The organism is Streptomyces glomeratus, assembly GCF_021462825.1.
In the GTDB taxonomy this organism is placed as follows: domain Bacteria; phylum Actinomycetota; class Actinomycetes; order Streptomycetales; family Streptomycetaceae; genus Streptomyces; species Streptomyces glomeratus.
This window is the reverse complement of sequence record NZ_JAKEEB010000034.1, coordinates 1-56441: the sequence shown is the minus strand read 5'-3', so window position 1 is coordinate 56441 and position 56441 is coordinate 1. Positions and strand designations below refer to the sequence as shown.

The following is a 56441-nucleotide window of genomic DNA, read 5'->3' as shown; positions in this document are numbered from 1 at the left end:
GCTGGAGGGCCTGGCCGGCTCCATGCACCGCCGTATGCCGGGCCCGGACGTCACACCCGAGCAGCTGCGCAACCGCAGCTGGTACAGCAGCCCGGACGCGTTCGTCATCATCGACGACTACGACCTGGTAGCGACGGGCATGAACCCGCTGTCCCCGCTGCTCGAGTACCTTCCCTTCGCGCGTGACATCGGCCTGCGCGTCATCATCGCGCGTTCCTCGGGCGGCGCCAGCCGGTCGCTGTACGAGCCGGTGATGCAGCGCCTGCGGGAGCTGGGCGCCCAGGGCATCGTGCTCTCCGGCGACCGGTCGGAGGGCGCGCTGCTCGGCAACATCACACCGTCGCAGCTGCCGCCCGGACGCGGGTACTTCCACACGCGACGGCGTGGGGGGCAGCTGATCCAGACCGGGTGGCTTCCGGCTCGGTTCTGAACTTCCGTCAAGTACGGAGGACCCGGTCGGAGGGGCGGCACCTGCGAGTGCCGCCCCTCCGGCGTATGTGGGGTTGGAGGGGATAGGGCGCCGGGGGGTGGGTCCGGCCCTGGTGCGCCCGCTAGGGTTGCTTGTCGAACAAGTGTCGATCAACGGGGGCAGTTGTGAGTAGCGACGGGTTGCGCGCCGATCCCGCGGTCCTCAAGGCCGAGGGCTTCAACATGTTCACGGTGGGCCAGAACTTCGGCAAGGCGGTGGAGCGCCTGCAGAAGGGCCTTGGCGCGCTCGAGGGTGGCAGTGGGGCCACCCCGCCGTGGGGCGACGACGACATCGGCGAGAAGTTCGGGGTGGTCTACGAGGGCCTGCGCGACGGCATGTACCAGTCGATGGGAAGCCTGGCGGAACGGCTCGCGGGGATGGGGCTGGCCTTCACCGAGATGGGCGTGCGACACGAGCGGAACGAGGGCGACGAGGACGCCGCCTGGCAGAAGATCACCGCTCAGTACGACGGCCAGGTGGAGATGCCCACAGGGCCGCACCACATACGTCGTCGTCAGGAGGCCTGAATCCCTGATCGGTCGCCGTCACCGTCACCGTCAAGGGACCTGATCCCTGACGGTCGCCGTCACCGTCAAGAGACCTGATCCCTGACGGTCGCCGTCACCGGTCAGGAGACCTGTCCGTCGTCGCCAAGCGGCTTGGGCCTTTCTCCGTCCTCGTCAAGCAGCTCGCACCATCCTCTTCAAGCCGCTTGGCCTGCAACAGATTTGTGACAGCAACCCCCTGAAGTTGCCTGCGGGTGAGTACGTAAGCTGTGCGTACGGCTGTTCCATGCGCGATCTCCCTTGAAAAGTGAGGGAGTTGGACGCCGGTTGCCGACGGGGGTGGGTGTGCTGTGTCGATGATGCTGCCGGACGAGCTCGAATGGGTTCTCGAGATGCTCGGCTATCGCTGGCCGACTGCAGACGAGGACAAGCTCAGGGACTCCGCAGCGCTCTGGCGGAAGTTCGGCGACGACGTCACGGAGCTGCATGCCTCGGCGAACGCCAGCGCCAGGACGGTGGTGGCCCACAACGCCGGTGAGTCGATCGACAAGTTCACCAAGGCCTACGCCAAGTTCGACGGCGGCAACGGCTCTGACGGCTACCTCGCGAATGCGGCACAGGCCGCCTACACCATCGCAAACGTGATGGAGGCCTGCGCCTACCTCGTCGTATTCGCCAAATGGGCGGTGATCGCCCAGCTGATCGCCCTGGCCTTCGAGATCGCCGCCGCCCAGGCCGCCGCGCCCTTCACCTTCGGCCTGTCGGAGGTCGGCGCGCTCGGTGCCACCCAGGCCACTCGACTGATCGTGCGCCGCCTCCTCGACGAGCTCAAAGAGGCGCTGATGGAAGCGATCGTCGAGGCGATGAAGGAACCCGCCATCTCGGCCATCGAGGCGATCATCACCGACCTCATCCGGCAGACGATGAACGTCGGCTTCGGCGCCCAGCAGGGCTACGACCTCGGCCAGACCGTCAAGGCCGGTAAGGACGCCGGCTGGGATGCCATCAAGCAGACCCCGCAGACCCTGGCCGAGGGCGTGCGCGACAGCCTGGGCCAAAAGGCCGGCCACCGCTTCCACCACGCCATCGACAGCCGCATCGACGGCTACCACGGGTCGGGTACGGAGGACGGCGAGGGCGGGGATGGCGGAGACGAGGGATCCGACTCCTCGTCGAGGTCGTCGTCGGAATCGGATTCGGACTCGGGGTCCTCGTCCGACTCCTCGTCCCACTCCTCGTCCCACTCCTCGTCCGACTCCTCGTCCGACTCCTCGTCCTCGACGTCGTCCGACGACGCCGGCTCGTCGGGATCGGACTCGTCGACGTCGAGGCACTCGGACACGAGTACGGACTCGGACTCGGGCTCGGGCACGGATTCCGGCACGGGAAGGAACATAGGCAGCGGGATATCCGCCGACACCGGGGGAGCCGGGGTTCACACGCCGGACGTGGGCATAGGCCCTGACTCTCACCCCGGTTCCGACTCTGGCTCCGGCTCGGGATCCGACTCCGGGCCGGGGCAGAATCCTTCCTCCTCGGATCTCCCGACCTCGAGGCATACGACGTCGCTGGCGGACTTCGACGACCCCTCACCCGGCGGGGCCTCGCACAACGGCTCGAACACCGACACCACCTCCGGTGCTCCGAGCACGTCCGGCCCCACCGGCACCGGCCACTCCTCCGTGTCCGGAATCTCCTCACCGACCCCGCACGCCGCACCCACCCACGCGTCGTCCGGCGGCACGGCGTCCCCGACGGGTGGCGGCAGAGGAGGCGGGATCGGCACGTCGATCGACAGCCTGGCCGCCAGTGCCCCCACCCAGTCCCACGCCGCCCCCACCCCCACCACGACGGACCACTCCCCCAGCGGAACCGGTGGCCGTACGGACGGCAACTCGGCCATGCCGACCTCGCCCACGCCTCCCTCGACCACAAGCGGCGGGCCGGCCCCGCGCGCCGGCGCGAGCACGCCCGGCAGCACCTCCTCCACGCCGGGCCCCACCAGCCCGACCTCCAGCCCGGGTCCGACGAGGAATCCTTCCTCTACCACCCCCAACACCCCCTCGCCGACGGGAACCGGCCCCGCGTCCACTCCCAGCCCCACATCCCCGGCGACACCCCGGACACCCCAGGCCGCTACGCCGGACGGACGCACATCCGGTGCGGGCGACGGCCGTACATCCGGCACGGGCGACCGCCGGGCCCCCGGCACGTCGGACGGCCGCATCCCGACGCAGCGCACCCCCGGCACCGCCCAGGACGGCCGGACGGCGCCCCGCGGCACGCCTGGCACCACACCGGGCGACCGGACTCCGCCCCGCACCACCCCCGACGACCGCACGGCACCGCGGAACACCCCGGATGACCGCACGGCGCCCCGCGACCGGGCCACGCCTCGCACGGACGACCGGACGACACCCCGGGCGGACGACCGGACGACCCCCCGCAACGTCACGGACGACCGCACAGCCCCCCGCAACACCCCCAGCACCACACCCGGCGACCGCACCGCCCCCCGTAACACTCCTGACGCAACCGACACCCGGACAACACCCACCCGAGGCCAGAACCCGAACGCGAACTCCGACCCGAGTTCCAACTCGAACTCGAACGCGAACTCGTCCACGAGCCGCACCCCGAACCCCAGCTCGAACCCGACCCAGAACCGAACCACGAACCAGAGCCCGAGTCAGAGCACCCCGTCCCCCACCTCGTCCAGCACCGGGCCCGAGCGGACCTCGAACCCGGGCAACCAGACCTCCAACGCATCCGGCACTCCCGGCACGCAGAACCCGCCGGGCCCCCGCCCCAACCCCAACAGGTCACCGAACCAGCCGGCGGGCACGGCACCCGGCACCCCTCCGCACGCGAACGCCCCGCAGCAGCCGGCCTCACAGCACAACACGTCACAGGCGCCGGATGCCGGGACGGACAAGGCTCACGACCCCCAGCACCACCAGGTGACGCCGGTCCCGATCCACACCGTCGTCCCTGGCGCGACACCTCCGCCACACGCGACCAGTGCCACGCCGCAGCCACCGGGCGCGCCCCACGCCGACCCCGGCACGTCCACTCAGCAGCACCCGCACCAGGACAGCCTCGACGACATCCGCAACGACCTGGACCACTACCCCGGCGGTCTGACCGAACCACACCCCGACGACCAGCACGCGCTGGTCAACGCGGTGCCGCACAATCCCGACGGCACCCCGCAGCGCTTCCCGGACCCCTTCGGCCAGTGGTCCCAACTCCAGAACGACGGCGGCAACCAGGTCCCCGGCCGAAGCAACAACTGCGCCGACTGCTCCCGCTCCTTCCTGGAGACCTGGTACGGAAACCCCCAGGTCTCAGCCCCGCGCACCCTCGACTTCAACGAACACGGCAACCCCGACCTCTGGTCCCCCGAGAACAACGCCAACGCGAACCAGATCCGGTGGGCGGGCGCCGAACACACCTACGCCGGCACCGGCAGCGACCCCGACACCCCCGCCCGCATCGCCTGGGACCTCCACCAGGCAGGCCACGGCGCCGCGGCCATCGTCCAGGTCGACTGGCCCGGCGGAGGCGGCCACGCCTTCAACGCCGTCAACTACCACGGCAACATCGTCTGGATCGACACCCAGAGCGGAGAGGTCAGCCACCAGCCCCTCCACATCCCCAACGCGGACCGCGTCTGGCACATCCCCCTCGACGCCAACCGCAACCCGATCCACCCCACCCCCACGGACACCACCACCTCCCACAACGAGTCGGACAACCCCCAAGAGGGAACCGGCACTCATCACCAGGAGTCCGACAACTCTCCCGAGTCGAGCGAGGACCACAAGGCCCCCGAACCGGACTCTTCAAACGAGACTCCGAAGAAGGCTCCCGACGAAAACACCCACACCCCGGACGCAGAAACCGCCCCGCACAATCCACCTCTCACCGAGCCCAACGGTCACGACGGGGAGAGCTCGTCCCACACCGAGCCGCAACCGACTCACGCGGACATACCGAAGACCGATGGCCCTTCAGCTCGCCATCCTTCGGACCCCGCACAGGAGACGGACTCCGAATCCACGCACACCACCGGCGAGAGCAGGAACGGGAACCAAACCGACCGAGTCACACCCCAGACCGGGCAACCGCCTGCGCCGGACTCGCACACGACCGGGACATCGACTCACCAGGCGCCCAGCGGAGACACAAGCCGGCCGAGTACCGGCGGCACGCATCCGGCCGGTCACCACACCACGACCACCCATGCACCAGCTGCACCAGCCGGCACTCATCATCAAGGACCTGAAGAACCAGGGGCCGGTTCACCGGACTCGGCGCACAGCAGCCACACCGAAACCCACGAACCGGTCACCGAGTCACACCACCCCCTCGACGACCCCAGTCGCACCGACCATCCACGTCTTCCCGAGCGGGAGACCGCCGACTCGACTCATTACGGCATGGCGCCGATGGAGCATCAGGCGGCGCTGCGTGAGACGAACAACGTCCGGCAGGTTGACCTCGATCCGGTTCATCAGCAACTCAACGACTGGCTCACCCCCGTCCCCGACGAAACCGGCAACGGTACGCGGATCCCACTTGTCGACGCGCTGCAGTCGTGCAGTCCGCCACGGTCCGATGATCCGGACCACAAGCCGACCATTCTGCGCCACGACGATCTGGCCAGAATTCTCCCGGGCTTCGCCGACATGCATCCGGGTGAACGAGGCGCGGTGATCGCGTCGCTCGGCCGCTTGAGCCACAACTTCCATGCGTCCCATGCCGTCGGCGCAAGCCCGGAACCAAGGGACGACTATGACTCTCGCGGCGAAAGAGCGCATGCAAGCGCGAATTGGAAGGCCAGCCACCGCGACGACGAGGAACTCAGGGAGGCCATCAAGGAAGAATTCTCCGGAATTACGAAGGCATTGGAAGCCTCAGGCGAGCATCGCCCTGACTTCACTGGACGAAACTATGCGGCGGTTGAGGTATACGATCCAGTCAGCAGACAGATCAGCTATATGGTAGACAGCTCCTATCCGAACCCCAACGGGAAGCACTCGGAGAAGAACCTGCTTGACTATCTGAACGAAGTCAACCAAGGGCGCGACGAGGGGGATAGATACACACCATTGAGCATGTATTCAGACAGAGAACCTTGCGGCTTTGGGCAAGGGTACGCAAATTGCGCCGATCTCCTGTCGAAAGAGATGCATGGTGTCGACGTCTTCTATGGAACTGGATACCGGAAGAACGCGGAAATCACAGAGCCCGAGCTAACCCCGGACGGCGGCTATAAGAAGCAGTTTGACAAGGATCTTGCAGAGAATCTTGCAGCACTCGGTAAGATTTGGGTCCGCGCCATGGGGGAAGGCGGCTTGCAGAACACCACGACAGAGTGAACCCGGCAGAGGGGAAAGCACCCACCATGCATCCACAGGACAACCACCACGAAGCGGCCGACCAGCTCCGCTCGTGGATGGAGAACCCGTCCCCCGCATACGGGTTCCAGTTCCTGGACGGCCCCTCCCCCGCAGGTAAGACCGAGCTTCTGCGGGCTTTGGACGACGCGACGTCTGGGACATGTCTCGTCGACGCCAAGGGTCTGTCCACCGAGGAATTGGTGGACGCTGTCATGCAGGAACTCGGCATTCCGTACGGGGACCGCAGAAGCCTGTCCTCCCTTGCCAGCGTCATGAAGATTCATAAAAAGGAGCACAATCTGAGTCGTGTCGTTCTCGTGGCCAACACCCAATGGGCCGGCAGTACGAGAGACACCACTGAGCCTCGACGCGCCGCAAACGCCCTCGCAGGGGGATTCGGGATCCACTTCAAGAAGACCGGGGTGAGGTTTGTCATCGAAGTCGACAGCGACGTGCAGGACCTCAGCCCGCGCAACCGCTCCCCCATCACTCTGACTTCCCGCTTCGAAGATCGTGAGGCGCCTTTCTCTTCGCTCTCACTCCGGCAGCGCACCGCAGTGCAGGCATTGGCGCTGGCCGAGTCGCGCAGCTTGCGTTTCGAAGAATGGATCGCTCTCTGCTCCGTCCTCGGTACCAAGTTCGACGGATCAGAACTGCAGGCTGTTGCCGGGGAGTCGGCGCTTGTATCTGTGGACAGCAATAGTGATCTGCCTGTATCGCTGACCCGCGAGTCCGATGCCCACAGACTGCGGGGTGAGTTCCCTGCAGGGAAACTGCACGCTTTCCACCATGACGTCGTGGATCACCTGCTCGCCTGCGGTGACGACGATCCGCTCGCCGACTATCTGGCCCGCGCCCTGCCGGCCCATGCCGCCGCCGGTGGCCGCTTCGAGGAACTCCTGTCCGTGCCCCGCGCGCTCGTCAAGTGTGATCACACCGCCTTGATCGAGGCACTGCCTGTTGCCTTCCCGGACGGAGTCCCCGCAGGCAGCCACGCCGCCGACCTGCACTACCTCGATGCCCTCGGCCTGGCACCCTCCTCGCACGCCGAATGGCTGTCGCTCCTGCACCTGTTGTCGCTCAGCCAAGGCGACCCGGAGCGCGCACGCGCCCTGACAGAATCTGCTGGCCCCCTGCCTTGGCGGACCGTCTGGACCAACTGGCGGGCGCCTGGCCACCTTCACGCCCGCGGTTCCCAGACCGACGCCATCGACGCCCTACGGGCCGACGTCGCCGCCTTCACCGTCACCAGCACCACCGCAAACGGTGTTGAGCAGACTTGGCACGCCAATACCGGACAGCTCACCGAGCCTGGCAGCCGCGGCGACCACGCGGACTCGGAGACTCCGACAGAGCCCACACCACAGCCCCTCTGGCGAGCGGAACCCTCCTGGAACCTGGCCCGTCTCCAACTCGCGAACGACCCGGACGTGTCCCGCGTAGTCCAGGCGCCTAAGATCCGCGACGCCGCCTGTGTCGGCAACCTCGTGGTGATGGCCGGAGACCGCGGCCTTTACGCCATCGAACCCAACCTGCACTACACCGAGAGCACATCACTCCGCGCCCTGCCCTCTGCCGGACCGCGCGGGAGGATCACACCGCGCCCGTACGACGAAACGGCCTGTCGTCCCACCAGGGCCCGAGTGCTCGACATTTTCAGCGCGAATGCCGTGCCCACGCTAATGGAAGAGCGACTGCCCACAGGCCTGACACACGAACCGACCCGCCGCTTCCTCACAGACGTCGGCTTCCCTGCCGTCTCCGACTTCTACAGCCTCCACACGCACAACATTGGGGACATCGGTCTCGTGGAACACGCCTGGGAAGGCACCAAGGCGTTCCAGACGCCTGTTGGTGACGGCCCGTTCTACGAATTGGGTACCTGGATCGGCGGCGTCCTCCTCCTCGACGGACCCACCGGACGCGTACTGCGTCAGACACGACCGTCAGCCGTCGATGGCGACCACCCCGGAGAGCCCTTGGCCGGCTCCTCCCTCGCCCAGTTCGTCGCCATGGTCTGCCTGCAATGGGAGTACATGCTTGCCTACACCACATCCGGCGGCCTCGACAGCGCCGAGCTGCTCGCAGAGCTCACCGCATGGCTCTCGGCCCAGGATCCAGCAGCCGCGGCGACCCAGAACTGGGGCCATGTACTGGACTCGGACAACTTCTACTATCTGTAAGCCGGTACGACGCTAGACGCGCGGCCCCTGCGCAGGAACGTGCAACCAGGGATGACTTGGGGCCTCCGCGCTCAGGCATCGCCGAGGCGGGAACCGCTGCCGGCATCTGGACCGTCGACCTCCAGGAAACAGACTGACAGAACCCCAGCCGAGGGACCATGCCAGACATCATCGACTCTCTCGTACACGCCCTCAGCAATGAGGACCGCAGCAGTCGGGTCGCCGCTGAGGACGGCTTGGTGGCACTTGGAGCCCGAGTCGTCGACCGGCTGCTGCCCGTTCTGTGCCTCGGTAGACACGCCGGTGGATACCTGGGCGTCGAGGCCGTTCTCCGTCGGTTGGGTGACGAGGCGGTGCCGCGTCTGCGAGAGATCCGACGTCATGGCCCCGGAAACCTGCGGAGCGTGGCTCTCCGTGTCATCACCGACTTGAGCGGCGAGCAGGGGCTGGACAGCGCCGACCGCCGAGCCATCGAACGCCTTGTGCGGATCAAGTTGCTGTCCGAGCTCCCAGTGAAGGTCCCTGCGGAGGCCGGTCGCTGGCTGGCCTTCCCAGCAGACCGGCTCGACGACGCCGTAGCCGCCCTCGGTCTGCACGATCTGCGGCCGGTCACCACCGTCATGGGCGTGGCCGCCGCCACGGAGGCAAACGACTCCCTGGAGTTCCAGGACTCCCAGGGTGAGACACAGACCGCCTACCGGGTCTTCATCACCCCTGAGTTCGAGAACTGGCGCTCGTCCCTGCAGTTCAAGAACTGGCGCATGCTGTGGGGGAATTCGTTCTTGGACGAACTCGACGGTTTCGACCTGGCCAATAGACTTAGCGAGCGATGCGGTGAGGCTCACTTCTACATCATCGACCCCTACAACGACGCCGAGAACTGGTACGTCGCCCGCGGCGGTCACCTGGTACGAAGCTTCGGCACCCATAACTATCCACAGTTCGAGGGAGAACCCCTGCCCTTCGAGGTGGAGTTCAGAGAGGATGCCGTAGACGAGGACGAAGCCGAGGAATATTCCGAGGGCGTTCCCTACGCACGCACAGCAGCCGACAATCTCTCGGTGGAACCGGGCCCCATGCTCGCGGCCGATACACACGGCCACGGGTGGCTCGCCACCACCCACCCCGAGGTATCCCCCTTCCGCTTCAAAGGCGCTTTGCCCATCTGACGCCTGTGCTGCAGAGGAGTTGGCGCAGCGTCGCCAAATGCAGTCTCATATGCCGGTGGCGTCGGTGATCAGGTGGTGTTTGCTGCCGGTTCTGCCCGGGCATCCCGCTAGCCGCCCCCTGACCGGCGGCCACCGCAACGATGTCACCCGGCTCATCCCGCTGCTCGAAGCGGTGCCGCCGGCGCGGAGCAAGCGAGGCCGGCCCTGGCGCCGCCCGGACGTGGTGCTGGGCGACCGCGGCTACGACCACGGCAAGTACCGCCGCGTGGTCTTTCGTCCCGGTGTGAAGCCGCTGATCGCCCGTCGCGGCACCGAGCACGGCCCCGGTCTGGGCACCCAGCGCTGAGTCGAGGTGCGCGCGTTCGCCCACCTGCACTGGTTCCGCCGCCTGGGGATCCGCTGGTCGATCCCGACGACATCACGAAGCCTTCCTCACCTGGGTTGTGCACCTATCTGCCGCCACCGTCTGCGCTCACGCTGTTGACCGGGTCAGCGGGTAGGAGGAGGGGCACTGGGGGTCGCGAATGCATGCTGCTTCCTGGGCGGCCATGACCTCGTCACCGTGCTCGAAGGCCCATGCGCCGACGGCGTCGATGGGCGCCAACAAGGTCCGGCCCAGAGCGGAGAGTTGGTACACGACCCGTGATGGTGCGTCGGGGTGTGCCTGGCGGTCGACCAGTCCGTTGAACTGCAGTCGCCGCAGAGTCTCGGTGAGGACCTTGGAGCTGATGCCTCCGATGCGCTCCCGTAGATCGACCGCGCGCCTGGGGCCGTCGCGCAGAGCCCAGAGCACCACGGCGTTCCAGGTGTTGGAGAGCAGGTCGAAGGCGAGGCGGGCACGGCAGTCGGCGAGGAAGGCGTCGGTCGTCACGTACCAAATGGTGCCCGAACCGCCTTCTAGCGTCGGTGTGAACGGTCGAAGCAGGCACGGAGAGGGAACGCGTGATGAGAATCGGCGTACTGGGAACGGGCAACATGGCCGACGCGCTCGCCACCCACTGGGTGCGGGCCGGGCACGAGGTGATCATCGGGGGACGGGACGCACACAAGGCGGCGCGGCTCGCCAAGCGCATCGGAGGCAGCGCGAAGCCTGCCGGTCTGCGCGCGGCGGCCGAGTCCGGTCGGGAGGTGGTGCTGGCCGCGCTGCCCTTCGGGGCGGGAGTGGACGTGGCACGGGACCTGCACGCGGCCCTGGAGGGGAAGGTGCTGCTCGACTGCTCCAACCCGCTCGGGCCGGACTTCCGGCTGCTGACGGAAGGAGGCCCCTCAGCCGCGCAGCGACTCGCCGCGGCGGCACCGGGAGCCCACGTGGTCAAGGCTTTCAACCTGTGCCACGAGGACGTGTGGCGCATGCGGCCGCCCGTCTTCGGCGGGCGACCACTGGCCGTGCCCATCTGCGGGGACGAGGAGACGGCCCTCGTGCGTGCACGCGAGTTGGTCCGGGACGTGGGCTGCGAACCCGTGGCCGGCGGCGGTCTCGAGCGTGCGGGACTCCTGGAAGCGACCGCCGCGCTGTTCGTCGCCCTGTGGGTCGGCGAGGGAGCGGATGCGCAGGCGATCGCACCTCCGCTTGCATACGCGGCCGGTCCGAGCCGCCAGGAAACGGAAGGCGGCACGGCGGCATTCCGTTAGGGGCTCTTGGACCGTACGAGGAACCGGCACCCGGCCCCCCGACGTCGTATCGATCACGATTGCGGATGCGGCCGGTCCCGTTCCATGACGGGGACATGATCGGGGGCTCGATGCGCCGCGTCCGCTGCGGGCGAGTGAGGTGCGAGCCGGTCGGCCCCGTGACGGTCTCGGCTCCCGAGGGCCGGCGATGGCCGATGTCGGCCGCCCCTCACGGTGCCGACCCCGCCCACGGCCTCGGCGTGCCGCTCGGCGTCGAATCGGGATACCGTCCCAGGGACATGCCGCAGGACAGCCGCGCCCAACTACCCTGACGAGGAGAGCAACTCCATGACTCCGGACCACCCGGCTCCCCCGACCACCCCCGAGGAAGCCCTGGCCATCGTCCGCAGCCGCTATGCGCAGCCGAAGCTGGCCGACGGGACCCCGGCTCCCCTGCATGTCCACGAGTTCGACATCGGTTACCTGGTGTACGCGACGTTCCCGCCCACCACTGACGCCGAAGGCCGGCCGCGGCCCGCGCCGCCGGGCGGCAGCAAGATCGTGGTGGCCAAGGACACCGGTGAGACCGTCACCGTCCCCAACTACCCGACCGAGGCCGCGATCGCCCTGTACCGCCGGCAGCGCGAGGCGCGTCGACCCAACGCATAGCCGATCAAGGGTCGGACCAGCCGACAGGTGATCCTGTGACAGGTGATCCCGGTGCCCGGGACCCCGGTGCCCAGGACCCTCGTGTCCGGGACCCTGGTGCCCGTGATCCTGGTGCCCGGCGGACGTTTCTCACAGCGCGGGGTCGAGCGACAGGGAGGTATCCCCTGATGCCCGGCCGCACGCCTCCGCCCCCTGCGATCGGCACCTAAGATCGATGTCGTACGCACATGCGACCGCAATGGCGAAGGACGGGGAACGGGGACCCATGACCGGCTCGACCGAGGACTACGCACCGCACCCCCACATCGGCGGCCGTACCGCAGCGTTGCGTGCGCTCGCCGCATGGCGTGGGGCGGTGCCCGGGGCTCCGCGCGTGGTCGTGCTCACCGGCGACTCCGGCAGCGGGCGTTCGCGACTACTCACCGGCTTTCTGATGCTGTGCGAGCCGGAGTTCCGCAAGCGGCTGCCGCTGGACGCGATGGATCCGTCGACCGTGCCACCGGAACTGCCCGCCCCGGCCGTGCCGACCCCCGATGGACTGACCGCCGCGCAGGTGCTGTGGCTGCTCGCCGACCACTACGAACTGGACGCGACCAGCACGAAGGACGTGTTCGCCGAGATGGCAGCGCTCGGCGAGCCGGTGACCGTCGTCGTGCCGGATGTCGACCGGGCCGGCCCGGTACGGGCCGCGGATGAGCCCGCCCGGCTCGTACGGGAGGTGCTCGCTCCTCTCGCCGCCACCGCGACGGTCCGGCTCCTGGCCGAGGTGCCACGTCCGCTGGCCGCCGGTCTGGCCGCCGGTCTGCCGCCCGGCACCGTGCAGGTCATCGACCTCGACGCACCGGAATGGGCCGACCCCGAGGGCCTGGTGCTGCACGCCCAGGCCGCGCTCAACCCGGAGTTCGGTGCGCCTGAGCTGCCGTTCACGGTCGACCCCGCCACCCGACTGGCCCTCGCCGCGGCCATCGGCCGGCGAGCGGGGACGAGTCCGCTGGTCGTTCAACTCGCCGTGCAGGGCATCCTGACGGCGCCCGAGGGCTTCGACCCTTCCGACGAGCACCGGCTGCCGACCTCCGTCGGCGAGGCTCTCGATCTGCATGCCGGACGGCTCGGCGCCGACCCGGCAACGCTACGGCTGATGCTGGCGCCGCTCGCCCTGGCCGAGGCCGAGGGCATACCCGTCCACCTGTGGGCGCGGCTTGCGAGCGCGGTCGCCGGGCGGGACATGAGCGAGGCGATTGCGGGCGGGATGCTGCTCGCGGGGCCGTTCGTGCAACCTGTGGAGCAGCGGGAAGAGCGGGACGCGGAGCGTGGTGCGGGCACGGACGGGCGGGAGAACGGTCGGCGTACGCTGCTCCGGCTGCTCCACCCGGCTCTCGGTGACGAGATCCGCGCCGGTCTGCCGAACATCCGCGCCGCTCAGACGCAGATCGCGATGTCGCTGCTGGAGGCGGTGCCGGAGCAGGACTGGAGCAAGGCCGATCCCTATGTGCGCGACCACATCGCGGGTCACACCCTGGAGGCCGGTCTGCTGCCGCAACTCCTCACCGACCCGGGCCTGTTCGTGCACGCCGACCCGGTACCACTGCGCGCCGCCGTCGAAGTCGTACCGGTGGAGGCGCTCGGCGCACCAGCCCGTACGTACCTGCGTACGGCCCCCCTGCTGACCCGTACTCAGGCGCCCGCCCCGCTGCGTGCCGCCCTGCTGGAGACCGCGTTCGTCGAGGACGGTCTGCCCGAGTACGCCGATGCCCTACACCGGCTCGGCTTCGAGCTGCCCTGGCGGACGCTGTGGAGTCTGCCCGTCGCCGGCGTGAGCGCCGTGACCGTCGGCAGTCTTCCCAGCCCGGAAGGGCAGGCCACTCCTGTCGCCGTCCTCGCCGTACCCGCGGACACGCCCGGCGCTCGCCCGCTCGGAGAGGCGGGGGCAACCGGCAAAACCGGGGAAACGGAGGTAACAGGGGAAGCCGGGAAAACGGGGGAAACGAGGGACTTGGGGGACTTGGATGCGGCTGGGGAGACTCAGGAAGCGACCGCGGAGAGGGAAGAGACCGGCACGAAGGAAGAAATCGGCGAGCCCGGGGACAGGCACGGTTCCGCAGTGCTGATCCATGGTCTTCTCACACCCACTCCCGATTCCCTCGGCGACACCGATCCCGCCCAGGTCCTGCGCCCGTCCGAGGACGAGCGGGCGGCCGCCCCGCTGGGGCTCAGCCGGGGCGCCGACTATCTGCGCGTCTGGGACCGGGCGAGCGGGGATCTCGTGGCCGCGCTGATCTCCGACACGCCCTTCACCGCCGCCGACCTCTCCCCCGACGGCGTCCTCCTCGTCGCCACCGAGCAGGGGGCGAAGGCCCTCCTCATCCGTCCGGCGGGCTCGGCGATAGCCTCGTAAGCCTCACAGACACACCGCAGACGTCCCCTCCCCCCCTCCTCCACTCCCCCTCCTCCACTCCCCCTCCTCCACTCCTGTCCTCCCCCTCGACCGACCTCGAAGGAGCCACCCCGTGACCAGCCAGGAGCAGGCGCTCGCCATCGCCGACCGTTGGCTCAACCCGGAAGGCTCGGCGGCGCCGCGCCGTGAGGTCAGGATGCAGGAGTTCGACCTGGGCTGGGTTGTGTGGGCCGCGCCCTCGGCCCCCGAGCAGGACCCGGGGACCGGGGAGCGCCGGCCGCCCGCCGACGTCGGCGACGCATGCGGGGTCGTCGACCGTGGTACCGGCGAGCTGACGGTCTGGCCGTCGGTGCCGGTGGAGGAGGTCGTACGGATGTACCAGCAGAAGCACGGCGGCGGCGCGCAGGGCGGCCCCCAGAGCGCCGCCCCGGCGCAGGGTGCCCGTCCGGTCACGGGCCCCGGCAACACCGCCGTCTTCACCTACACCGACCCGGCCAACGGGGAGGAGACCACCCTCTTCCGCACCTCGGGGCCGGGCCTGCCTCCCGCCGAGTACCAGGCGTGGGCCGAGCTGCGGCGTATGAACGTCCCCGAGAGCAGTGTCCTCGCGATCCACACCGACCTGCGGCCCAGCCTGCTCCCCGGCGGCTACACCGCCGAACTTCTCAACCAGTTCCGCAACGCACAGATGTCCTGCACGCAGAACTACGGAACTCTTGCCGAGGAACGCGCGGAGGGCATCGCCGCCCTGGTCGAGCAGGTCGAGGCCATGCACCGGATGGCCGGCCAGCAGCCGCCGCCCCGCCCGCACCGTCTTCCCGTTCCCGCGCAGGTGAGGCTCGCGGAGCCGTTGCGTGACGTGGCCCTCGGGCGCCATCTCGTGGAGGTCTTCGGGGAGGAGGGCGTACGTCGCCACGACGCCGACGACGTCGCCGACAGTGCGCTGCCCGAGACCGCCAAGTCGACGCTCACCTGGGCAGGGCTCCCCGCCGACCTTCCGCTCTTCTTCACCGCCGACCGGCCCGACGCCCCTCCGGCCGGCGGCCTGTTCACCGACGTGGCCACGAACCTGCGCGAGCGCCGCAGCCCGGCCGCCGAGGAGAGGATCGGCGCCCTGGCCCACCTGGTGCGGATCGGGTTCGACGGGGTCGCGGTGGTCGCGGTGCAGTGCCTGCCCGGTTCGACGGAACCGGACGGACTCGGCGCGGTGTGGGCCGTGGACCCGGTCACCGCCGCCGCCCGCTACATCAACGTATCGGCGGCCGCCTTCGCCCGCTGCCTGGCGCTGCTCGCCACCACGCGGCAGCGGATGCGTGGCCTGGACCCGGTCGCGGCGGGAGCGGCGGTGGCGGCGTTGCAGGAGCAGCTCGCCGCCATCGATCCCTCCGCGCTGGGAAATCCCGACACATGGTGGTCGCTGATCGTCGAGCAGATGTGGCACGGGCTGTTCTGACCGTGGAGGCGCCGGGTGGGCCACCGCCCGCGCCACCGGTCGCCCCTGCTTGCTCAGTACAGCGAGAACCCGCCGCTGTGCCGCCCCTGGCTCTTCTTCCTGGACTGCGCGGCCTCGTCTTCCGAGCGCCTCGGCTCGGAGGCCCCGGACGGGGAGTCGCCGCTCGTCGGCGCCTCCCCGTGTCTGATCTGCTCGCGCTCCTCCTCGGAGAGCGTCTCCCACTGCCCACGCAGGGAGGCCATGCCCTCGCCCAGAGCGCGTGCCACCGCGGGGTCGTCCAGGGCCTCGCGCAGGGCGAGGCGGCCGGAGAGCAGCCTCTTCGCCGCATCCTGCATGTCCCTGCCGGCACCCTCGGTCTCGGACAGCTTGCGCAGGGCGGAGTTCAGGGAACGTATCTGCTCCGGTTCGAGCGCCTCGTCCAGCACACCGCGGTCCTGCGAAGAGCCGTGCGGGCTGGGTGAGTTCTCGGGTCGCCTGGTCATGTCGCTTCTCCTCGCTGCCCTCGTCTCTCGGACACCCGAAGTATCTCCCGTCGTGTACGGATGCCATGCTGACCCCCCACCGGCCGAAGAGGAGAAGGACCTCATCGTCATGGCTCAGACGCAGGGCATAGGAAAAGGCAAAGGAATCGACCGTTCCCTCGCCGGTCTCGTCGGCAGAGCCTTCGGCCGCCTCGGCCGCGCGGGCGGCCTGGTCTTCCTCCTCGCAGGCCTCGCCCTGAGCGGATGGGGCGCGTACGAGGGGGCGTACCTGGCGGGTTGGGCGGGCACGCACGGCACCCTGACGGTGAAGCAGTGCGAGGTGAGCTACCCGAACAACGCCTCCCGCAGCAGCCGCAAGAACCGGCGCCCCATCCGCTGTGAGGGCAGCTTCGTGTCCGACGACGGCAAGGGCAAGGACGCGGGCGCCGCGGTGCAGGTCAGGCAGCGGTACACGCCGGGCACCGAACTGTCGGTGCAGCAGACCGACGCGCCCACGGCGGACGACTCCGCGGACGGCGCCTACGTCCAGAGCGGTATGGACCGAGCCTGGCGCTTCTTCGCCGCCTTCTTCGGCGGCTGGGTCCTCACGGGCCTCGGAGTCTTCTGCCTCGCCACCGGATACGCGCCGTTCGGCCAGAGCCGCGTCTCGTTCGACGCGGCATGGGAGGCGGCGGGACGGGGTGTGACGCGCCCGATCGTGATCGGGACGATCGGTGTGGGGCTTGTCGGAGCCGCGGTGTCGTTCCTGGTCGGCTACTTCGTCTGACCCGGCCCGGTGGCGACCCGGCTGACGTCGGAAGGTCGGCCGTCAGCACCCGGCCTGCTGGGCCCCTGAGGGGCTCCCTACACTTCGCACCATGTCGTTTTCCGGCGAGCTCACCCCCTCCCCCAGCGCCACCGTCGTGCCCACCGGCCGGCGAGCCTCGCGGCGGATGATTCCCCTCGGCATCGTGCTCACCACGATCAGTGCCCTCGTGCTGTTCGGCGGCATAGCGGTGGCCGCCGGCCTCGGGGACGGTGAGCCGAACCCCAAGGGGATCGGGGGAATCGTCCTCGGGCTGTTCATGGGCTTCATCGGCGTCACCAGCCTGATCACCACCTGGGCGGCTCGGCACTCGAGCGTGAGCGTCGACCACACGGGGCTGTGGGTCGGCAACGGCAAGGCGCAGAACGTCATCCCCTGGCAGAGCCTGGCCGGAGTCGGGTTGCACTGGAGCGAGGTCGGCAAGCGCGGAGTGAAGATCTACTCCATCGAGCTGTGCCCCAACGCTCCCATCGACCGCGACGACCCGGTCCTCTGGCCTCTGGTCCGCGACGAGGAACCACTGCACCCCGCCCTCCCGCGGCTGCGCTACCGCCTGCCCGTCCCCGCGAGTTCACGGATGGCACTGGTCACGGCGATCCGGCAGCAGGTCCCCCGGCTGTGGTTCGGGGAGACCGAGCGTGCGGCCGGCTACATGGGCGTTCCGGATCGCAAGGGGCACCGGGAGCGTACGCGCGCATCCTCGCGCTGAAGGGCCGTGGGCCACCGTGGGCCGCCCTGGTCAGCGTCCTGGGCGGCCCTGCTGCTCTTGCCGGGCCTGCGTCGCGGGGCACCGACGAGGGCAGCGGCCCTGCGCTCTACGGCAAGGCCCCACGGCCATGGCGGCCGCCTGCCTCATCCCCGTACCGCCGTGAGGATGCAGTCACCCCGAGACTCGGCGCTGAGCCGGCCGCCCTCTCCTGCCGGAGGCGCCCACCGGCGCGTCGCGCTCGGCACGTTCGCGGTCCAGCTCCGCCTGCTGTCGCGCGTCCCAGTCCGCGAAACGGTCCTGGGACTGCCGGCGTTCCACGTACGTCCGGTCGTCGGCCGCCCGGCGAATCTCGTGGATCCGCTGGTGAACGGCCTCGGTGTAACGCGCGTCCTGGAAGGCGTCCTCGACGCCGACACGTCCGCTCAGCACCGCACGCGCCATGTCACGCAGAGCCGGGTCGAGTGATGTGGCGTCGGCGATGGTGCGCAGGGAGCGGTGCAGCCGCAGCGCCTGCTCGGAGTCGTGAGCGATCCCCATGAGTTCCTCGTCCTGGATCTCCCGGTCCGCGGTCATGGATCCGGCGCATCCTTCCTGTCGACCCTGTCGACGGTGAGGGCGGTGAAGGTGGTCAAGGCGGTGAAGGTGGCCGAGGCGGTGACGGTGGCCGAGGCGGTGAAGGTGTTCAGGCGGTAAAGGTGGTCAGGCGGTGAAGTGGCCAAGGCGGTGACAAACGGCGGCGGCGTCATCCGAACTCGTTTCGAGCCCACTCGTCCGTGCTCCCCGTGGCGTGCGAGGAGCCGGAGCGTGCCGCGGAGGCGGTGGCCGCGGTCCTGTTGGACGCAGGCGGGGTGCCCGAGGAGCCGGATCCCTCCGCGGACGCTGCCGCCTCGGCCCCGTCGGACGCCGGCGTCGTACGGGCACCGTGTCCGGCCAGCGCGTCGGCACCGTGCTGTACACGGGCCCCGACCGTCCCGGTGACTTTCTCCGTCGCGGTGTCCACGGCGTTGTCCACATGCGAGTTCAGGTCCGTGTAGTCGGCGAAGGCCGATCCCTCGCCCCCGGTGACCTCGTTCTTGAGGCCGTCCGCATACTCGCCGGCCGCCGTCTTGGCGACGTCTGCCGTCTCTCCGAGATCGATGCCGGACCGTGCGTCGAAGTAGGTCTCGATGCTCTGCCGGCCGACGTTCTGGGCCATACCGATGGCGGCCTCTTTGGCCTTGTCCTTGGCGGCGCCGACCACCTTTTCCTGGACGAACTGCTTGGCCTGCTCCTTGATCTGCTCCTTGGCGTACTGCTTGACCTTCTCCTTGGTGATCTTCTCGAGCTGCTGCTTGGCGATCTTCTTGAGGGCGTCCATGGAAGCGTGTTCCATGGCCTTGGTGATCGCCTCCACGATCTCCTTCTTGAGCTTGTCCAGCAACTCCCGGACGATCAACCGTGCGGACTGTGTCGCGCCCAGGGCGCCGATCTCGGACAGTCCGAAGGTGAAGGGAGCCGACGCCTGCGCCGCTATGATCTCCACGGCCAGGGCGACGAGTTGCGCGATCACGGCCAGCTTCGCCGTGAGTACCGCCAGCGCGGCCGCGTCGAAGGCCACGGCGAGCACCTCGCACGCTGTCCTCGCGTCCGGGATGTAGCTGTCCTCGCCGTTCGCGCCGGTGTAGGCGCCCCAGACCTTGCTGAAGCCGTCGACGGCCATGCCGACGTTGCTGGAGACGACGGTGCGGGCGAAGCGTTCGCCCTGCGTCTGGATCTCTTCGAGTTGCGCGCCGAAATTCCGCCAGGCCTCGGCGACCTCATGCAGTGCTTCTTCGTCGGCCTCAGGCCAGCTGTAACCGAGGAGGTCGAGCACCCAGACAAGCTCGCTGGGCAGAGTGAGCGACATGCCAATAGCCCCGTATTTGGTTTGATTAGAGTCGGCCTGAAATCCCGTTCAGCAGGCCGCTGTTCGACGTGTCCGATCCGTCGTAGTCACGCGCCATGTCCTGGAGGTTGTGCCCGATCTGCTGGACCCGTTTCGCAAGGCTGTCCATCGATGTGAGGATTCCGTCGCGAATCGGCGTGTAGACCTCGCCGAAGAGCTCCCCGAAATCCGCGTCCGCCCATGGCTCTCCAAGCCCTTCAAGAGTGTCTTGAAGCCGCTTGGAGGCGTTCGCGAAATCGCCCCCGAGGTCGATGAAGTTCAGCCCCTGCTCACGGAGCACAGCCGTCTCTACGCTAAAGGTGTCGAACGCCATCGATCCCCCGAACTTCCCTTGCTGCAGGTCAAATTGGACGACAGACCGATACCTTAGACTCCTCGCGCACGACCCAGCCAACCCGCTAGTCAAGAGATCGTCAAGTTACCCAGGGGGACGACCAACAGTGGTGACAGTACAGCCGCGTTATGGCAGCACAGGGAGCCTGTGGGTGGGAAGACTCCTCGGCTTGGGGCTGCTTCTCGTGGCCGCGGTGGTCGCCGCCGTGACCATTCCGGAACTGCGCAGCGAACTCGCCGGCGAGGGCACGGATGGAATCCTCACCGTTTCTTCATGCGAAACACACACGAAGACCCATTACGGCACACACCGGCGTACCACGGAACTCAAGTTCAGCTGCACCGGAACCTGGACCGCACAGCACGGTGGGGCCGCCTACCAAGACGTAGTGGTGCAGACTTCATCGCGTTTCGAAACCGGGGCGAAAATTCCCGTTGTACAGGTGGACGACACCTTCCAGCAGCCTCAGGACCGGGCCCCCGGAAAAGACGCCGCTCTCCTTGCGATCTGCCTCTCCTTGCTGGCATTCGGCATCTACTGCCTTCTCACCGGTTTCGGCGCCCGCAACGGCCCCGGCCTCGCGGACTCCTGGCAGCGCCTGCCGGCCCCGACCGTCACCGGCCCCGTCCTGGGCGGCGTCGCCGCCGTGGGCGTCCTGGCGGCGCTCGTATGCTCACTCGCCCTGTGATGCCCGTATCCGCACTCTGAGGAGTCATCCCCCAATGGCACAAGTACACGGGAACGCCGCGACGAACGCCGCCGCACCCGGAGAGCGAACGGGCCTCGGCCGGCTCATCGGCGCCGGCCTGCTCCTCGTAGGCCTCGTCCTTCTGGCCCTCGGCGCCTATCTCGGCCCCTATACCTACGCCACGTCCACACCGGGCAAGCTCACCGTCCAGACCTGCACCGTCGACTACAAGTACCGGAGCACGGCGAGCAGTTCGCGGAAGCGGACCAAGACCAGATGGTGCTACGGCACCTTCACCGCCGACGACGGCATCGTCAAGGACCTCAACGCCGAGCTCAAGAGCGATGCCCTCTACCAGCGCGGCCATGTCCTGGAGGCCCGCAAGACCGGCGACACCTCCTACGAGCTGGACAGCGGCTGGGTCGGCGCCGTCGCCGTCGGCTGCGCGTGGTGGTTCGGCGCCCTGGTCCCCCTCGCCCTCGGCCTCTTCTTCACCGCCACAGGCTTCGCCTTCGGCGGCGCCTCCGACGTCCACCGCTCCGGGCAGGCGGCCGGCCAGGGCCTGCTCCGCACCGTCTACGTACTGATCGTGGCAGGCGTCATCGGCTTCGCCGTCAGCATGCTGGTGGTGTTCTTCACGTGACGGAAGCCCCGGCGCGTCTTCACGTAAACGAGGGAGCGCCGGGGCCGACGTGCTCGCCACGGCACTGTCGCCGCACGACAAGCCGATCCTTCTACGACATCTCGAGGGACGCCGGCACGAACGTCAGCGGCAGTGTGGCAAGGGCGAGTGCGGCCGCCGCAGCCGCCGTCCCCGTACGGATCTCCCGTTTGCCCCTGAACCCCAGATAGGCGGCGACCGGTGGAAGGAAGCCACAGAGGAGGAAGCTGAAGTGCCAGCCCTCTTCCTTGATGAAGAAGACCATGGCGCACCAGCAGACCGGCACCGATCCGAGGCTCGGATAGAGGCAACGCGTGAGGAAGCGCTCGAGCCCGTAGCCGCCGCCGAAGAATTCCATGATCCGGGACCGTCTTCTCCGCTATACCGCCCGGTGGTCGTAGCCACCGCCCACCTGAGGAAGCCGTCCGCGGCCGAGAACCCGTTGACGGCCGTGGAGATGGCCACGCCCAGCGCGGTCATGGCCATCGCCACCTTGTCGAAGGCCTCGGCCGCCTCCGCCCACATCTCCATCAGCCGGATGGCCTGCGCCGCAGCCAGAGCGAACATGGCCGCCGAGGCGAGCTGCCCGCCGACGGGGATGGCGTTGACGGCGTCAGCCGCTAGCAGGTTGACCAGCCAGATGACGAGCAAGTCGCTGAACATCACTTGGAACGGCTTGAGGAACTCCGCAAACTGGCACGCCATCTGTGCCGCCTGCGCGTAACAGCTCTGCCATCCAGGTGAGGCTTCGAATCTGCGGACCGCGCCTTGAAGGGAGCGTCCGTGGCACTGAGGGCAGCTCCGGGATCGAGCCGTGCGTGCGCTCCTCCGGCGGCCTGTGAGGCCTTTACGACACTCGAGGGCTCCGAGAGTCCAAGCACTTGTGCATACAGAGCCAGTACCTGCCAAACGGACTGGATGAAGCGACGACCGGCCCCCTGTCAGCTACCCGCGCAGCAGAATCGGCTTCCGCCAATTGCGCCTGTTGATGCCTGCCTGCTGCGCTCGCGCGATACGTTCCGCTCCGGCCTCCTCCCGCCTGGGGGCCAGCTTGTCCCAATCCGCAGGATTCAAGAACAGCATCGCATTGCTACCCGGCACGACCATCACCCCACCGAAAGCAAGGTCCCCTGCGACCCACACCCCGTTCTCCGTGCCCTCCGGCCAACGGCGACGACCGGCGGCATTGATCGCTTTCATCAATGGAGCCCCGTGCTCGCCCCGCGTGGAGATCTTGACCTCAAAAACAGTGCCGTACTCGGTCCAGAGCGAACTCTTCTTAACCACGCGTGTATGGAATTCAAGAGGGTAGTGGAGCAACACCTTCCGACATTGGGCCAGTCGGACGCCGGCCCAAAGACGGTAGGCCGTAAGGATCAACAAGAACATTGCAGGGATGACGGGCAGCACCAGGAACAAGCTGTTCGGGGCGCCCGCCCCGTAAAGAGCCATCGGCACCGCAATCAGGACTGCAATAACGACTATTCGCACAGCAAGAAGCTTGACCAAGGCGATGTAATTCTGCTTCATCACCCGCTCGACATGCACGGCCTCGGGCGTGGCAGTTCCCGGAGGACTCTCCGACATCTCATCTCCTTCCGGTTCTGGTGTTCAACTAACCGAAGTCATTCCAGATAGCATCGGCAGGCCCAGATCCCGGAATGACGCTGCCGCTGTCTGCGGAATTCATAAGCGCAGGATCGGTGAACGACAGAGTGTGCGCGACGCCGAGCAGCACGTCCCGATAGGAATCAGCGAGATCCACTGCGGATGTCACCAACTGCACCACAGCGATGTCGCGTGTGCCTGGGCCGGTCACCGCAACTGTCCCCTGCCAGACCGTACCCTCCAGGGGCGTGTCACTACCCTCGGGCGGCACGCCCGGTGCGGGCGCGCGTCGCCTTTTCTCCGCGAGGAACCCCGTTCCACACGGCAGCTCCAGCGGCCGCATGCCTTCGTCCGGCCGGTCGGCAGCGGTTCCCGCCAGACTGGCGAGTACGAGCTTGGCGTTGTCAGCGGTTACCGGGAAGGTTGACACGGTAAGCACGGAGGATGTGAATCCGTCACCCTCGTCCGGGTGCAGGCCCATTGCGCACCCCAGCACGTTCTGCGCGTTCAGCAGACCCACGACGCCTGTGTAGAACCGCACGACGCGTTCCGCACGGTCGCGCAAGTCGTCCGGCAGACTGAGTACCTGCTTGATCAGTTCCACGACCCGCTCGACGGGCGGGTCGAGGTCCAGCTGTAGATAGCCGTACGGGAGCCCATACCAGAGGACGGGCTTCGGCTGGGTCCCTGCCTCGGTGAAGACATCAGTCACTGTGCGATCAGCCCTTCAGGCGCTGCGATTTTCTCTACGCCCATCCCAACAGCCCCGCAATGTCGTGCAGCGTGGCAGCAGCCTTCGTGCTTTCTGCGGTGTTGTGTTCGGCGCCGTCATCGGAAACCAGTCCGAAGCTCTCCGCAGAGGACACCAGATTCGCCGCGACGTTCAGACCGCTGGCGCTGATCGCACCCATCAGCTTGCCCGAGCCACCGGCGCTTTCCCCTGCAAGACGCCACGCCTCGGCGGTTTCGTCTGCGGCACTCTTCGAGAAGGCGGGGACAATCTCCCTGGCGAAGGCGCCAACCTTCTCGGTGTTTGACACTGCTACGCCCATTCTGCCCGCCATGCTCACACCCTCGGCCACTTCCTTCGCCGCCATTCCCAGGGCCGTTACTCCCGGAATCATGCCGACTGTGTCACCGGCAACGGAGGCCCATGCGGAGAACATGTCCATACCGCTCCCACCGCCGAACAAGTCGCTTCTGAACTTCGGATCGGCCAAGTTCTTGGACATGGACGCCGCACTCGCCACCACCGCGATGCCTGCGAACAGCGGCGACAGCGGAGTGGGAAAGAGGGCGAGCAGACCGGCGATGGCACCGATCGTTCCCGCATGTTCCAGCAGGAAATCACCAGTCGCCTTGATGCCGTCCCAAATGGCGTCGACGGCCTTGCTCAGCCAACCCGGCTCCTTCGGTGCCAGTTTGTCCGTGGCATCGTCGAGTGACTTGGCGACCGTCTCGGCGTTGTCGGCGTGTGTGGTCTCCAGCGTCTGTGCCTTGGCAATGATGTCGTCGTACTCGCTATTGGCCTTGTTCAGCGCGATGGTCGCTTCGTTGAGGCTGCGCTCAGCCGCACGCAGCCGCACCGTCGCCGCGTCCGCCTCTTCCTGAGTGGGGAACTTCTGGCCGGCGAGCTTGAGGTCCGGGTGCTGCTCGGCTTGGGCGTGACGTTCCTTGGCCGATGCGATCGCGGTCTTTTTCTCGGCCGCCGCATCGTCGTACTTTCTTGCCAAGTCGCGATTGGACGTAAGATAGCCGTCCCAGCTACCGAGTTGCGCGGACGCCTTTTCCAGGGAGCGGGCAGCATTCTTGATGTAGGTCGGCAGCTCACCATCGATCGCCTCGCGGAAGGCCTTCGCCGCATCGCCTTCCCAGTAGCTGCTCTCGCCGATCAGCTTCTCGAGCTGTGTGTGGCAGCTACGCAGCGCGGTGGCGGCGGAAGCGACCTTCTGCCTCAGCGCGTTGACTTCACTGGGTATGCCGGGTACAGGGTTCCAGCCGAGGTTGGGGTAGGGATTCGCCGCCATTACTTCGCGCTTCCTCCACCTGAAGTGCCCTGCTCTGCAATGTGCTTGAAGGCCTTCTCCAAGGCTTCCTCGACCTCTTCGTAGCTCTTCTTGTTGGACTTCACGCCTTCACTGACGGCGTCGATCATCTGCTTGGTCTGCTCGGATCCGTACTTCCAGCGTGCCTGGAATCCGTCGCACGCCTCATCCAGACGCTTGGTGCCGATCTGGTCCGCACGAACATGAGCCAACGCCGAACGTGCCTCATTCAGATCCCTGACGCAGCCCTCCAGAGTTTTGAGGAACTGCCCCAACTGATCCGTATCCGTTTTGAAATGGTCCCCCATGAAGCGGCTCCTATCCTGGTTTCGGGTATGCCGAACAGACCATGCATGGAGGCATACAAGCCTTGGAGAATCTCTCTGACCAACCCAATCCGGACAAGATTCGATCACATAAGTCGATGGCGGCAAGGATGAGTGATGGCGGCCCACGTCAGGGGACGTCAGAAAGCACACCACTCACATACACCTTGAATAGGCCGCAATACGCGATCGGCCAGATAGTGAGTGACTCAGCCCCGTCCAACGTGGACTGGGCGCAGTGAACAGTCTGATCGAGACCTGGACCAGGTGCCTACTGCCCCTGGTGCGGTGGTTGCTGAGTGTATGGGCTGGGGTGCTGCTGGGACTGGTACGGCTGTTGGGCAGGCGGGTACGTGGGGTGCTGGGGCGGGTAGCCCGTGCCCTGAGGAGGGATTCCGCCGCCGGAGCCGGGGCCGCCGCTGCCGCGGTTGCGGCGGCTGCGGATTACCGCGAAGAGGATGGCGCCGACGACCACAACGCCTGCGACGCCGGCGATAAGGAAGATGCTTCCGGAGGAGGACTTCTTCTTTTTCTTGACTTTACTCGTGCTGTCGTTGTCCCCGGAGGCGGTGCCGGAGTTCGTGGACGTGGACGGCGACGCCTGGGCCAGGGGGCCCTCCTTGGGGCCGGCGGGGATGTCCATCGTCAGCGCCTTGTACGGGCGGATAATGCCGTATCCGTACTCCTCGTCGGGTGCCTTCTTGACATCGTGGTTGAGGAAGGTTGCGGACTTGATCAGGCGGTTGATGACCTGGCCTGCGGTGAGGTTGGGGTATTTGGCGCGGATCAGGGCTGCTGTGGCGGAGACGTACGCGGTAGCGTCTGATGTCCCTGTTCCCTCCGCGTAGCCGCTGGACTCGGTAGGATCAGCTTGGACAAGCTTGACACCAGGGGCAGTCAGCGTCAGCCCTGTGCCGTAGTTGGAATTTTCCCACAGGGTGAGATTATTATCGACTGCCCCTACTGAAATTACTCCAGGCAGCTTGGCCGGGTATTCCAACTGACCGGCGCCATCATTTCCTGCCGATGCGACGACAACGGCATCATGCTCCTGGGCATACTTAATTGCCTTTGCGCCTTCCGAACCGGGGCGAGCAAGAGAATCACCGAAGGACAGGTTGATCACGGACGCGCCGTGATCAACTGCGTACCGGACTCCCTGCGCCCACTGGTTGTCATCGAATTCGTTGCCCGTTCCAGCCCTCACTGGCAGGATCTTAGCCTTCCGCGCGAGGCCGATTACGCCTGACGAGCCATCCGCTCCATGCCCGTGCCCCGCGATGAGGCTAGCCATTCCGGTGCCGTGACCAGTGAAATCACTGTGGACACCTCCGCCCTTACCCGTGAAATCTTTTCCTTCTAGGACCTGTCCCGTGAGGTCAGGGTGACTGCCGTCTACTCCGGTGTCGACAACTGCAACAGTGACACCTTGCCCCTCTGATTCTGACCAAACTTTCTTGAAGTTCATAACGTCGATGACCCACTGTTTGTCGCGGATGTAATCCGCTGAGGCAGTGGGGGCTGAAGTGAGGAGCAAGGCTCCTGTCAGGGCCACGACTCCCGTCGCGGCCGACACTCGTTTGAAACCCAATTCCTTGCTCCTCACTCAGCTAGGGCTGACCCCGCCAGCCTTCACACATGGGCAGTCGATGGCTCTCTGCCCGCCCCGGTTGGATACCTACTCGATGGTCCGCGGTACGTTGCGGTTGCGGTCCTCTTCCGAGATCCAGGTCTCTTCGTCCTCGACAAGGTAGTCGGGACGCTCGCCGTGGCTGTTCTCTTCCTCGGAGCGTCGGCCGTTGCGGCCGCCCATACCTCCGGCCATGGCCCCTCGCTGAGTTCCGCCGCGGCTGCCGTGCAGGCCCGCGCCGCCACCGGCACCCTTGGTGACTCCCTTGGCCGCGCCGATCACACCGCCACGGGCCCTCGCGAGTGCTCCACGGCCGCCAAGGCTGGCACCGCCTCGACCCGCCGCGCCACCTCCAGCGCCCATGCCGCCCATGCCGGACCGACCTCCGGCACCGCGACCTGCTGCCGTGGCGCCGCCAGCCAGGCCACTGCGACCCCCCGGCAGGCCAAGACCGCCGCGCGGCAGACTGGATGCTCCGCCAGTACTCACAATGTCCGGAGTCTGAGTTCCAGCCGCGCGGATACCGCCGCCACCGCCGCCGTCGCCGAACCCTCGAGCTCCTGGGCCGGCTCCCGGCGTCGGGAGAGGCGCGATGTCGTCAACCTTCGTCTTAGCGGTAGGAAGCTGCGATCCTCCGTGGATGCCGCCGTCTCGAGGAGCCGGGAGGCCTCCCGAGATGCCCCGGTTGCCAGGAACTGCGGGAGCTGGCTTGATGCTGGTCGTTGGGCCTGCGCTCCACGGCTTATTGGCCGCACGCCCTGTCCCCGGCCCCGCAGGTGACACGCTGGGGGGCGAGACGGGGGGAGGCATCGTCACGTTGTTGTTCGGTGGCGTGACTCCTTCCTTCTCGCCTCTCTGCCCACTCTGACTAAGGTTCTTCGCATAAACGTTGTAGTTGGCCGCCAACTCCTCCATCACCGCAACAGCCTGCAACTGCCGTTCCTTGGTGAGTGAAAGGTTCTTCTCGTTCGCCTTGGCGGCCGTGTCCGCGCTGACGCCTGAGGCGAGGTCCTTCTTCATCTGGGAGTCGTCGCGGCCGTCGTCGTTGAGCTTGTCGCTCGCGCGCTCGGCAAGGGAGGGTTCCTTGATCTCCTCCATCTTCGCCTTGGAGGCGTCGAGGTCCTTGCTGATCGCGAAGAGCTGCTCCGCCATGAAGTTGGCGTGCGCGGACCCGTTGCGGATCTGGACGCCGATGTGGTCCGCCTTGCGGCGGAAGGCGTCGGCCGCCTGGCCTTCCCAGTGTTCGAGGACGTTGTCGACCGCAGTCTGGAGCAGCCCGGCGATGCTGCCCTTGGCCGGCTGCGTGTCGACGCCGCCGGTCTTGCCGTCCCCGTCGCCGCCGGAGAGGATCTCGTGGACCTTCTTCCAGTGACCGCCGACCTCGGCGACCTTGCCGGGGTTGGAGTCCAGGATCATCTGGCGCAGGCCGTTGATCGAGTAGGACATGAAGTCGGTCTTGAGGCCTGTGGGGCGTCCGCCATGGCCCTGGTGTGCGACCTTGTCCGACTCGATGAGGCGGTCGTGGTCCTTCTTGTGCTCTTCCTTCCTCTCCTTATCCTGGTGCGCGGCGTACTGCTTGCTGGCCTCGTAGTCCCCTCTAGCGTCGGCCACGGCCAACTCCCCTCGTCAGTGCTATTTCCGGAAAACGACGACTACGCCAGCTGGTTCTTCTTGGAGCCACCCGAGCCATCCCCCACGCCTCGCTTGATCTCGTGTTCCTTGTCGTTGTACTTGTCTCGGACCTTCGAGGTCTTCGTGCTGAAGTCGTCTATCAACTCGTGAAGCTGCTTGATGATGCCTTCGATCTTGGTCTTCATGTCGCCCTGAGCCCCGTGCAGGTCCCTGGCCTCTGTGAAATAGCAAGACTGGCCGAAGGCGTCCATCGGAATCTCCGTGTCGTACTTCGACGTGGTGCCGGCCTTGTCCATGTCGTCCAGCAACGCCCAGAGCTTGCGGATGACCTCATCCAGCGCGCTCAGATCGACCCGCATTCCGTTGCTCATACCCCGTTGTCCTCTCCCCTGTTTCCAAGTTCTCGGCACCGGCTCGGTGCTCAAGTCGTCCTCTGGCCCGGAAGTCCGGTCCGTCCAGGCCCTGCGGCTTGTTTGCTGCGCCAGTCCCTCAGGGCCATGCCGCTTCCCGCGATCACAAGCACCAGCAGCAGGCCCACGCCCAGCACGTACACGGCGACCCGGCGTTGCCGGTCCGTTTCGCTTTCACCCATCGTCACGGACATCGGGACGACTCCTCCCGACCTGGCCGCCATGGGCGGGTCCGGTTGGGGCGTGTTGCCCGGCGTGGAATCGTCCGACAGGGCGGCGACCGGGTCGACGACGCCCCAGCCGATGTAGCGGTTGGGGCCGCGGCCCGGGCGCCCGGCGGTCTCTTCGACTCGGGTGGTGATCTGGGCCGCCGTCCAGTTCGGGTGCTTCTCCTTGAGCAGGGCCGCGATGCCCGCGACGTACGGGGCCGCGAAGCTCGTGCCGTCGGCGGTGCACTGGCCGCCCTTCGGGACGGTGGAGACCATGTCGACGCCCGGCGCCGCCACGTCCACGAAGTCGCCCGCCTGTGAGAAGTAGGCGCGTTCGTCGTTGCGGTCGGAGGCCGCCACCGCCAGCACGCCCGGGTACGAGGCGGGGTAGGTCTTCGCCGAAGTGCCGTCGGCTCCGTCGTTGCCGGCGGCCGCCACGATCAGGGCGCCCGATCGTACGGCCGCCGCCACGGCGTTCCGCAGTTCCGTGTTGTCCTGCTTGTTCGCGGTGTCCGAGGAGATGTTGATGATCTTCGCACCCTTGGCCACCGCGGCGCTGATCGCACGCGACATGGTCCGCGAGTCACCCTGCTTGTCCTGACCGCCCGCATAGCGGAAGGAAAGGATCTTGGCGTCGGGTGCCAGGCCCTCGAAACCGGTGCCCTTCAGCGGGCGGGCCGCGATGATGCCCGCGACCCGGGTGCCGTGGCCCTCGAGGTCCTGGGTGCCGTCCGTGGAGCCGACGAAGTCGCCGCCTCCGGGGGCCATGGCGCCCCTGAGCTGGACGTTGGAGTCGTCGACACCGGTGTCGATCACCGCGACGGTGACCCCTTTGCCCGTCGCCTGCGCGTGCAGCTGGTCCAGGAGGATCCGTTGGAGCGACCAGGGCGTGGGCTTGATGACGCCGCCGCCGAAGACGCACTCGGTGCTGGCCGACAGGCCGAATCCCGGGCGGCCGGAGTCGCTGAGGCGCGTCGGCACCCCCGGGGCGGCCGGTGCCGGTACCGGCGGGGTCGAGGCGAGGCAGATTCCCGTGGCTGCGAGCACGCCGAAGGCCCACCGCAGTGCGCGGCTTCCACTGTCGCGGCTACGCGTACGGGCTGTCAGGCCCCCCATGTCAGGCCCCCAGGGCTTGCTTGCTTCCTTCGAAGCTGGGTCATGTCGGTGTGTGTGAAGAGGCGCCGACGCATGTGAGGGTGCGTCAACGCTTGTGAAGATTCGCGTTCTTTCCTGTGCGCGACCCCGGACACGGGGTCGGCCCAGCGGACGCCGCGGCGTCGGCTGGGCCGATTGTCCTCATGTCGTGTCCCTCGGGCCGCCGACGGCTCAGCCCCAGGTCGAGGCGTTGCTCTTCTCCGTGGCCTGGTAGTTCTCGGCCGCGCTCTGGAGCGCCGTGGAGATCTTCAGCAGGGTCGCGTGCAGGTCCGCGGCGGTCTGGTCCCACTCGCGCTGCTTGCGCTGGTAGCCCTCCTGCGCCTCACCTTCCCAGGTGTTGGCGACGCGCTTGACCGCGGCCTCGAGGTCGTCGAGCTGCTGCTTGATGCGGCCGGCGGTGCTGCGCACATCCGTGGACGCGTTGGTGATGGTTGCGTAATTGACGAGGATCGACATCGCGTTCCTTTTCAGGGAGAGTCGAAGGAAATCGGTGGAAACGGTGGGAACTGCCGAGAGGCTGAGAACTTGGTCCGCAGCGGCTGGATCAGCCGAAGTCGGACATGATCTTGCTGATCTCCGAGTTCTGCTGCTCTTCCGACGCGGAGTAGTTGCTCCGCGTGGAGTCCACGGCTTCCTTGATGTCGTTGAGGATGTCGCTCATCCTCTTCGCGTCCGCGTTCCAGCGCTCCTGCAACTGGCGGTAGGACTGGGCCGCCTGGCCCTGCCAGCCGCCCGCGATCTGGTCGATCACACCGTTGAGACGGCGGATCTCTCCCTGGATCTGACCGTTCGCGGTGCTGATGTCGCTGGAGAGCTTGGTCAGTTCGTCTTCTGTTACCCGGAACTGGCCGGCCATGATGAACCTTCCCCCATGTCGTCGTTGATCCGGGAAACCTGCCCAGGTGCCCGGAAAAGCTTCGCAGCTTTGAGTGCTGCAAACACTCTATCGTCAGCCTGTCACTCATCCACGGACAGGGCCAATCAGTTACACGGCTCACACACTTGAGCGATGATCCTGTGACCGTACGCCACCAAGTCGGGTGTTCCGCAGGCCTGTTGGGCACTCACTGGGCCTGCGGCTGGGCCGCGCTGCCGGTGTCCAAAGTGGGCCCCTTGGGGATGAAGGTGGCCCAAGACTGCGGTACCACCGCGGGGTTGGAGACCTTCTCGTAGCCCAGCCGGGTGCGCGCCTTGTCCGTGTCGCTCGGCCCGTCGTTCGACGAGGACGTGGCCGAGGACGACGAGGAAGAGGCCGCGGTCGACGACGATGCCGCGGCGGCGCTGTCGTTGTTCGACGGCAGGGAGTAGCGCAGGCCCGTGTCGGTCAGCAGGTAGGTGGCACCGCCGCCCTGCGCCGTACCGGTGACCTCCTGGAAGAGCAGGCCCGAGCCCGACGAGACGTAGGCGCTCATCGAGTCGGCGATGACCTTCTTGGGGTACGTGGTTCCGGCCCAGGTGGCGAGCTGCGGCTTCCTGTCCTCGCCGATGGTGCCGTTGTAGACGCTGCAGGAGGTGGTGCGGGCCTCCTCGCCTGCGGTGGCCGCGGGGTTGGCCTGCCGCGGAACGCTCTGCGGCCAGCCCTTGTCCGCGTAGAAGAGGTCGGCCTGGCCGCCGTTGGCGGCGATGATGTCCGGGGTGCTCACCTTGATGTCGGTGACCCCGTCGGTGCCGTAGGCCAGTCTGGCGGAGGGCGAGCTCTTCAGCAGGTTGGCCACGAAGGGTGAGATGGCGGCGACCCGGTCCCGCAGGACGACGTAGTACTGAGTGCCCTGCGCGTCCTGGGCCTTGAGCACCCGGCCCACCGTCCGTGCCTCCTGGGGCAGGCCCTTGACCGAGGTCGCCTGGCCGGCGGACGGAACCGTCGGGAAGGTGATGACGCCGCCTTCGTTGAGCGTGTGCAGCCACTGCTGGCTCACCGGCTGCGGCCGGGCCGCGGTGCCGATGACGGCGGCGCGCAGCTGCTCCATGGTGGTGCTGTCCAGACCCGACGGCCCGCCCAGCTGGAAGGCGTTGCCCTTGCCGTCCACCAGGTACTCGCGCGAGGTCTTGGAGTCGACGACGTACAGGGCCTCGTGGGCGTCGACCTTCCCGCTGTTCTCCAGTGTCTTCGCGTCGTCCGTGTCGAGGACGAAGACGGCGCGGCCGATGGCGCCGTCCGATCCGGGGGCGGGCCGCTCGCACACCGCCCAGGTCTTCGCCTTCTCCGCGTCCTCCTTCGCGGGCAGCCGGTCGGGGGCGTAGGGGATGCCGAGGGTCGCGCCGTGCGGGATGCCGCTCTTGTCGATCTCCTTGCCGGGCACCTCGATGACGCTGCCCTTGTCCTTGTCCAGGAGCAGCTTGGCGGAGGCGTAGTTGAGGACGGGGTGCAGTGTCGGCGTGGCCTTGCCGTTCGCGGCCTTGTCGTTGAGGACGACGTAGCGTGTCGTGGAGTCGCTGTCGACGATGATGTACTCACCGGGCGTGTCCCAGCCCTTGGGCGCCGAGGGCTTGATCACACCCCAGGCGATGAAGCCCACCACCAGCACGACTCCCATCGCCAGGCTGGGCATCACCGTCTGCATGGCGCGCGGAGCGCCTTCGTCGGAGCCTCCCGGCGATGGTGCCAGGAACGCCGCGACGGTGCGCTTGCGAGCGAACGTGTAGGCGGCGAGCTCGTCCCGACGCTTTGCCATGGTCCCCAGGTCTCCCGTTTTGTGATGCTCTGTGTACTCGAAAGGCCGCTTCGGCCGAGCAGGCCCTTACTATCGCACTGCGCCATGGTGCGACGGTTCATCAGGTGCGGGGCTGCTCCCGCATCTTCACAGAGCCTCACACAGCGCTCCACCATGCGGGGCCGGTCCATGACAGGCTGGGTCACCTGGGGTTCCGGTGTCCCCTGTGTCGCCCGGCGTTCGGCAGCGGGTACCGTGAGGCCCGCGCATGGACGAGGTGGGCCATCGGTGCCCCTGGCCCGTCGCCGGGATATCCGACAGAGGATCTCCGCCCGACGAACGGCCACAATTTCGCGAAAGGGATGTCCCGGGGGATGACCAGCGCTACGAGCACTCGGCGCAGAGGCCGCGCACAGCAACAACAGGACGGTCCGGACCGCAGACGCGTGCCGGCTCCGGCCCCGGCCGCCGCGACGCCGCGTACGCTGCCCAGCCCGGGCGGTATGGGCCCGCTGCGCCTGCCGCAGCTCGTTCTGATCGAGCTCGCGGCGGCCGTGATGCTGGCCGCCTGGGCCGCCGACGCCACCTGGCTGCTGGCCCCGGCCGGTGCGGTGGCGGCGCTGCTGCTGCTTCTCGCCGTCCTGCGCCGGGGCCACCGGCCGCTGCCCGAGTGGTACGAGGCCACGCGCGCGCTGCGGCGCCGTCGGCGCGAGGCCAAGCTGCCCGTCCCGCCGGGGACGGACCCGCTGCTGGCGCCCACCGTGGAGTGCGACCCGGCTCTGCGGACGTACCGCTTCGTGTCCCGTGACGACCGCTCGATCGGCATGATCGGCGACGGCACCTTCCTGACCACCGTGCTCTTCGTGCAGCCGGGAGACCAGCCGCTGCGTCCCGAGTCCGCCGGGCGCCGACTGCCGCTCGAACTGATCCACGAGGCCCTGGAGGTCGACGGGATCCGTCTGGCATCCGCGCAGGTCGTGCAGCACACGCAGCCGGCACCCGCGCCGCATCTGCCGCCGCAGTCGGTCGCCGTGCGGTCGTACGGCCCCCTCCAGGCGCAGGCCGGCTCTCCCGCGCTGCGGCTCACCTGGGTCGCCCTCAAACTCGACCCGGAACTGTGCCCGGAGGCGGTTCAGGCCCGGGGTGACGGCGTTCCCGGAGCGCAGCGCGCCCTGCTGCGGGTGGCGGACCAGCTGGCGAGCCGGCTGGCCGGGGCCGGTTTCAAGGCGACCATCCTGGACGAGAACGAGCTCGTTCAGGCGCTCGCGACGTCCGCCTGTCTGAACCCGAGGGCCAATGCGCAGCACGCCCAGGACGGGCGTCCGGCCCAGCGGCGTACGGTCGAGTCGGTGCGGAGCTGGCGGGTCGACGACCGGTGGCACACCACGTACTGGCTCTCCCGCTGGCCGCAGTTGGGTGACAGCGGTGTGGCGCTGCCGGAACTGGTCACGCGGCTCACCTCGCTCCCGGTGCTCGCCACCACGTTCAGCATGACCCTGGGCAGGGCCGGCAACCGGGGTGTCTCCCTCACCGGGCACCTGCGCATCACCGCCCGCGGCGACAGTGAACTGGGCCAGGTAGGACGGGAGTTGGAGCGGGCCGCGAGCGCCGCGAAGGTCGGGCTGGTACGCCTCGACCGGGAGCAGGTCCCCGGAGCCCTCGCCACTCTGCCGCTCGGAGGTACGTACTGATGTCCCACCCCACCACGGTCACGGACCCGGGGCAGCACGGCCGGGCCGCCGGGCGCACGCCGGCGCACGTGGCCTCACCCACGGACACCGGAATGATTCCCGTCGTCCGGCAGCCGGAGACGCCGCAGGAGCAGCGGCGCATCTTCAGCCCGGGTTTCGGGCTGCGCGGGCCGCGCCGCAACCGCCATGTGGTCACCGTCGACGAGCTCGCGGCGATCAGCATGCCGATCGGTGACGACGGCGTGATCATCGGTACGGACCCGGAGTCGCAGCCGGCCGTGCTCGGCCTGTCCCGTCCCACGCCCTTCGACGTCGTCCTCGTGGGTGGTCTCTGGCTCGCCCAGGTGCTGGCGCTGCGCGCCGCCGCGACGGGCGCGCGCGTGGGCGTCGAGACCGGCCGTCCGCAGGTCTGGCAGCAGTTGGCGCAGGCGGCGGGCGGCGGTCAGCAGTGCGTGACGGTCTATCCGGTGGGACGGGTGCCCGCTCAGGGTCCCTCCGTCTCCAGCCCGGTGGTGCTGATCCGGGACTGCGGTGTCCGCCCGCCGCGCGGGCGGGTGACCTCCCTGCCGTGGCAGGCCGTCGTGACGGTGCTGCCCTTCGTCAGCGAGCACGCGCCCCGCTGGCTGGCTCAGGCCCAACTGGTGGGAATTCAGCGCATCTCGCCCCAGGAGACGGAAATCGTACGCGACACCCTGGGCATCCCGGACGAGCATCTCCAGCTGCTGCCGACCCTCTACGACGGCGTCGCCCTGTGGTGCACCCGCAAGCACCGCAAGTTCGTCATGACCGAACCCACCGACGCGGAGACGGGCCTTCTCGGCGCGGCCCGCCGTATGGACTGACACGTCGTCGTCTCGGGACGCGCGGCGCCGGCCGGCGGCCCCCACGGCCACTTTTCCCTCCCGCGATACGAGTGATTAGTCTTCTGGTGATGCGGTGACGATCGCAGCCGCGTGGGACCCGCCACTCGGTCCGCCCGGCCGCGACGACGACCAACTCAGCAGCAGTGGCTGACCAGGAGGCAAGCAGTGAACAGCGATCGGTCCGAGTACAACGGCGGCAGCCCGTCCTCGGACGGGGACGATCAAGAGGTTGACCTCACCGGCGAATTCGAAATCGTCTACACGCCTCCCGCCTGGTACGCCCAAAGCACGCAGGGTGGCTCCGCGGCCAGCGGTCAGCCGGACGCCGGCCAGGCACCGCCACCGCCGCCTCCCGGACCGCCCGTCGGGTCACCCACCGGGCCGCCGGGCGCTCCCGCGCCCCAGGTTCCCGCACCGCACACTCCCGCGCCCCAGGCCGCCGTTCCCCAGGCGCCGGGATCCCAGGCCGCCGCTCCGCACGCTCCGGCACCCCAGGTCCCCGCGCCGGCGCAGCCGTACGCCCAGAGCGTGCCGCAGCAGCCCGCGCAGGGCGCACCCGGCGTGCCCGGCGCACCTGGTGCCCCTGGCGCGCCCGGCGCGAACCCGTACGCGACGGGCGGCTACGGATTTCCGCAGCAGCACCCCACGCCGGGCACTCCCCAGACAGCCTCAGCCGCCACGGCGCCCGACGGCTACGGCTACCCCCAGCAGACGGCCGCCGGCGCACCCCAGCAGACGGCCGCGGGCGCACCCCAGCAGAGCCAGGGCGCACCGGGCGGTTACGGCCGGCCCCAGCAGCAGGTGCCGGCCCAGCCGTCCAGCGCACCCGGCTTCCCCGTGCTGCGGCCGGTCGACGAGGACGCCCAGGGGAACGCGCCCCAGGGCACTCCGCTCCCGAGCGACCCGCCCCAGTCCTACCTGCCCCAGGCCCACCAGCCCCAGGCGGCTGCCCCGACGGCGAGCGTCCCCTCGGGGACCGTCCCCGAGCAGCCGATGCCCGAACTCAACCACGCCGCCGCCGACGCCGAGGCGGAGCGGCTGTTCGGCGATGCCGACGACGAGGAGCCGGAGGAGGAGCGGGCCGGGGAGGCGGAGCCCGGTGACTCCGCCGGGTCCGTGTCCGGTGCGGACAGCGCGGAGACGGCGGACGTCCGGCCCGATGCGGAGTCCGCCGCTCAGCCCGGCCCTGAGGCCGCGTCAACCCCGGCTGAACCGGAGCCGGAAGCCGAGCCCGAGGCGGAGACCGGCGCGGAGGCGGGCACGGCGGCGGCCGCACAGGCGCATGCACAGGCACCTGCACAAGCGGGGGCAGAGGCGCAGCCGGCTCCCGCCGCTCCGTCCGCGGCGCAGGCACAGCAGCCATCGGCGCCGCCCGCCGCAGGGACCCCGGCGGCACCCCAGGCGGACCAGGAACTTCCCCCGCTGCCGGAGGGCTATATCTCCGCACGCCCCGTCCAGGGAGTACCGCAGCAGACAGGGCAGCAGCCCGGCCAGGCCCCGGCCGCCGCGCAAGGGGCCCCCGGGCAGGGGGTCCCCGGGCAGGGGGTCCCCGGGCAGGGGGTCCCCGGGCAAGCCACCGGGTACGGGCATCCTCAGCCCCCCGCGCAGCCAGGGCCCGGACAGCCTGGCCACCCGACGCCTCCGCAGGGCACGTTCGGCCCGCCGGAGCCGTCCGCGTTCCCGGCACAGCCGCCCGCGTTCCCGGCGCAGCCCGGCCAGCCCCCGCAGCCGCAGCCGCAGGCCGCCGGGTACGGCTACCCGCTGCCGCAGCAGCCCGGGCCGGTCGCCTACGGTTATCCGCCCCAGCAGCCGGGCTACGGCTACCCGCTGCCCACCCCGCCGCAGCAGCCCACTCAGCCGCAGCAGCCCGCGCCCCACCAGCAGCCTCCGGCCCCCCAGCAGGTCCCGGCCCAGCCTCTGCCCCAGCAGCAGGCAGCGCAGCAACAGGCGCCGCAGCAGCAGGTGCCTCAGCAGCAGGCACCCCAACAGCACCCCGCTGCCCCGCCCGCCGCCTACGGCAACCAGGGCTGGACTGCCCCGGTCGGTCCCCAGGCCGGGCCCGGGGCCCCGCAGCAGCAGGCCGCGCCCGGCACCCCGCTCGGTTACAACGCCGCCGTGGAGCTGTCCTCCGACCGGCTGCTGCGCAACCAGCCCAAGGCCCGCAAGAACAACGCGGGCCCGTCCCGGTTCAAGTTCGGCGCCAAGAAGGAGGAGGCCGAGCGGCAGCGGAAGCTGGGGCTGATCCGTACGCCCGTGATGTCCTGCTACCGGATCGCGGTGATCAGCCTCAAGGGCGGCGTGGGCAAGACCACGACGACCATGTCGCTCGGCGCGACGCTCGCCACCGAGCGCCAGGACAAGATCCTGGCGATCGACGCCAACCCGGACGCGGGCACCCTCGGCCGACGGGTGCGGCGCGAGACGGGCGCCACCATCCGCGACCTGGTGCAGGCGATCCCGCAGCTGAACAGCTACATGGACATCCGCCGCTTCACCTCGCAGGCCCCCTCGGGTCTGGAGATCATCGCCAACGACGTGGACCCGGCGGTCTCCACCACCTTCAACGACCAGGACTACCGCAGCGCGCTCGAGGTGCTGGGCCGGCAGTATCCGATCATCCTCACGGACTCGGGTACCGGTCTGCTCTACAGCGCGATGCGCGGAGTCCTGGACCTCGCCGACCAGTTGATCATCATCTCCACGCCCTCGGTGGACGGCGCGAGCAGCGCCTCCACCACGCTCGACTGGCTCTCGGCGAACGGGTTCGCCGATCTCGTCCAGCGGTCGGTCACCGTGATCTCCGGTGTCCGCGAGACGGGCAAGATGATCAAGGTGGAGGACATCGTCGCGCACTTCGAGACCCGCTGCCGCGGTGTCGTCGTGGTGCCCTTCGACGAGCACCTCGCGGCGGGCGCCGAGGTGGACCTCAGCATGATGCGTCCGAAGACCCGCGAGGCCTATTTCGATCTCGCCGCTCTCGTCGCCGAGGACATCGCCCGAACGCAGCAGGGCTTCGGCAACCCGAACCTCCAGTTCCAGCAGCAGCCCCAGGGGTACGCGCCCCCGCCGCAGCCCCAGCAGCCCTACGCCCAGCCCGGCGGCGCCCCCCAGCCGGGACAGGGCTGGCAGCAGCCCGCACCGGGGCAGAGCTGGCAGCAGCAGCCCCCGGCGCCGGGGCAGGGCTGGCAGCAGCCCCCGGCACAGGCCCAGGAGCCGCAGCAGAACCAGCCGCAGCAGGGCCCCGTACCGCCCGGCTGGACACAGCAATAAGGGACCGAGGCCGGTCGCGGACCGGCCGGGCAACGCCAGAGGGCCGGCACTCGCACAGTGCCGGCCCTCTGGCGTCCGTATCACTACCGCAGATCGAACTCCCCGTCGCGCGCCCCGAGGACGAACGCCCGCCACTCCGCCGCGGTGTAGCGGAGCACCGTGTCGGGGTCCGCGGAGTTGCGCATCGCGACGGCGCCGCCTTCCAGATAGGCGATCTCCACCCGCTCGTCCTGGGGACCGTCAGGGGAGCCGACCCACTCGACGTCGCTGATGTCCAGGGCGTACAGCGCTTCCTTCTCCTGCTCGGTCGCCACCGGTTCACTCCGTTCCACCGACCTTACGGACGGTCAGGATTCTACAACTCAGCGCGGCCGGTCGGGGTTTGCCCGGGGAACCGGGCGACCGGTTCAGCAGGTGGATCGGAATCAGGCGCGGCCCTCGGCGGCCGCGATCAGCTCACGGCAGCGCTTCACGTCATCCGCCATCTGCTCCAGCAGGGCGTCGAGCGACTCGAACCTGGCCTGGCCACGGACGAACGCGAGGAAGTCGACGGCGACATGCAGCCCGTACAGGTCCAGGCCCACCCGGTCGATGGCGTACGCCTCCACGGTCCGCTCGGTCCCGTCGAACTGGGGGTTGGTGCCGACGGAGATCGCGGCCGGCATCGCCTCGCCCTGGACGTGCAGCCATCCGGCGTAGACGCCGTCGGCGGGGATCGCGGTGTGCGGCAGCGTCTCGACGTTGGCGGTCGGGAAGCCGAGGTCGCGGCCGCGCTGGGCGCCGCGCACCACCACGCCCTCGACCCGGTGCGGACGCCCGAGGATCTCGCTCGCGCCCTCCACATCGCCCTCGGCGATCAGCCGCCGGGTCAGGGTGGAGGAGAAGGGCTCGCCGCCGCCCGCCTCACCGGTCACGTACAGGTCGACCACCTCGACGTCGAAGTCGTACGTCTTGCCCTGCTCGGCCAGGAACTCCACGTTCCCGGCGGCCTTGTGGCCGAAGCGGAAGTTGGGGCCCTCGACGACGGCCTTGGCGTGCAGCTTGTCGACGAGGACCTTGACCACGAAGTCGGCGGGCGAGAGCCGGGAGAACTCGGTGGTGAAGGGCAGGATGAGGACCGCGTCGACGCCCAGTTCGGCGCACAGTTCGGCGCGGCGGTGGTGCGCGGCGAGCAGCGGAGGGTGGCTGCCGGGGCGCACGACCTCGCTGGGGTGCGGGTCGAAGGTGACGACGACGGAGGGAACGCCCAGCTCACGGGCGCGTTCCACGGCATGCCGGATGATCAACTGGTGTCCGCGGTGGACTCCGTCGTAGGAGCCGATGGTGACGACGCTGCGTCCCCAGTCCTCGGGGATGTCCTCCAAGCCACGCCAGCGCTGCACTGTGACCGCTCCTCGTCGAACCCGTGTCCGTGTCTGCCTCATACGCAGGTCTAAGGGTGCCATGCCACGGGCCTTCGGCCCGCATCGGCATGGTGGCTGTGACGGGCGGCACGCAAGCGGGGGCGGCCGGGACCGGTCGGACCGCGACCGGTCCCGGCCGGGCAGACCGGGCCACGACCGATCCGGCCGGGGCGGCTCGAGCGACGACCGAACCGGCCGAGCAAGCTCCTCCGGAAACTCGGCTCCGGTCTGCTCCCAGTGCTCCGGCCCGCAGGCCAGCACCAGCCGGGCCCCGTTCGTACGCAGCCAGGCGGCCGTCGCCCCGGCCCAGTCGGTGCTCCGGCGGGCGAGGCCGGCCGGCATGTCCTCAGGGCCGTCGAGAAGCAGCAGCAACGGGCGCCCGGCGTCCCGTGCGACCTGCGCGAGGTCCTCGGGCCGGACGGCGTCCGTGCCGGGGGTGGGCGGCCGGCCCGTGCGCTGCAGTGCCCGCCCCACCGCGGCGGCCAGGGATGTGTCGGTGTCCCTGAGGTCCGCTCCGCGCAGCAACAGCACCGGGGCGGGCTCGGGGTCCCGGGCGCGCCGCGCGGCGAGGGCGGCGAGTTCCGTCGTACGGCCGCTGCCCGGGGAGCCGACGGGTGCCAGGACGGCGGACGGGCCCCTCTCGAAGGCCGCGAACTCTCGGCCGTGCGGACGCGTGGGACGAGGGCGCTGTCGTCCGGCGGGCCGCCCGTCCCCGCCGAGGCCGTCGTGAGGTCCAGGGCTCCCGCGATGTTCAGGTCCGCCCCGTAGGCGGGGACGGTGCGCGCGTTGCGGTCCAGCAGTTCGTCGAGGGGCTGTCCGAGCCCCCTGAGCGGTACGGCGAGTCCCGTGCCCCGGTGTTCCGTGTGCAGCCTGGTGCCGAGGACGTCCAGCACGGCGCCGGTGGCGGCGTCGAGGACGGGTCCTCCGGCGGCCCCGCCGCCCGGGCGGAGCGCTTCGGTGCCCGCCGTGCCGATCGCCGGCTTCAGGGCGTCGTCGAGGAGGCGGCAGCAGTCGCCGGCCCGGTAGGTGACGGCGGTCGTGCCGAGCACCCGGGCCTCGCGCCAGCCGCCCGCGGCGATCCTGACGTACGCACCGGCCTCGATACGGTCCCGTGCCGTGACGGGGAGCGGGCCCAGGCCCAGCCCCTCGGTGCAGACGAGGGCGAGGTCCGCGTACGGCAGGGGCGTCACCGCGTCGGTATCCAGCACGCGGGCGCGTCCGCTCGGCGTGTGCAGCAGCAGGCGGGCCGGCCCCTCGACGGCCTCGTGGCTGGTGACCACCGTGCCTCGGCGGTCGACTGCGAACCCGGTGCCGCGGGGGCGTCCGGCCAGGTCGCACACCCGTACAAGGGCGGGGCCCGGGCCGTGCCCCTGCCCGCCGCGGTCCACTGTCCGAGGGCCCTGAACCGCCATGCCCGAACCTCCCCGCCGTGCCTGAGCCCGTCGGTAGGCCGATGGTGATCAACGGAACAGATCTTGAGGCGAACGCGCCCCCTTCCGCTCCCTCCGTTCACTCCGAGCGCCTGCTCGATGGGGTGAATTGACGCGGGGCGTTGGATACACCTCTGGGAGGGGGAACCGAGGGGGGACCGTGGAGCGGCGGCTCGATCCCCGTGACCGCCGCTCCACGGGCACCGGCGTCAGCCGAAGACCGCCAGGCTCTTCGCCTTGCCCTTGAGCGCCTCGACGAGCGCGAGGAAGCGGCCCTCGGGGTCGAAGACGGCGACGGGGCCGGCGCCCGCGTACTCGTCGGGCATCTCCAGGCGCACGCCGTTCGTCAGCAGCCGCGCCCGCTTGGCGTCCACGTCCCAGCGGGGGAACGCGGCCGCGGCGGCCTCCGCGATCGGCATCACGGTCAGCTCCTGCTGGAGCTGGTCCAGGGTGGACGCGGAGTCGAGCTTGTACGGTCCGACGCGGGTGCGCCGCAGCGCGGTGAGATGTCCGCCGACGCCGAGTCCGGCGCCCAGGTCGCGGGCGAGAGCCCGGATGTAGGTCCCGGAGGAGCAGACCACGGAGACCACCAGGTCCAGCACCGGCGTGCCGTCCTCGGCGACGGCGTGGCGGACGTCGTACACCGTGAAGGAGGAGACGGTGACCGGCCGGGCGGGGATTTCGAAGTCCTCGCCTTCGCGTGCCCGCTTGTACGAGCGCACACCGTCGATCTTGATGGCGCTGACCTTGGACGGGACCTGGAGGATGTCACCGGTCAGCTTGGCGATCCCCGCGTCGACGGCGTCGCGGGTGACCCCGGAGGCGTCGGCGGCGGAGGTGATCTCCCCCTCGGCGTCGTCCGTGACGGTGGTCTGACCGAGCCGGATGGTGCCCAGGTACTCCTTCTCGGTCAGGGCGAGGTGCCCGAGGAGCTTGGTGGCCTTTTCGACGCCGAGAACGAGCACACCGGTCGCCATCGGGTCGAGGGTGCCGGCGTGCCCGACGCGCCGCGTGCGGGCGATCCCGCGCATCTTGGCGACGACGTCGTGCGAAGTGAAGCCCGACGGCTTGTCGACGATGACAAGGCCGTCGGGCGTGCTGTGCTGACGGCTCATTCGGAGGTGTCGTCCGTCTCGTCCTCGGAGTCGGGCTTCTTGTACGGGTCGGCTTCACCGGCGTACGCGGCGCCCGTGGCCGCCTCGCGCACCTTCGCGTCGGAGGCGCGCGCCTGGTCGAGGAGGTCCTCGATGGTCCGGGCGGTGTCCGGCAGGGCGTCCGCGACGAAGGTGAGGGTGGGCGTGAACTTCACGCCCGCGGCGCGTCCGACCTCGGAGCGCAGGATGCCCTTGGCGCTCTCCAGGCCCGCGGCCGCGGCCTTCCGCTCCTCGTCGTCCCCGTACACCGTGTAGAAGACGGTCGCCTCCCGCAGATCGCCCGTCACCCGGGTGTCCGTGATGGTGACGTGCGAGCCGAGCCGCGGGTCCTTGATCCCGCGCTGCAGCTTCTGGGCCACCACCTCTCGGATGAGGTCCGCCAGCCTCTTAGCCCGCGCGTTGTCGGCCACTGGTCCGTCTCCCGTTCTTTCCTGTCTGTGTTCTTGCTCAGTCGTCGTCGCCGTGGAAGCGCCGTCTTACGGACAGCAGTTCCACCTCGGGGCGCCCGGCGACCAGCCGCTCGCACCGGTCCAGTACGTCGCTCACGTGCCCCGCGTCACCGGCGACCACGGCCAGGCCGATACAGGCCCGCCGGTAGAGGTCCAGGTGGTCCACCTCGGCCGCACTCACCGCGTACTTCCGCTGGAGTTCGGCGACTATCGGTCGGACGACGGAGCGCTTCTCCTTCAGCGACCGTACGTCGCCCAGGAGAAGGTCGAAGGACAGCGTCCCCACATACATGTATGCATCCGGATGACCCGCCGGTACGGGATCGATGGCCCCGCCGCCGGGAGGGGCGGGGACACGAAAACCGTACAACGAACACCGGAGGCGACTCGACGCGGTTTTTTTCGGGCAGGGAAGCCCGGGCAGACGGCGCGCTGGCCGACGGGACGTGGTCCCGTCGGCCAGCAGCGATCCGTCCGCGATCAACCCGCCGGGTGGTTACACCCGCGGCTTCTCGCGCATCTCGTACGTCGCGATGACGTCGTCGACCTTGATGTCGTTGAAGTTTCCGAGGTTGATACCACCCTCGAAGCCTTCGCGGATCTCGGTGACGTCGTCCTTGAAGCGACGCAGGCCCTCGATGGTGAGGTTCTCCGCGACCACCTTGCCGTCGCGGATGAGGCGGGCCTTGGTGTTGCGTCGGACCTCGCCCGAGCGGATGAGCACACCGGCGATGTTGCCCAGCTTGGACGACTTGAAGACCTCGCGGATCTCCGCCGTACCGAGCTCGACCTCCTCGAACTCCGGCTTCAGCATGCCCTTCAGGGCCGCCTCGATCTCCTCGATCGCCTGGTAGATGACCGAGTAGTACCGGACGTCCACGCCCTCGCGCTCGGCCATCTGCGCCGCGCGGCCTGCCGCACGGACGTTGAAGCCGATCACGATGGCGTCCGAGCCCATCGCCAGGTCGATGTCCGACTCCGTGACCGCACCGACGCCGCGGTGCAGGACGCGGATGTCGACCTCTTCGCCGACGTCCAGCTGAAGCAGGGAGGACTCCAGAGCCTCGACCGATCCGGACGCGTCGCCCTTGATGATCAGGTTCAGCTGCTGGACCTCGCCGGCCTTCAGCACCTTGTCCAGGTCCTCCAGCGAGACACGGCGCGTGCGCTTGGCGAACGCGGCGTTCCGCTCGCGGGCGGCGCGCTTCTCCGCGATCTGGCGGGCCGTACGGTCCTCCTCGACCACGATGAAGTTGTCGCCGGCACCCGGGACGTTGGTCAGACCCAGGACCTGCACCGGCGTCGACGGGCCGGCCTCGGCCACGTTGTTGCCGTTGTCGTCGAGCATCGCCCGGACGCGGCCGTACGCGTCGCCGACCACCATCGTGTCGCCGACCCGCAGCGTGCCTCGCTGGACGAGGACCGTCGCCACGGCGCCACGGCCGCGGTCGAGACGGGACTCGATCGAGATGCCCTGCGCGTCCTGGTTCGGGTTGGCCCGAAGGTCCAGGGCGGCGTCGGCCGTGAGGATCACGGCCTCGAGCAGGCTGTCGATGTGCAGGCCCTGCTTGGCGGAGATGTCGACGAACATCGTGTCGCCGCCGTACTCCTCGGCCACCAGGCCGTACTCGGTCAGCTGACCGCGCACCTTGGTCGGGTCCGCGCCCTCGACGTCGATCTTGTTGACCGCGACCACGATCGGCACCTCGGCCGCCTTGGCGTGGTTCAGGGCCTCGACCGTCTGCGGCATCACACCGTCGTTGGCCGCGACCACGAGGATCGCGATGTCCGTCGACTTGGCACCACGGGCACGCATGGCGGTGAACGCCTCGTGACCCGGGGTGTCGATGAAGGTGATCGCCCGGTCGTCGCCGTTGACCTGGGTCGCGACCTGGTAGGCACCGATGTGCTGGGTGATGCCACCGGCCTCGCCCGCGATGACGTTCGTCTTGCGGATGGCGTCGAGCAGACGGGTCTTACCGTGGTCGACGTGACCCATGACGGTCACCACCGGCGGACGGACGACCAGGTCCTCCTCGGAGCCCTCGTCCTCACCGAACTCCAGGTCGAAGGACTCGAGCAGCTCGCGGTCCTCCTCCTCGGGGCTGACGATCTGAACCGTGTAGTTCATCTCGCCGGCGAGGAGCAGCAGGGTCTCGTCGGAGACGGACTGCGTGGCCGTGACCATCTCGCCGAGGTTCATCATGACCGCGACGAGGGACGCCGGGTTGGCGTTGATCTTCTCCGCGAAGTCGGTGAGCGACGCACCGCGCGACAGGCGAATGGTCTCGCCGTTGCCGCGAGGCAGCATCACACCGCCGACCGACGGGGCCTGCATGGCCTCGTACTCCTGACGGCGCTGCCGCTTCGACTTGCGGCCACGACGCGCCGGACCGCCGGGACGGCCGAACGCACCCTGCGTGCCACCGCGACCACCCGGACCACCGGGACGGCCGCCGAAGCCGGGACGGCCACCGCCGCCACCGAAGCCGCCGCCACCACCGGGAGCACCGCCACCGGGACGGCCGGCGAAGCCGCCGCCACCGCCGGGACGACCGGCACCGCCGCCGCCGGGACGACCGGCGAAGCCGCCGCCGCCCGGACGACCGCCGCCGCCGGGACGACCGGCACCGGCCGGACCACGGCCGCCGGGGCCGCCGCCGGGACGCGGGCCGGCAGCGGGACGCTGCGGCATCATGCCGGGGTTCGGACGCGGGCCCGCGGGACCGCCGCCGGGACGCGGACCGCCCTGCGGACGGGGCATCGAGCCCGGGGTCGGACGCGGACCGCCCGGAGCCTGCGGACGAGGACCGCCGCCCGCACCCTGCGGACGGGGACCGCCCTGGCCCGAGGCCTGCGGACGCGGAGCGCCGGGGCCACCGGGACCACCCGGGCGGGGGCCCTGCGGACGGGGCGCCTGCGGGCGCGCCATACCGGTGGAGCCACCGGAGGTGAAGGGGTTGTTGCCCGGACGGGGACCGGCCGGACGGGCACCGGAACGCGGTCCCGGACCGCCCGGACGCGAGGCGCCGGGACGAGCGGCCTGACCGCCGCCCTGGCCCTGCCCCTGACCGGGCGCGGCCGGACGTGCGCCGGGCTTCGGGGCGCCGGGACGGGCTCCCGGACGCGGGCTCGGGGCGGCCGGAGCCGACGGCGGCGCCGTGAACTCGGGTGCGCTCGGGGCGGGGGCCGCCGGGGCGGGCCGCGGCGCGGGCTTCGGGCCGGGCGTCGGCCGCGGACCCTGGCTCGGGGCCGCGGGACGCTCGGCCGCGGGACGCTCGGCCGCCGGGGGCTTGGGCGCCGGCGGGCGCGGGGCAGCCGGACGTGCGGCCTGCGCCGGGGACGGCGCGGCCGGCTTCGCCGGTGCAGCCTTGCGGGAGGCGGCGGACTTCGCGCCACCGCCGCTGCCCTGCTGCAAGGCGTCGGTCAGCTTACGTACTACGGGCGCCTCGATCGTCGAGGACGCCGAACGGACGAATTCACCGAGTTCCTGGAGCTTGGCCATGACGACCTTGCTCTCCACACCGAACTCCTTGGCGAGTTCGTAGACCCGGACCTTAGCCACTTCGCTCCTTTGAGGTCCGGGTTGCGGCCGGACCGTCGCTAGTTCATGGGCGTACTCATCGCGTACTCATCGAGTGCTCATCGCAATCTCGACCTGCTTTCGACTCGCGAGGTACCAGTCCGCACGGCGTTCCGCGCGGCGCTTCTTACGGTGCTGCCTGCTCAGCTAGGCGCTGTCGGCAACCTTCGGTCTGCTCGACGTACTGGCGCAACGCCTTTACATCGAGCGGTCCCGGGACGCGGAGCGCCCGCGGGAATGCCCGGCGGCGAACCGCCAGGTCGACACAGGCCGGCACGGGGTGCACATAGGCTCCCCGGCCGGGCAGCGTACCGCGAGGATCGGGGACGCAGGTGTCCTCGATCACCACGGTGCGCAGCAGTTCGATCTTGGCCGCTCGCTCCCGGCACCCCACGCAGGTGCGCTCAGGGCATGCGCGGGCATGCGTCCGGCCAGACACGGTTAAGTCTACCTCCCCGCGCCGACCTCACCCCTTTGGGGCAAGAATCGAACAGTTGCTGCGCAGAAAACTGTCGTGATCTCAGCGACTCCCGGCCGGGATCTATTCCCCGGCCGAGGTCAGCGGCCTTGTTCCTGCCGGTCGGCGGGCTGCTCGGTGTCCGGTCGGATGTCGATCCGCCAGCCGGTGAGCCGGGCGGCGAGGCGGGCGTTCTGCCCCTCCTTGCCGATCGCGAGCGACAGCTGGTAGTCGGGGACCGTCACCCGCGCGGAGCGGGCCGCGAGGTCCACGACCTCCACCTTGGAGACACGAGCGGGCGAGAGGGCGTTCGCCACCATCTCGGCCGGGTCGTCCGACCAGTCGACGATGTCGATCTTCTCGCCGTTCAGCTCGCCCATGACGTTGCGCACACGGCCGCCCATCGGGCCGATGCAGGCGCCCTTGGCGTTCAGACCCGATCGGGTGGACCGGACGGCGATCTTCGTGCGGTGGCCCGCCTCACGGGCGATCGCGGCGATCTCGACGGACCCGTCGGCGATCTCCGGAACCTCGAGCGCGAACAGCTTTTTCACCAGATTGGGGTGGGTGCGCGAGAGGGTGACGGAGGGACCGCGCACACCCTTGGCCACCCGAACGACGTACGAGCGGATCCGCTTGCCGTGCTCGTAGCTCTCGCCGGGCACCTGCTCCTGCACCGGCAGGATGGCCTCGAGCTTGCCGATGTCCACCAGCACGTTCTTCGGGTCGCGGCCCTGCTGGACCACGCCGGTGACGATGTCGCCCTCGCGGCCCGCGTACTCGCCGAGCGTCGCGTCGTCCTCCGCGTCGCGCAGGCGCTGCAGGATGACCTGCTTGGCGGTGGTGGCGGCGATCCGGCCGAAGCCCGACGGGGTGTCGTCGAACTCGCGCGGCTCCTGCCCGTCCTGAAGGTCCTCGGGGTCCTCCTTCGCCCACACGGTCACATGGCCGGTCTCCCGGTTGAGCTCCACGCGCGCGTGGCGGCGGCTTCCCTCGGTGCGGTGGTAGGCGATGAGGAGGGCCGCCTCGATCGCCTCGACCAGCAGGTCGAAGGAGATCTCCTTCTCCCGTACCAAGCCCCGCAGGGCACTCATGTCGATGTCCACGGCTACGCCTCCTCCTCTTCCTTCATGTCCTTCGTGTCCTTGCGGCTGAACTCGACCTGTACGCGCGCCCTGTCGATGTCCGGGAAGGCGAGTCTGCGAGTGGTGGCCTTGCGGCCCTTCACACCTGGTACCTCGAGGTCGACTCCGTCGTCGTCGACCCGCAGAATCCTGGCGACCAGCTCGCCGCCCTCGGCCAGCTGGAACTTCACCAGCCGGCCCGCGGCCCGCACGTAGTGCCGGTGTTCCCTGAGGAGGCGCTCCGCGCCCGGGGTTCCGACCTCGAGGGTGTACTCGCCCTCGCCCATCGCGTCCGTCTCGTCGAGCTTCGCCGAGAGCGCGCGGCTCACATCGGCGATCTGGTCCAGATCGGCCCCGGTGTCGGAGTCGACGACGACGCGCAGCACCCGCTTGCGTCCGACCGAGTCCACGGCGATCTCCTCGAGATCGAGCCCCTGGGAGCTGACGAGCGGTTCCAGCAGTTCTCGCAGCCTCTCGCTCTGGGTGGTGCTCATCCGGGTGACTCCTCGGCCGCGTGTGCTGTTGTGGGGATGGTCGCGTGTCAGGTCAAAGGGTATCCGGTCCCGGGGGGTGTTGCCGTCCACCGGCACCGTCGGCCGCCAGGGCCGAGCCGATGGCGAGTGGTGGGGCAGGGCGCGGGTACGGTGATCACGGGCAGCCGCCCATCCGTTCGTACGAGGTCTTCGAGGACGTCTGCCGTGCCGTTCCCCCCGCATCCGCGCATCCGTCTGCGCAGAAGGAGCCTGTTCGCCTCGGCCGCGGGCGCCGCGCTGGTCGCGGGCTGCTCCGGCGCCTCCGACCCGGCCGGCCCGGGCCGCCGTTTCTCGGCCGCCGACCGGGCACGCGCCCGTGCGGCCCGCGACAGCGAGGAGTTGGCGGAACGGTACGCCGCCGTGATCGCCGCCCATCCGGCGCTGGCCGCCCGGCTGAGGCCGCTGCGGGCCCAGGTCGTCCGGCACGCACAGGCGTTCGGCGGCCACGCGGGGACCTCGGCGTCCCCCTCGGCCTCGGCGTCGGCCCCGGCTTCCGCCCCTGCCTCGCCGGCTGCGCCCGCCGTACCGGCCGACCCCAAGGCGGCCCTCGCCGGTCTGGCGCAGGCCGAGCGCGCCCTGGCCGACCGGCGGACCGACGCGCTGCTGGGGGTGCCGGGCGAGCTGGCGCGGCTGATGGCGTCCGTGGCGGCGGCCGGGGCCGCGCATGTGTATCTGCTGACGGAGGGCGGACATTGAGCACCAGTGACAGCGCGCCGAGGGCCGGCAGCGGCGAGCTGACGGCCCTCCAGGCCGCCCTGCGGGCCGAGCACGCCGCGGTCTACGGCTACGGGGTGGTCGGCGGGCGCATCCAGCAGGCCCGGCGGGCGGAGGCACACGCCGCCTACGATGCCCACCGCGCCCGGCGGGACGAACTGGCACGGGCCGTGCGGGACCTGGGGGGCACACCGGAGGCCGCCGCGGCCGCGTACGCGCTGCCCTTCTCCGTTGCCGACCCGGCCGCCGCCGTGCGGCTGGCCGCCGAGTTGGAGGAGCGGGTGGCCGGGGTGTACTCGGACCTGGTCCGGGCCTCGACGGGCGAGCGGCGGCGGTCCGCCGCGCAGGCGCTGCGGGAGGCGGCGGTGCGGGCGGTGCGCTGGAGCGGCGAGAGCGTAGCCTTCCCTGGTCTCGCCGAGCGGGCGGCCGGGGCCACCCCCGCCGCGCCGGTGACACCGCGGGCCTGAGCGGCGCCGCGGGACCCTTGGCGTACGCGCACACCGCACGCGTGCGAAGCCGACCTGGAAAGGAACACCTCGCGCATGGCTTTCGAACCGCCGCAGCGTCTTGTGCGGGCGCTCGGCGAGACGCTGCCGGACGGTGGCGCCGAGTGGCTGGGCCGGCTCCCCGAGCTGATCCGGCAGGCCGTCGATCTACGCGGGTTGGCCGTGGAGCGGGTGCAGGCGCCGGGCGGGCGCAGCAGCGTGGTGCTGCTGGTGCGGCAGGCGGACGGCACGCCAGCCGTGCTGAAGCTGGCGCCGCCCCGGGCGCGGCCGGAGAGCGAGCGGGCGGCTCTGGCGCACTGGAACGGCTCCGGGGCGGTACGGCTCCTGGACGCGGACACCGAGCGGGGGGTGCTGCTGCTGGAGCGTCTCCATCCGGAGATGTCGGTGCGCTCGCTGCCGGAGGCGAAGGCCCTGCTGGAGGCGGCGGGCACACTGCGCCGGCTGTGGGTGGCGCCGCCTGCCGGGCACTGTTTCGAGACGGTGGCGGGGCGCACCGGGCGGCAGGCCGAGGCGATGCGGGAGGGGGCCCGGACGGACCCCGAGGCGGCGCCGCTGATCGAGGCGGCGCTCGTGGCCCGCGAGCAGCTGCTGGCCGCCCCGCCCGAGGACCGGCTGCTGCACGGCACCTTCCGGCAGAGCAAGATCCTCGCCGGGGAGCGGATGCCGTGGCTGGCCGTGGGCCCGGACCCGGTGGTCGGCGAGTGCGCCTTCGATCTGGCGCGTCTGGTGCGGGACCGGGTGGAGGACCTGATCGCGGCGCCCTCCGGGGCGGCGATCACGCGCCGCCGGGTGAAGCGGCTCGCGGAGTCGCTGGACCTGGACCAGGAGCGGCTGCGCGGCTGGACGCTGTTCCGGGCGGTCGAGTCCGGGGTACGGGCACGCCGCGTGGGCCGCACCCAGGACGCGGAGCTCCTGCTGGAGTTCGCGACCTGGCTCTAGGCGACCTGCTCCAGCGGGGCGGGACCTTCCGGAAGGCAGGGGAAGGCAAAGCCGACGGCCGCCGGTCCTCGGGACCGGCGGCCGTCGCCGCGTTCATGGTGCGGGGGCGTCAGACGGTGAGGCGGGCGATGGCCTCGTCCACCGTCAGTTCCTCGCGCTCACCCGTCCGGCGGTCCTTCAGCTCCACGATGCCCTCGGCGGAGCGGCGGCCCGCCACCAGGATCTTCGGCACACCGATCAGCTCGGCGTCCGTGAACTTCACGCCCGGGGAGACACCGGCCCGGTCGTCCACCAGGACGCGGACGCCGGCCTCGGCCAGCTTGCCGGACACCTCCAGAGCCAGCTCGGTCTGGAGCGCCTTGCCGGCCGCCACGACGTGCACGTCCGCCGGGGCGACCTCCGCGGGCCAGCACAGGCCCTGCTCGTCGGCGGTCTGCTCGGCGAGCGCGGCGACCGCGCGGGAGACTCCGATGCCGTAGGAGCCCATGGTCACGCGGACCGGCTTGCCGTTCTGGCCGAGCACGTCGAGCTTGAGGGCGTCGGTGTACTTGCGGCCCAGCTGGAAGATGTGTCCGATCTCGATCGCACGGTCGAGCCTGAGTCCGGTGCCGCAGTTGGGGCACGGGTCGCCCTCCTGCACGACCACCACGTCGACGTACGCGTCGACCTCGAAGTCACGGCCCGCGACCACGTTCTTCGCGTGCATGCCCTCCTTGTTGGCGCCGGTGATCCAGGAGGTGCCGGGGGCCACGCGCGGGTCGGCGATGTACGTGACCTTGTCCAGGCCCTGCGGGCCGACGTAGCCGCGGACCAGGTCGGGACGGGTGATGAAGTCGTCGACGGTGACCAGCTCGACGGCGGCCGGGGCGAAGTGCGCCTCGACCTTGCCCATGTCGACCTCGCGGTCGCCGGGGACACCGACGGCGACGATCTCGCCGTCGACCTTGACGAGGAGGTTCTTCAGGGTGGCGGAGGCCGGGACGCCGAGCGAGGCGGCGAGGGTCTCGATGGTCGGGGTGTCGGGGGTCGGGATCTCCTCGAGCGCGGGCACGTCCGTGGCGTCGACCGGCTTCGCCGTGTAGGTGATCGCCTCGGTGTTGGCCGCGAAGTCGCAGTTCGGGCAGTCCGCGAAGGTGTCCTCGCCGGCGCCGGCCGGGGCGAGGAACTCCTCCGACTTGGATCCGCCCATCGCACCCGCGGTCGCGGCGACGATGCGGTAGTCGAGGCCGAGGCGCTCGAAGACCCGCTGGTAGGCCTGGCGGTGCAGGGCGTAGGACCGGGCGAGGCCCTCGTCCTCGAGGTCGAAGGAGTACGAGTCCTTCATCAGGAACTCGCGGCCGCGCAGGATGCCCGCGCGGGGACGGGCCTCGTCCCGGAACTTCGTCTGGATCTGGTAGAGGATGACCGGCAGGTCCTTGTAGGAGGACGCCTGGTCCTTCACCAGCAGGGTGAAGATCTCCTCGTGGGTCGGGCCGAGCAGGTAGTCGCCGCCCTTGCGGTCCTTGAGGCGGAACAGCTCGGCGCCGTACTCGTCCCAGCGGCCCGTCGCGTCGTACGGCTCGCGCGGCAGCAGCGCGGGGAGCAGCACCTCCTGCGCGCCGATCGCGTCCATCTCCTCGCGGACGATCCGCTCCACGTTGGCGAGGACCTTCTTGCCGAGCGGCAGCCAGGTCCACACGCCGGCGGCGGTGCGGCGGACGTAGCCGGCGCGGACCAGCAGCTTGTGGCTGAGGACCTCGGCGTCCGCCGGGTCGTCGCGCAGCGTCTTCACCATCAACTGGGACATGCGCTGGACCGGTGCGTTCGCCATGGTTTCTCGTACTCCTGCCGATGGGGGTCCCCCCGCCCTGGCGAGGCCGGGATGGGGGAGTCTGATGGCTAGGAGGTTAGCCGGGCTTGCTGTGCCGGTGGAAATCCGTTATCGGCGACGGAGCGGCAGCGGGGCTCCCATCACGGCGTACGGCTTGGGCGCGCTGGGGAAGATCACCTGCCGCGCGAGATCCACATAGCCCAGCGAGTGGTACAGGCCGCGGGCCGGGCTGTCGGTGTCGATCGCCGAGAGGATCGAGCGGGGCTGCGTGGCGCCGTCGGTGATGGTGGTGATCAGGGCGCGCCCGATGCCGCGGTTCTGGTGGTGGGGGTGGACGTGCAGCTCGGTGATCACGAAGGAGTCGTCGAGCCAGTCGGCGTGTCCCTGGGCGCGCAGATACGGCTCGACGACGGTGGACCACCAGTGCGTACGGTCGTTGGGCATGCCGTAGACGAACCCGGCGAGCCGTCCGGCGGCGGTGGTGGCGCCGAGGGCGCGCGCTCCGGGGTAGGTCATGTGCCGCAGCACGATCTGGCGGCGTACGGCGATCTCCTCGGCGCCGAGCCCGAACGCGACGGCCTGCACGGCGAGCGCCTCGTCGACGCGTGCGGACAGGTCCAGGGGGCCGATCACTACGTCGTCGGGGGTACGCGGCATGTCTGGAGCCTACCGGGGTGCCGTGCCCCTCTCAGAACAAGATGCTCATGAAGGCGCCGACCTCCCGGAACCCCACCCTGCGGTACGTCCGCCGGGCGGCCGTGTTGAAGTCGTTGACGTACAGGCTCGCCATCGGCGCCACGTCCGCGAGCGCGTACCGCAGCACCGCCGCCATGCCGGGCGCCGCGAAGCCCTGGCCGCGGTACTCGGGGGCGACCCAGACGCCCTGGATCTGGCAGGCCTGCGGGGTGGCCGCGCCGATCTCCGCCTTGAACACGACCCGGCCCTGGTCGTCGAGCCGGGCGAAGGACCTCCCGGCGCCGACGAGTTCGGCGACCCGCGCCTGGTACAGCAGCCCGCCGTCACCGGCCATGGGGGAGACGCCGACCTCCTCGGTGAACATCGCCACGCACGCCGGCATGATCGTCTCCATCTCGTCCTTGCGGATGCGGCGGACGTAGGGATCCGGGGCGATGTCGGCGGGCATACGGTCGGTGACCATGAGCGGCTGGTGGGCACGGACCTCGCGGGCCGGGCCCCAGCCGGGCTCCAGCAGCCGCCACAGCTGGGCGGTGGGCTCGGCGGGACCGACGATCGAGGAGCAGCGGCGGCCGCCGCGCCGGGCGCGGTCGGCGAAGGCGCGCACCGCGCGCGGGGTCGCACAGATCGGCACGAGGTTGGCGCCCGCGTAGCAGAGCGACGTGAGCATGCCGTCCTCGTACCAGCCCCACATCTCACCGCCGAGACGCCAGGGGTCGAGGCCCGCCACCTGGACCCGGGACGCCACGAAGGCGTTCGCGACCGGCTCGCGGTCGAGGACCGCGAGCGCGGCGTCCAGGTCACTCGGCTCGAGGACCCGAGTGGTGGTCTGCGTCAACACGTGCGGAAGCCTCACCCTGGGGTCTGCTGATCTCCGCACTGTACCTGGCGTGCCACCGGGGCGCCGCCCGGCGGCAGAGCGTAAGCGCACGGTCACCGAGCGGCAAAGCCTATGAACGCCTCCCAGGTCACGGGCCGGAGGGTGAGGGTGGGACCGGTGTCCGGGTCGTGCTTGGAGTCGCGTACGTGGATGGCGGTGGGGCAGGGGGCGACTTCTACGCATTCGCCGCCTTCACCGTCGCTGTAGCTGCTCTTGAACCACATCAGCTCGGACGGTTCTTGGGTGTTCATGTCCCTCCCAGCAACTTCTCTACGTGAGCCAGCGATTCGCGGGGCGTCAGGGCTTGTGCGCGCAGAACGCCGTAACGCTCGTCCAGTTCCCTGACGGTGGACCGGTCGGTGAAGAGACGGCTGCTCTTGAACGCCTCCACGTAGGCGATCCTGCGCCCGTTGGTTGTCTCGATCAAGGTGAAGCGACCTGAGAGTGCCGCATGTTCCTCACGGTTGTCAGGCATGACCTGGATCTCGACGTTGGGTCGCTCACCAATGAGCAGGATCTGTTCCAACTGCCCTCGTGTGACCGCCGGTCCACCTAATTGCTTGCGCAGGACCGCCTCTTCGAGCACAAAGCTGATCACGGGCATCGGCTTACGCACGAAAATCTCCTGCCGGGCCAGACGCGCCGTCACGCGCTGCTCGATCGTCGCCTCGTCCAACGGCGGCCGCCGTATGGCGAACACCGCTCGCGCATACTCCTCCGTCTGCAACAGACCGGGAACCGTTTGAACGGCGAAGAAGTGCAACGCGACCGCCTCCCTCTCCAACTTCACCGCGTCCTGGAAGAACGGCGGATACTGCGCCCTCTCCATCTCCTCGACCAGCTCCAGCAACACCCCATGCGCACCCAGCACTTCATCCGCCCGCACGATGAACTGCCGCGACGGAATCCGTCTCCCCTGCTCGAACGAGGCGATCGTCGACTCCGAATAGCCCGTACGCGCGCCCAGTTCGGCGCGCCCCATCCCCGCCCACGCCCGCAGCCTCTTCAACTGCCGTCCGAAAAGGTGCGGTACGCCCGTCCCCGTGGTCTGCTCCTCGCTCATACACCCCTCACCGTTCTCGCGCAGCACCGGTTACGGCTCACCTCGCGTACAGACGCGCCCCGACCACGTACAACACACGACGGTCCCGGCTCAGTCGCTGTTCAACGCTACGCAGCGTGCGCGAGCGTAAGCCCCGTGAAGTCAGCAACTCCCTCCGACTGGCATATGCAGAAGCGCACCCCGCACGCGCACGCGTTCGAGATGCGCTTCACGTCCAGTCCCCGGGGCGCCCGGCTCGCCCGGCGTCTGGTCTCACACCGTCTCCACGAGTGGGGGCACCCCTACGACAGCCCCCTCAACGAGACGGTCACGCTCATCGCCGCCGAACTGGCCGCCAACGCCGTACGGCACGGGCATGTGCCGGGGCGGGACTTCCATCTCCGGCTGACCGATACGCCGGACGGAGTACGGCTGGAGGTCTCCGACACCCGCACCGAGCGCCTTCCCGAACACCGGCCCGCTGGGGATCCGGGGGACGACCAGTCCGGGCGGGGCCTGTTACTGGTGGAGGCGCTCGCCGACCGGTGGGGTGTGGAGCCGCGCAGTCCGGGGAAACGCGTCTGGGCGGACGTACGACCGAGTCCCGCCACCCAAAGGTGACGGGACTCGGGAAAAGCGCGGGAAGGGAAAGGTCACTCCGCGACGGAGACGGACGGCTCGCCGGAGGCCACGCCGTCCTTCTCCATCTGCTCGGCGAGCTTCATGGCCTCCTCGATCAGGGTCTCCACGATCTTCGACTCCGGCACC

57 protein-coding genes and 2 pseudogenes (1 of these 59 running past the window's edge) are annotated in these 56441 nt (G+C 69.5%); 23 read left to right on the top strand and 36 right to left on the bottom strand.

Annotation, left to right across the window (positions count from 1 at the left end):
- The 3 genes and pseudogenes from eccCa to LZ604_RS36590 all read left to right on the top strand — a co-directional run.
- Positions 1–430, top strand: partial view of a type VII secretion protein EccCa gene (gene eccCa, locus LZ604_RS28825; RefSeq protein ID WP_234518650.1) — the final stretch only. Its footprint begins 3515 nt before the window's first position; only the last 430 of its 3945 coding nucleotides appear in the window; its start codon lies beyond the left edge, outside the window; its stop codon occupies positions 428–430.
- A gap of 164 nt (positions 431–594) precedes the next feature.
- Positions 595–996 (top strand): hypothetical protein, encoded by a 402-nt coding sequence (locus tag LZ604_RS28820; protein ID WP_234518649.1) that lies wholly within the window; start codon positions 595–597, stop codon positions 994–996.
- Between the two features lie 335 nt (positions 997–1331).
- Positions 1332–1718: pseudogene (locus LZ604_RS36590) on the top strand (WXG100-like domain-containing protein); the annotation flags it as partial.
- A gap of 362 nt (positions 1719–2080) precedes the next feature.
- On the opposite strand, the gene LZ604_RS28810 reads toward LZ604_RS36590, so the two are convergent.
- Positions 2081–2359: a hypothetical protein gene (locus LZ604_RS28810; RefSeq protein ID WP_234518646.1), complete on the bottom strand. Its 279-nt coding sequence runs from the start codon at positions 2357–2359 to the stop codon at positions 2081–2083.
- 84 nt (positions 2360–2443) lie between these two features.
- A complete protein-coding gene (locus LZ604_RS36115) occupies positions 2444–3025 on the bottom strand; it encodes a hypothetical protein (RefSeq protein ID WP_234518643.1) in 582 nt (193 codons plus the stop codon).
- A gap of 910 nt (positions 3026–3935) precedes the next feature.
- Between LZ604_RS36115 and LZ604_RS28800 the strand changes: the two genes are divergently transcribed.
- From LZ604_RS28800 to LZ604_RS28785, 4 genes are all read left to right on the top strand, one after another.
- Positions 3936–6359 (top strand): toxin glutamine deamidase domain-containing protein, encoded by a 2424-nt coding sequence (locus LZ604_RS28800; protein ID WP_234518641.1) that lies wholly within the window; start codon positions 3936–3938, stop codon positions 6357–6359.
- 26 nt (positions 6360–6385) lie between these two features.
- A complete protein-coding gene (locus LZ604_RS28795; RefSeq protein WP_234518640.1) occupies positions 6386–8563 on the top strand; it encodes an SUKH-4 family immunity protein in 2178 nt (725 codons plus the stop codon).
- A 158-nt stretch (positions 8564–8721) separates the two neighbouring features.
- Positions 8722–9732 (top strand): hypothetical protein, encoded by a 1011-nt coding sequence (locus tag LZ604_RS28790; protein WP_234518639.1) that lies wholly within the window; start codon positions 8722–8724, stop codon positions 9730–9732.
- 37 nt (positions 9733–9769) lie between these two features.
- Positions 9770–10078, top strand: a complete 309-nt coding sequence (locus LZ604_RS28785) for a transposase (RefSeq protein WP_372482219.1) — start codon at positions 9770–9772, stop codon at positions 10076–10078.
- Positions 10079–10204: 126 nt separating this feature from the next.
- Here LZ604_RS28785 and LZ604_RS28780 read toward each other — a convergent pair whose 3' ends face one another.
- Positions 10205–10603, bottom strand: a complete 399-nt coding sequence (locus LZ604_RS28780) for a winged helix-turn-helix transcriptional regulator (protein WP_234518638.1) — start codon at positions 10601–10603, stop codon at positions 10205–10207.
- A gap of 74 nt (positions 10604–10677) precedes the next feature.
- Between LZ604_RS28780 and LZ604_RS28775 the strand changes: the two genes are divergently transcribed.
- The 4 genes from LZ604_RS28775 to LZ604_RS28760 all read left to right on the top strand — a co-directional run bounded on the left by LZ604_RS28775 (position 10678) and on the right by LZ604_RS28760 (position 15860).
- Positions 10678–11364: an NADPH-dependent F420 reductase gene (locus LZ604_RS28775; protein ID WP_234518637.1), complete on the top strand. Its 687-nt coding sequence runs from the start codon at positions 10678–10680 to the stop codon at positions 11362–11364.
- A gap of 327 nt (positions 11365–11691) precedes the next feature.
- Positions 11692–12012, top strand: a complete 321-nt coding sequence (locus tag LZ604_RS28770) for an SUKH-4 family immunity protein (protein WP_234518636.1) — start codon at positions 11692–11694, stop codon at positions 12010–12012.
- A 265-nt stretch (positions 12013–12277) separates the two neighbouring features.
- On the top strand, positions 12278–14407 hold the full coding sequence (locus LZ604_RS28765; RefSeq protein WP_234518635.1) for an ATP-binding protein: 2130 nt from the start codon (positions 12278–12280) through the stop codon (positions 14405–14407).
- A 112-nt stretch (positions 14408–14519) separates the two neighbouring features.
- A complete protein-coding gene (locus LZ604_RS28760) occupies positions 14520–15860 on the top strand; it encodes an SUKH-4 family immunity protein (protein WP_234518634.1) in 1341 nt (446 codons plus the stop codon).
- Positions 15861–15913: 53 nt separating this feature from the next.
- On the opposite strand, the gene LZ604_RS28755 is transcribed toward LZ604_RS28760, so the two are convergent.
- Positions 15914–16342 (bottom strand): hypothetical protein, encoded by a 429-nt coding sequence (locus LZ604_RS28755; protein WP_234518633.1) that lies wholly within the window; start codon positions 16340–16342, stop codon positions 15914–15916.
- A 109-nt stretch (positions 16343–16451) separates the two neighbouring features.
- On the opposite strand from LZ604_RS28755, the gene LZ604_RS28750 reads away from it, so the two are divergent.
- Complete coding sequence (locus tag LZ604_RS28750) at positions 16452–17108, top strand: hypothetical protein (RefSeq protein ID WP_234518632.1); 657 nt, start codon at positions 16452–16454, stop codon at positions 17106–17108.
- A gap of 91 nt (positions 17109–17199) precedes the next feature.
- Entirely contained in the window at positions 17200–17856 is a 657-nt protein-coding gene (locus tag LZ604_RS28745) for a hypothetical protein (protein ID WP_234518630.1), read from the top strand.
- Between the two features lie 171 nt (positions 17857–18027).
- On the opposite strand, the gene LZ604_RS28740 is transcribed toward LZ604_RS28745, so the two are convergent.
- From LZ604_RS28740 to LZ604_RS28725, 4 genes are read right to left on the bottom strand one after another with little or no spacing between them, the layout of a single operon-like run.
- The gene (locus tag LZ604_RS28740; protein ID WP_234518628.1) at positions 18028–18429 is read right to left on the bottom strand and encodes a hypothetical protein; all 402 of its coding nucleotides are present in this window, start codon (positions 18427–18429) and stop codon (positions 18028–18030) included.
- Entirely contained in the window at positions 18426–18602 is a 177-nt protein-coding gene (locus LZ604_RS28735; RefSeq protein ID WP_234518627.1) for a hypothetical protein, read from the bottom strand. Before LZ604_RS28735 ends, LZ604_RS28740 begins: the two co-directional genes overlap by 4 nt.
- Positions 18599–19741: a WXG100-like domain-containing protein gene (locus LZ604_RS28730; RefSeq protein ID WP_234518625.1), complete on the bottom strand. Its 1143-nt coding sequence runs from the start codon at positions 19739–19741 to the stop codon at positions 18599–18601. The genes LZ604_RS28735 and LZ604_RS28730 overlap by 4 nt, the downstream gene beginning before the upstream one ends.
- Before the next feature lie 25 nt (positions 19742–19766).
- Positions 19767–20093 carry a hypothetical protein gene (locus LZ604_RS28725; protein WP_234518624.1) on the bottom strand — a complete coding sequence of 109 codons (327 nt, stop codon included), beginning with the start codon at positions 20091–20093 and terminating at the stop codon, positions 19767–19769.
- Between the two features lie 172 nt (positions 20094–20265).
- Between LZ604_RS28725 and LZ604_RS28720 the strand changes: the two genes are divergently transcribed.
- The gene (locus LZ604_RS28720; protein WP_234518623.1) at positions 20266–20802 is read left to right on the top strand and encodes a hypothetical protein; all 537 of its coding nucleotides are present in this window, start codon (positions 20266–20268) and stop codon (positions 20800–20802) included.
- 34 nt (positions 20803–20836) lie between these two features.
- Positions 20837–21445, top strand: coding sequence for a hypothetical protein (locus tag LZ604_RS28715; protein ID WP_234518622.1), 609 nt, complete (start codon positions 20837–20839; stop codon positions 21443–21445).
- 91 nt (positions 21446–21536) lie between these two features.
- Here LZ604_RS28715 and LZ604_RS28710 read toward each other — a convergent pair whose 3' ends face one another.
- Positions 21537–21821 carry a hypothetical protein gene (locus tag LZ604_RS28710; protein ID WP_234518621.1) on the bottom strand — a complete coding sequence of 95 codons (285 nt, stop codon included), beginning with the start codon at positions 21819–21821 and terminating at the stop codon, positions 21537–21539.
- Positions 21822–21854: 33 nt separating this feature from the next.
- On the opposite strand from LZ604_RS28710, the gene LZ604_RS28705 reads away from it, so the two are divergent.
- Positions 21855–22187, top strand: coding sequence for a hypothetical protein (locus LZ604_RS28705; RefSeq protein ID WP_234518620.1), 333 nt, complete (start codon positions 21855–21857; stop codon positions 22185–22187).
- Between the two features lie 221 nt (positions 22188–22408).
- Here LZ604_RS28705 and LZ604_RS28700 read toward each other — a convergent pair whose 3' ends face one another.
- From LZ604_RS28700 to eccB, 11 genes are all read right to left on the bottom strand, one after another.
- A complete protein-coding gene (locus LZ604_RS28700; RefSeq protein ID WP_234518619.1) occupies positions 22409–23050 on the bottom strand; it encodes a hypothetical protein in 642 nt (213 codons plus the stop codon).
- A 28-nt stretch (positions 23051–23078) separates the two neighbouring features.
- Positions 23079–23783 carry a hypothetical protein gene (locus LZ604_RS28695; RefSeq protein WP_234518618.1) on the bottom strand — a complete coding sequence of 235 codons (705 nt, stop codon included), beginning with the start codon at positions 23781–23783 and terminating at the stop codon, positions 23079–23081.
- A gap of 34 nt (positions 23784–23817) precedes the next feature.
- Complete coding sequence (locus tag LZ604_RS28690) at positions 23818–25098, bottom strand: putative T7SS-secreted protein (protein WP_234518617.1); 1281 nt, start codon at positions 25096–25098, stop codon at positions 23818–23820.
- A complete protein-coding gene (locus tag LZ604_RS28685; RefSeq protein WP_234518615.1) occupies positions 25098–25424 on the bottom strand; it encodes a DUF6317 family protein in 327 nt (108 codons plus the stop codon). Before LZ604_RS28685 ends, LZ604_RS28690 begins: the two co-directional genes overlap by 1 nt.
- 289 nt (positions 25425–25713) lie before the next feature.
- Positions 25714–26997 (bottom strand): type VII secretion-associated serine protease mycosin, encoded by a 1284-nt coding sequence (gene mycP, locus LZ604_RS28680; RefSeq protein ID WP_234518613.1) that lies wholly within the window; start codon positions 26995–26997, stop codon positions 25714–25716.
- 123 nt (positions 26998–27120) lie between these two features.
- The gene (locus LZ604_RS28675) at positions 27121–28683 is read right to left on the bottom strand and encodes a hypothetical protein (protein ID WP_234518611.1); all 1563 of its coding nucleotides are present in this window, start codon (positions 28681–28683) and stop codon (positions 27121–27123) included.
- Between the two features lie 41 nt (positions 28684–28724).
- Positions 28725–29075 carry a hypothetical protein gene (locus LZ604_RS28670; protein WP_234518610.1) on the bottom strand — a complete coding sequence of 117 codons (351 nt, stop codon included), beginning with the start codon at positions 29073–29075 and terminating at the stop codon, positions 28725–28727.
- Positions 29076–29125: 50 nt separating this feature from the next.
- Positions 29126–30370, bottom strand: coding sequence for a type VII secretion-associated serine protease mycosin (mycP, locus tag LZ604_RS28665; RefSeq protein ID WP_234518608.1), 1245 nt, complete (start codon positions 30368–30370; stop codon positions 29126–29128).
- Between the two features lie 279 nt (positions 30371–30649).
- Positions 30650–30934 carry a WXG100 family type VII secretion target gene (locus tag LZ604_RS28660; protein WP_234518606.1) on the bottom strand — a complete coding sequence of 95 codons (285 nt, stop codon included), beginning with the start codon at positions 30932–30934 and terminating at the stop codon, positions 30650–30652.
- Between the two features lie 88 nt (positions 30935–31022).
- Positions 31023–31334, bottom strand: coding sequence for a WXG100 family type VII secretion target (locus LZ604_RS28655; RefSeq protein ID WP_234518604.1), 312 nt, complete (start codon positions 31332–31334; stop codon positions 31023–31025).
- 208 nt (positions 31335–31542) lie between these two features.
- Positions 31543–33150 carry a type VII secretion protein EccB gene (gene eccB / locus LZ604_RS28650; protein WP_234518603.1) on the bottom strand — a complete coding sequence of 536 codons (1608 nt, stop codon included), beginning with the start codon at positions 33148–33150 and terminating at the stop codon, positions 31543–31545.
- Between the two features lie 353 nt (positions 33151–33503).
- Here eccB and eccE point away from each other — a divergent pair, with 353 nt between their 5' ends.
- The 3 genes from eccE to LZ604_RS28635 all read left to right on the top strand — a co-directional run bounded on the left by eccE (position 33504) and on the right by LZ604_RS28635 (position 38953).
- A complete protein-coding gene (eccE, locus tag LZ604_RS28645) occupies positions 33504–34820 on the top strand; it encodes a type VII secretion protein EccE (protein WP_234518602.1) in 1317 nt (438 codons plus the stop codon).
- Positions 34820–35662, top strand: a complete 843-nt coding sequence (locus LZ604_RS28640; protein WP_234518600.1) for a hypothetical protein — start codon at positions 34820–34822, stop codon at positions 35660–35662. The genes eccE and LZ604_RS28640 overlap by 1 nt, the downstream gene beginning before the upstream one ends.
- Positions 35663–35848: 186 nt before the next feature.
- Positions 35849–38953: an SCO5717 family growth-regulating ATPase gene (locus LZ604_RS28635; protein ID WP_234518598.1), complete on the top strand. Its 3105-nt coding sequence runs from the start codon at positions 35849–35851 to the stop codon at positions 38951–38953.
- An 83-nt stretch (positions 38954–39036) separates the two neighbouring features.
- Here the strand turns inward: LZ604_RS28635 and LZ604_RS28630 are convergent, their stop codons facing one another.
- From LZ604_RS28630 to rimP, 10 genes are all read right to left on the bottom strand, one after another.
- Positions 39037–39267, bottom strand: a complete 231-nt coding sequence (locus LZ604_RS28630; protein WP_234518597.1) for a DUF397 domain-containing protein — start codon at positions 39265–39267, stop codon at positions 39037–39039.
- A 111-nt stretch (positions 39268–39378) separates the two neighbouring features.
- Positions 39379–40335, bottom strand: coding sequence for a bifunctional riboflavin kinase/FAD synthetase (locus tag LZ604_RS28625; RefSeq protein WP_234518674.1), 957 nt, complete (start codon positions 40333–40335; stop codon positions 39379–39381).
- Positions 40336–40385: 50 nt separating this feature from the next.
- Positions 40386–41768 (bottom strand): trypsin-like peptidase domain-containing protein, encoded by a 1383-nt coding sequence (locus LZ604_RS36395; RefSeq protein ID WP_344416853.1) that lies wholly within the window; start codon positions 41766–41768, stop codon positions 40386–40388.
- Positions 41769–41995: 227 nt separating this feature from the next.
- The gene (gene truB, locus LZ604_RS28615) at positions 41996–42901 is read right to left on the bottom strand and encodes a tRNA pseudouridine(55) synthase TruB (protein ID WP_234518596.1); all 906 of its coding nucleotides are present in this window, start codon (positions 42899–42901) and stop codon (positions 41996–41998) included.
- Positions 42898–43350, bottom strand: a complete 453-nt coding sequence (gene rbfA, locus LZ604_RS28610; RefSeq protein WP_234518595.1) for a 30S ribosome-binding factor RbfA — start codon at positions 43348–43350, stop codon at positions 42898–42900. The genes truB and rbfA overlap by 4 nt, the downstream gene beginning before the upstream one ends.
- A gap of 37 nt (positions 43351–43387) precedes the next feature.
- A complete protein-coding gene (locus LZ604_RS28605; RefSeq protein WP_234518594.1) occupies positions 43388–43681 on the bottom strand; it encodes a DUF503 domain-containing protein in 294 nt (97 codons plus the stop codon).
- A 204-nt stretch (positions 43682–43885) separates the two neighbouring features.
- Positions 43886–46954, bottom strand: a complete 3069-nt coding sequence (gene infB, locus LZ604_RS28600; RefSeq protein WP_234518593.1) for a translation initiation factor IF-2 — start codon at positions 46952–46954, stop codon at positions 43886–43888.
- Positions 46955–47099: 145 nt separating this feature from the next.
- Positions 47100–47411 carry a YlxR family protein gene (locus LZ604_RS28595; RefSeq protein ID WP_234518592.1) on the bottom strand — a complete coding sequence of 104 codons (312 nt, stop codon included), beginning with the start codon at positions 47409–47411 and terminating at the stop codon, positions 47100–47102.
- Positions 47412–47530: 119 nt separating this feature from the next.
- On the bottom strand, positions 47531–48535 hold the full coding sequence (gene nusA / locus LZ604_RS28590; RefSeq protein WP_234518591.1) for a transcription termination factor NusA: 1005 nt from the start codon (positions 48533–48535) through the stop codon (positions 47531–47533).
- A 2-nt stretch (positions 48536–48537) separates the two neighbouring features.
- A complete protein-coding gene (rimP, locus tag LZ604_RS28585) occupies positions 48538–49047 on the bottom strand; it encodes a ribosome maturation factor RimP (protein ID WP_234518590.1) in 510 nt (169 codons plus the stop codon).
- 204 nt (positions 49048–49251) lie between these two features.
- Between rimP and LZ604_RS28580 the strand changes: the two genes are divergently transcribed.
- From LZ604_RS28580 to LZ604_RS28570, 3 genes are all read left to right on the top strand, one after another.
- On the top strand, positions 49252–49782 hold the full coding sequence (locus LZ604_RS28580; RefSeq protein WP_234518588.1) for a hypothetical protein: 531 nt from the start codon (positions 49252–49254) through the stop codon (positions 49780–49782).
- Complete coding sequence (locus LZ604_RS28575; protein WP_234518585.1) at positions 49779–50267, top strand: ferritin-like domain-containing protein; 489 nt, start codon at positions 49779–49781, stop codon at positions 50265–50267. The genes LZ604_RS28580 and LZ604_RS28575 overlap by 4 nt, the downstream gene beginning before the upstream one ends.
- 75 nt (positions 50268–50342) lie before the next feature.
- On the top strand, positions 50343–51245 hold the full coding sequence (locus LZ604_RS28570) for an aminoglycoside phosphotransferase family protein (protein ID WP_234518583.1): 903 nt from the start codon (positions 50343–50345) through the stop codon (positions 51243–51245).
- A gap of 109 nt (positions 51246–51354) precedes the next feature.
- Here LZ604_RS28570 and LZ604_RS28565 read toward each other — a convergent pair whose 3' ends face one another.
- From LZ604_RS28565 to LZ604_RS28545, 5 genes are all read right to left on the bottom strand, one after another.
- Entirely contained in the window at positions 51355–53055 is a 1701-nt protein-coding gene (locus LZ604_RS28565) for a proline--tRNA ligase (protein ID WP_234518581.1), read from the bottom strand.
- 108 nt (positions 53056–53163) lie between these two features.
- The gene (locus tag LZ604_RS28560) at positions 53164–53712 is read right to left on the bottom strand and encodes a GNAT family N-acetyltransferase (protein WP_234518579.1); all 549 of its coding nucleotides are present in this window, start codon (positions 53710–53712) and stop codon (positions 53164–53166) included.
- 31 nt (positions 53713–53743) lie between these two features.
- On the bottom strand, positions 53744–54592 hold the full coding sequence (locus LZ604_RS28555; RefSeq protein ID WP_234518577.1) for a GNAT family N-acetyltransferase: 849 nt from the start codon (positions 54590–54592) through the stop codon (positions 53744–53746).
- Positions 54593–54684: 92 nt separating this feature from the next.
- Positions 54685–54882: a DUF397 domain-containing protein gene (locus LZ604_RS28550; RefSeq protein WP_234518575.1), complete on the bottom strand. Its 198-nt coding sequence runs from the start codon at positions 54880–54882 to the stop codon at positions 54685–54687.
- Positions 54879–55694: a helix-turn-helix domain-containing protein gene (locus tag LZ604_RS28545; protein WP_234518574.1), complete on the bottom strand. Its 816-nt coding sequence runs from the start codon at positions 55692–55694 to the stop codon at positions 54879–54881. The genes LZ604_RS28550 and LZ604_RS28545 overlap by 4 nt, the downstream gene beginning before the upstream one ends.
- A gap of 165 nt (positions 55695–55859) precedes the next feature.
- Here LZ604_RS28545 and LZ604_RS28540 point away from each other — a divergent pair, with 165 nt between their 5' ends.
- Complete coding sequence (locus LZ604_RS28540) at positions 55860–56294, top strand: ATP-binding protein (protein ID WP_234518672.1); 435 nt, start codon at positions 55860–55862, stop codon at positions 56292–56294.
- A 32-nt stretch (positions 56295–56326) separates the two neighbouring features.
- On the opposite strand, the pseudogene LZ604_RS28535 reads toward LZ604_RS28540, so the two are convergent.
- Positions 56327–56441: pseudogene (locus LZ604_RS28535) on the bottom strand (flavodoxin-dependent (E)-4-hydroxy-3-methylbut-2-enyl-diphosphate synthase); the annotation flags it as partial.

Coding starts and splice junctions, on each gene's coding strand:
- LZ604_RS28640 (WP_234518600.1), top strand. CDS start 34,820: ATGTCCCACCCCACCACGGTCACGGACCCGGGGCAGCACGGCCGGGCC.
- LZ604_RS28550 (WP_234518575.1), bottom strand. CDS start 54,882: ATGAACACCCAAGAACCGTCCGAGCTGATGTGGTTCAAGAGCAGCTAC.
- LZ604_RS28660 (WP_234518606.1), bottom strand. CDS start 30,934: ATGTCGATCCTCGTCAATTACGCAACCATCACCAACGCGTCCACGGAT.
- LZ604_RS28765 (WP_234518635.1), top strand. CDS start 12,278: ATGACCGGCTCGACCGAGGACTACGCACCGCACCCCCACATCGGCGGC.
- LZ604_RS28700 (WP_234518619.1), bottom strand. CDS start 23,050: ATGTCGGAGAGTCCTCCGGGAACTGCCACGCCCGAGGCCGTGCATGTC.
- LZ604_RS28565 (WP_234518581.1), bottom strand. CDS start 53,055: ATGGCGAACGCACCGGTCCAGCGCATGTCCCAGTTGATGGTGAAGACG.
- LZ604_RS28740 (WP_234518628.1), bottom strand. CDS start 18,429: ATGACCGCGGACCGGGAGATCCAGGACGAGGAACTCATGGGGATCGCT.
- LZ604_RS28570 (WP_234518583.1), top strand. CDS start 50,343: ATGGCTTTCGAACCGCCGCAGCGTCTTGTGCGGGCGCTCGGCGAGACG.
- LZ604_RS28735 (WP_234518627.1), bottom strand. CDS start 18,602: ATGACGCCGCCGCCGTTTGTCACCGCCTTGGCCACTTCACCGCCTGAC.
- LZ604_RS28655 (WP_234518604.1), bottom strand. CDS start 31,334: ATGGCCGGCCAGTTCCGGGTAACAGAAGACGAACTGACCAAGCTCTCC.
- LZ604_RS28685 (WP_234518615.1), bottom strand. CDS start 25,424: ATGGGGGACCATTTCAAAACGGATACGGATCAGTTGGGGCAGTTCCTC.
- LZ604_RS28725 (WP_234518624.1), bottom strand. CDS start 20,093: ATGGCGTTCGACACCTTTAGCGTAGAGACGGCTGTGCTCCGTGAGCAG.
- LZ604_RS28545 (WP_234518574.1), bottom strand. CDS start 55,694: ATGAGCGAGGAGCAGACCACGGGGACGGGCGTACCGCACCTTTTCGGA.
- LZ604_RS28770 (WP_234518636.1), top strand. CDS start 11,692: ATGACTCCGGACCACCCGGCTCCCCCGACCACCCCCGAGGAAGCCCTG.
- LZ604_RS28690 (WP_234518617.1), bottom strand. CDS start 25,098: ATGGCGGCGAATCCCTACCCCAACCTCGGCTGGAACCCTGTACCCGGC.
- LZ604_RS28745 (WP_234518630.1), top strand. CDS start 17,200: ATGTCGTTTTCCGGCGAGCTCACCCCCTCCCCCAGCGCCACCGTCGTG.
- LZ604_RS28755 (WP_234518633.1), bottom strand. CDS start 16,342: ATGACCAGGCGACCCGAGAACTCACCCAGCCCGCACGGCTCTTCGCAG.
- LZ604_RS28790 (WP_234518639.1), top strand. CDS start 8,722: ATGCCAGACATCATCGACTCTCTCGTACACGCCCTCAGCAATGAGGAC.
- LZ604_RS28795 (WP_234518640.1), top strand. CDS start 6,386: ATGCATCCACAGGACAACCACCACGAAGCGGCCGACCAGCTCCGCTCG.
- truB (WP_234518596.1), bottom strand. CDS start 42,901: ATGAGCCGTCAGCACAGCACGCCCGACGGCCTTGTCATCGTCGACAAG.
- eccE (WP_234518602.1), top strand. CDS start 33,504: ATGACCAGCGCTACGAGCACTCGGCGCAGAGGCCGCGCACAGCAACAA.
- rimP (WP_234518590.1), bottom strand. CDS start 49,047: ATGAGCACCACCCAGAGCGAGAGGCTGCGAGAACTGCTGGAACCGCTC.
- LZ604_RS28775 (WP_234518637.1), top strand. CDS start 10,678: ATGAGAATCGGCGTACTGGGAACGGGCAACATGGCCGACGCGCTCGCC.
- LZ604_RS28710 (WP_234518621.1), bottom strand. CDS start 21,821: ATGGAATTCTTCGGCGGCGGCTACGGGCTCGAGCGCTTCCTCACGCGT.
- LZ604_RS28785 (WP_372482219.1), top strand. CDS start 9,770: ATGCAGTCTCATATGCCGGTGGCGTCGGTGATCAGGTGGTGTTTGCTG.
- LZ604_RS28560 (WP_234518579.1), bottom strand. CDS start 53,712: ATGCCGCGTACCCCCGACGACGTAGTGATCGGCCCCCTGGACCTGTCC.
- eccB (WP_234518603.1), bottom strand. CDS start 33,150: ATGGCAAAGCGTCGGGACGAGCTCGCCGCCTACACGTTCGCTCGCAAG.
- LZ604_RS28540 (WP_234518672.1), top strand. CDS start 55,860: ATGCAGAAGCGCACCCCGCACGCGCACGCGTTCGAGATGCGCTTCACG.
- LZ604_RS28750 (WP_234518632.1), top strand. CDS start 16,452: ATGGCTCAGACGCAGGGCATAGGAAAAGGCAAAGGAATCGACCGTTCC.
- LZ604_RS28670 (WP_234518610.1), bottom strand. CDS start 29,075: ATGAGCAACGGAATGCGGGTCGATCTGAGCGCGCTGGATGAGGTCATC.
- LZ604_RS36395 (WP_344416853.1), bottom strand. CDS start 41,768: ATGGCGGTTCAGGGCCCTCGGACAGTGGACCGCGGCGGGCAGGGGCAC.
- LZ604_RS28605 (WP_234518594.1), bottom strand. CDS start 43,681: ATGTATGTGGGGACGCTGTCCTTCGACCTTCTCCTGGGCGACGTACGG.
- LZ604_RS28730 (WP_234518625.1), bottom strand. CDS start 19,741: ATGTCGCTCACTCTGCCCAGCGAGCTTGTCTGGGTGCTCGACCTCCTC.
- LZ604_RS28715 (WP_234518622.1), top strand. CDS start 20,837: ATGGCACAAGTACACGGGAACGCCGCGACGAACGCCGCCGCACCCGGA.